At 69.9% G+C, this 51,695-nt stretch carries 46 protein-coding genes and 4 pseudogenes; 27 read left to right on the forward strand and 23 right to left on the reverse strand.

The window, feature by feature from the left end; translation table 11 throughout:
• Positions 1 to 300: 300 nt before the first annotated feature.
• The 4 genes from HYE82_RS05210 (at position 301) to HYE82_RS39205 (ending at position 5,247) form a co-directional block, all read left to right on the forward strand.
• Entirely contained in the window at positions 301 to 1,719 is a 1,419-nt protein-coding gene (locus HYE82_RS05210) for a cytochrome P450 (RefSeq protein WP_179172730.1), read from the forward strand.
• Between the two features lie 327 nt (positions 1,720 to 2,046).
• On the forward strand, positions 2,047 to 3,165 hold the full coding sequence (locus HYE82_RS05215) for a selina-4(15),7(11)-diene synthase (RefSeq protein WP_179172731.1): 1,119 nt from the start codon (positions 2,047 to 2,049) through the stop codon (positions 3,163 to 3,165).
• Positions 3,166 to 3,200: 35 nt separating this feature from the next.
• On the forward strand, positions 3,201 to 4,529 hold the full coding sequence (locus HYE82_RS05220; protein WP_309144205.1) for a cytochrome P450: 1,329 nt from the start codon (positions 3,201 to 3,203) through the stop codon (positions 4,527 to 4,529).
• Positions 4,530 to 4,626: 97 nt separating this feature from the next.
• Positions 4,627 to 5,247, forward strand: coding sequence for a DUF4097 family beta strand repeat-containing protein (locus HYE82_RS39205; RefSeq protein ID WP_179172732.1), 621 nt, complete (start codon positions 4,627 to 4,629; stop codon positions 5,245 to 5,247).
• Positions 5,248 to 5,479: 232 nt separating this feature from the next.
• On the opposite strand, the gene HYE82_RS05230 is transcribed toward HYE82_RS39205, so the two are convergent.
• Positions 5,480 to 5,854 (reverse strand): VOC family protein, encoded by a 375-nt coding sequence (locus HYE82_RS05230; RefSeq protein ID WP_179172733.1) that lies wholly within the window; start codon positions 5,852 to 5,854, stop codon positions 5,480 to 5,482.
• 76 nt (positions 5,855 to 5,930) lie between these two features.
• On the opposite strand from HYE82_RS05230, the gene HYE82_RS05235 reads away from it, so the two are divergent.
• Positions 5,931 to 6,392, forward strand: coding sequence for a MarR family winged helix-turn-helix transcriptional regulator (locus tag HYE82_RS05235; RefSeq protein WP_179172734.1), 462 nt, complete (start codon positions 5,931 to 5,933; stop codon positions 6,390 to 6,392).
• Between the two features lie 177 nt (positions 6,393 to 6,569).
• On the opposite strand, the gene HYE82_RS05240 is transcribed toward HYE82_RS05235, so the two are convergent.
• Both HYE82_RS05240 and HYE82_RS05245 read right to left on the reverse strand, forming a co-directional pair.
• Positions 6,570 to 7,556 (reverse strand): aldo/keto reductase, encoded by a 987-nt coding sequence (locus HYE82_RS05240; protein ID WP_179172735.1) that lies wholly within the window; start codon positions 7,554 to 7,556, stop codon positions 6,570 to 6,572.
• Positions 7,557 to 7,897: 341 nt separating this feature from the next.
• A complete protein-coding gene (locus HYE82_RS05245) occupies positions 7,898 to 8,215 on the reverse strand; it encodes a hypothetical protein (RefSeq protein ID WP_179172736.1) in 318 nt (105 codons plus the stop codon).
• A 426-nt stretch (positions 8,216 to 8,641) separates the two neighbouring features.
• Here HYE82_RS05245 and HYE82_RS05250 point away from each other — a divergent pair, with 426 nt between their 5' ends.
• Positions 8,642 to 9,400: a hypothetical protein gene (locus HYE82_RS05250; protein WP_179172737.1), complete on the forward strand. Its 759-nt coding sequence runs from the start codon at positions 8,642 to 8,644 to the stop codon at positions 9,398 to 9,400.
• Positions 9,401 to 9,492: 92 nt separating this feature from the next.
• Here HYE82_RS05250 and HYE82_RS05255 read toward each other — a convergent pair.
• Positions 9,493 to 10,114 (reverse strand): annotated as a pseudogene (locus HYE82_RS05255) (IS5 family transposase); the annotation flags it as partial.
• A gap of 167 nt (positions 10,115 to 10,281) precedes the next feature.
• A complete protein-coding gene (locus HYE82_RS37715; RefSeq protein WP_256986942.1) occupies positions 10,282 to 11,100 on the reverse strand; it encodes a transposase in 819 nt (272 codons plus the stop codon).
• Here HYE82_RS37715 and HYE82_RS37720 point away from each other — a divergent pair.
• Both HYE82_RS37720 and HYE82_RS05270 read left to right on the forward strand, forming a co-directional pair.
• Positions 11,050 to 11,286: a hypothetical protein gene (locus tag HYE82_RS37720; protein WP_256986943.1), complete on the forward strand. Its 237-nt coding sequence runs from the start codon at positions 11,050 to 11,052 to the stop codon at positions 11,284 to 11,286. The two genes, HYE82_RS37715 and HYE82_RS37720, sit on opposite strands and share 51 nt — an antisense overlap.
• Before the next feature lie 1,327 nt (positions 11,287 to 12,613).
• The gene (locus HYE82_RS05270; RefSeq protein WP_179172739.1) at positions 12,614 to 13,756 is read left to right on the forward strand and encodes a hypothetical protein; all 1,143 of its coding nucleotides are present in this window, start codon (positions 12,614 to 12,616) and stop codon (positions 13,754 to 13,756) included.
• A gap of 71 nt (positions 13,757 to 13,827) precedes the next feature.
• Here HYE82_RS05270 and HYE82_RS05275 read toward each other — a convergent pair whose 3' ends face one another.
• Positions 13,828 to 14,883 carry a C40 family peptidase gene (locus HYE82_RS05275; RefSeq protein WP_179172740.1) on the reverse strand — a complete coding sequence of 352 codons (1,056 nt, stop codon included), beginning with the start codon at positions 14,881 to 14,883 and terminating at the stop codon, positions 13,828 to 13,830.
• 389 nt (positions 14,884 to 15,272) lie between these two features.
• Here HYE82_RS05275 and HYE82_RS05280 point away from each other — a divergent pair, with 389 nt between their 5' ends.
• Genes HYE82_RS05280 through HYE82_RS05315 form a run of 8 tightly spaced genes read left to right on the forward strand, consistent with a single transcriptional unit; the run spans position 15,273 to position 23,642 of the window.
• Complete coding sequence (locus HYE82_RS05280) at positions 15,273 to 15,746, forward strand: hypothetical protein (protein WP_179172741.1); 474 nt, start codon at positions 15,273 to 15,275, stop codon at positions 15,744 to 15,746.
• Positions 15,743 to 16,036 (forward strand): hypothetical protein, encoded by a 294-nt coding sequence (locus HYE82_RS05285; protein ID WP_256986933.1) that lies wholly within the window; start codon positions 15,743 to 15,745, stop codon positions 16,034 to 16,036. Before HYE82_RS05280 ends, HYE82_RS05285 begins: the two co-directional genes overlap by 4 nt.
• Position 16,037: 1 nt before the next feature.
• The gene (locus HYE82_RS05290; protein WP_179172742.1) at positions 16,038 to 16,835 is read left to right on the forward strand and encodes a hypothetical protein; all 798 of its coding nucleotides are present in this window, start codon (positions 16,038 to 16,040) and stop codon (positions 16,833 to 16,835) included.
• Positions 16,808 to 18,283 carry a hypothetical protein gene (locus tag HYE82_RS05295; RefSeq protein ID WP_179172743.1) on the forward strand — a complete coding sequence of 492 codons (1,476 nt, stop codon included), beginning with the start codon at positions 16,808 to 16,810 and terminating at the stop codon, positions 18,281 to 18,283. Before HYE82_RS05290 ends, HYE82_RS05295 begins: the two co-directional genes overlap by 28 nt.
• Positions 18,280 to 19,731, forward strand: a complete 1,452-nt coding sequence (locus tag HYE82_RS05300; RefSeq protein WP_309144201.1) for an SCO6880 family protein — start codon at positions 18,280 to 18,282, stop codon at positions 19,729 to 19,731. The genes HYE82_RS05295 and HYE82_RS05300 overlap by 4 nt, the downstream gene beginning before the upstream one ends.
• Positions 19,732 to 19,733: 2 nt before the next feature.
• Complete coding sequence (locus HYE82_RS05305) at positions 19,734 to 21,329, forward strand: ATP-binding protein (protein ID WP_218782272.1); 1,596 nt, start codon at positions 19,734 to 19,736, stop codon at positions 21,327 to 21,329.
• Complete coding sequence (locus tag HYE82_RS05310; protein ID WP_179172744.1) at positions 21,329 to 23,065, forward strand: type IV secretory system conjugative DNA transfer family protein; 1,737 nt, start codon at positions 21,329 to 21,331, stop codon at positions 23,063 to 23,065. The genes HYE82_RS05305 and HYE82_RS05310 overlap by 1 nt, the downstream gene beginning before the upstream one ends.
• Complete coding sequence (locus HYE82_RS05315) at positions 23,058 to 23,642, forward strand: DUF4913 domain-containing protein (protein WP_309144202.1); 585 nt, start codon at positions 23,058 to 23,060, stop codon at positions 23,640 to 23,642. Before HYE82_RS05310 ends, HYE82_RS05315 begins: the two co-directional genes overlap by 8 nt.
• Before the next feature lie 48 nt (positions 23,643 to 23,690).
• Here the strand turns inward: HYE82_RS05315 and hemC (HYE82_RS05320) are convergent, their stop codons facing one another.
• Positions 23,691 to 24,632, reverse strand: coding sequence for a hydroxymethylbilane synthase (gene hemC / locus HYE82_RS05320; protein ID WP_179172745.1), 942 nt, complete (start codon positions 24,630 to 24,632; stop codon positions 23,691 to 23,693).
• Between the two features lie 99 nt (positions 24,633 to 24,731).
• Between hemC (HYE82_RS05320) and hemC (HYE82_RS05325) the strand changes: the two genes are divergently transcribed.
• A complete protein-coding gene (hemC, locus tag HYE82_RS05325; RefSeq protein WP_179172746.1) occupies positions 24,732 to 25,667 on the forward strand; it encodes a hydroxymethylbilane synthase in 936 nt (311 codons plus the stop codon).
• On the opposite strand, the pseudogene HYE82_RS39470 reads toward hemC (HYE82_RS05325), so the two are convergent.
• The 3 genes and pseudogenes from HYE82_RS39470 to HYE82_RS05350 all read right to left on the reverse strand — a co-directional run bounded on the left by HYE82_RS39470 (position 25,654) and on the right by HYE82_RS05350 (position 27,219).
• Positions 25,654 to 26,512, reverse strand: a pseudogene (locus HYE82_RS39470) (hypothetical protein). The gene hemC (HYE82_RS05325) and the pseudogene HYE82_RS39470 overlap by 14 nt on opposite strands.
• Before the next feature lie 294 nt (positions 26,513 to 26,806).
• On the reverse strand, positions 26,807 to 27,064 hold the full coding sequence (locus HYE82_RS05345; RefSeq protein WP_179172749.1) for a hypothetical protein: 258 nt from the start codon (positions 27,062 to 27,064) through the stop codon (positions 26,807 to 26,809).
• Positions 27,061 to 27,219 (reverse strand): hypothetical protein, encoded by a 159-nt coding sequence (locus tag HYE82_RS05350; RefSeq protein WP_179172750.1) that lies wholly within the window; start codon positions 27,217 to 27,219, stop codon positions 27,061 to 27,063. Before HYE82_RS05350 ends, HYE82_RS05345 begins: the two co-directional genes overlap by 4 nt.
• Before the next feature lie 214 nt (positions 27,220 to 27,433).
• Here HYE82_RS05350 and HYE82_RS05355 point away from each other — a divergent pair, with 214 nt between their 5' ends.
• The 3 genes and pseudogenes from HYE82_RS05355 to HYE82_RS37725 all read left to right on the forward strand — a co-directional run.
• Complete coding sequence (locus HYE82_RS05355; protein ID WP_256986935.1) at positions 27,434 to 28,087, forward strand: helix-turn-helix transcriptional regulator; 654 nt, start codon at positions 27,434 to 27,436, stop codon at positions 28,085 to 28,087.
• A 228-nt stretch (positions 28,088 to 28,315) separates the two neighbouring features.
• Positions 28,316 to 28,726 (forward strand): hypothetical protein, encoded by a 411-nt coding sequence (locus tag HYE82_RS05360; protein WP_179172751.1) that lies wholly within the window; start codon positions 28,316 to 28,318, stop codon positions 28,724 to 28,726.
• Between the two features lie 35 nt (positions 28,727 to 28,761).
• Positions 28,762 to 29,058 (forward strand): annotated as a pseudogene (locus HYE82_RS37725) (transposase); the annotation flags it as partial.
• 220 nt (positions 29,059 to 29,278) lie between these two features.
• Here the strand turns inward: HYE82_RS37725 and HYE82_RS05370 are convergent.
• The 6 genes and pseudogenes from HYE82_RS05370 to HYE82_RS05395 form a co-directional block, all read right to left on the reverse strand.
• On the reverse strand, positions 29,279 to 29,716 hold the full coding sequence (locus HYE82_RS05370) for a hypothetical protein (protein WP_179172753.1): 438 nt from the start codon (positions 29,714 to 29,716) through the stop codon (positions 29,279 to 29,281).
• A 377-nt stretch (positions 29,717 to 30,093) separates the two neighbouring features.
• Positions 30,094 to 30,474 (reverse strand): annotated as a pseudogene (locus tag HYE82_RS05375) (hypothetical protein); the annotation flags it as partial.
• A 13-nt stretch (positions 30,475 to 30,487) separates the two neighbouring features.
• Positions 30,488 to 30,922: a hypothetical protein gene (locus HYE82_RS05380; RefSeq protein WP_179172754.1), complete on the reverse strand. Its 435-nt coding sequence runs from the start codon at positions 30,920 to 30,922 to the stop codon at positions 30,488 to 30,490.
• Between the two features lie 300 nt (positions 30,923 to 31,222).
• Complete coding sequence (locus tag HYE82_RS05385; RefSeq protein WP_179172755.1) at positions 31,223 to 32,305, reverse strand: zeta toxin family protein; 1,083 nt, start codon at positions 32,303 to 32,305, stop codon at positions 31,223 to 31,225.
• Positions 32,306 to 32,332: 27 nt separating this feature from the next.
• Positions 32,333 to 32,566 carry a hypothetical protein gene (locus HYE82_RS05390; RefSeq protein ID WP_179172756.1) on the reverse strand — a complete coding sequence of 78 codons (234 nt, stop codon included), beginning with the start codon at positions 32,564 to 32,566 and terminating at the stop codon, positions 32,333 to 32,335.
• Positions 32,567 to 32,736: 170 nt separating this feature from the next.
• Positions 32,737 to 33,876 carry a tyrosine-type recombinase/integrase gene (locus HYE82_RS05395; RefSeq protein WP_256986936.1) on the reverse strand — a complete coding sequence of 380 codons (1,140 nt, stop codon included), beginning with the start codon at positions 33,874 to 33,876 and terminating at the stop codon, positions 32,737 to 32,739.
• Between the two features lie 211 nt (positions 33,877 to 34,087).
• Between HYE82_RS05395 and HYE82_RS05400 the strand changes: the two genes are divergently transcribed.
• Both HYE82_RS05400 and HYE82_RS05405 read left to right on the forward strand, forming a co-directional pair.
• Positions 34,088 to 34,933 carry a hypothetical protein gene (locus HYE82_RS05400; protein WP_179172757.1) on the forward strand — a complete coding sequence of 282 codons (846 nt, stop codon included), beginning with the start codon at positions 34,088 to 34,090 and terminating at the stop codon, positions 34,931 to 34,933.
• Positions 34,930 to 35,226 carry a hypothetical protein gene (locus HYE82_RS05405; RefSeq protein ID WP_179172758.1) on the forward strand — a complete coding sequence of 99 codons (297 nt, stop codon included), beginning with the start codon at positions 34,930 to 34,932 and terminating at the stop codon, positions 35,224 to 35,226. The genes HYE82_RS05400 and HYE82_RS05405 overlap by 4 nt, the downstream gene beginning before the upstream one ends.
• Positions 35,227 to 35,396: 170 nt before the next feature.
• On the opposite strand, the gene HYE82_RS05410 is transcribed toward HYE82_RS05405, so the two are convergent.
• Positions 35,397 to 36,305, reverse strand: coding sequence for a recombinase family protein (locus tag HYE82_RS05410; RefSeq protein WP_256986937.1), 909 nt, complete (start codon positions 36,303 to 36,305; stop codon positions 35,397 to 35,399).
• Positions 36,306 to 37,000: 695 nt separating this feature from the next.
• Here HYE82_RS05410 and HYE82_RS05415 point away from each other — a divergent pair.
• Both HYE82_RS05415 and HYE82_RS05420 read left to right on the forward strand, forming a co-directional pair.
• On the forward strand, positions 37,001 to 38,038 hold the full coding sequence (locus HYE82_RS05415) for a S8 family serine peptidase (protein WP_309144203.1): 1,038 nt from the start codon (positions 37,001 to 37,003) through the stop codon (positions 38,036 to 38,038).
• Between the two features lie 285 nt (positions 38,039 to 38,323).
• Positions 38,324 to 39,340: a DUF4158 domain-containing protein gene (locus HYE82_RS05420; RefSeq protein ID WP_179172759.1), complete on the forward strand. Its 1,017-nt coding sequence runs from the start codon at positions 38,324 to 38,326 to the stop codon at positions 39,338 to 39,340.
• Between the two features lie 223 nt (positions 39,341 to 39,563).
• Here HYE82_RS05420 and HYE82_RS05425 read toward each other — a convergent pair whose 3' ends face one another.
• Together HYE82_RS05425 and HYE82_RS05430 are read right to left on the reverse strand one after the other, a co-directional pair.
• On the reverse strand, positions 39,564 to 40,007 hold the full coding sequence (locus tag HYE82_RS05425; RefSeq protein WP_179172760.1) for an SCO4225 family membrane protein: 444 nt from the start codon (positions 40,005 to 40,007) through the stop codon (positions 39,564 to 39,566).
• Between the two features lie 85 nt (positions 40,008 to 40,092).
• Entirely contained in the window at positions 40,093 to 43,026 is a 2,934-nt protein-coding gene (locus tag HYE82_RS05430) for a BTAD domain-containing putative transcriptional regulator (RefSeq protein ID WP_309144204.1), read from the reverse strand.
• 335 nt (positions 43,027 to 43,361) lie between these two features.
• Here HYE82_RS05430 and HYE82_RS05435 point away from each other — a divergent pair, with 335 nt between their 5' ends.
• Positions 43,362 to 43,562 (forward strand): hypothetical protein, encoded by a 201-nt coding sequence (locus HYE82_RS05435; protein ID WP_179172761.1) that lies wholly within the window; start codon positions 43,362 to 43,364, stop codon positions 43,560 to 43,562.
• 259 nt (positions 43,563 to 43,821) lie between these two features.
• On the opposite strand, the gene HYE82_RS05440 is transcribed toward HYE82_RS05435, so the two are convergent.
• Both HYE82_RS05440 and HYE82_RS05445 read right to left on the reverse strand, forming a co-directional pair.
• The gene (locus tag HYE82_RS05440; RefSeq protein ID WP_179172762.1) at positions 43,822 to 44,850 is read right to left on the reverse strand and encodes a hypothetical protein; all 1,029 of its coding nucleotides are present in this window, start codon (positions 44,848 to 44,850) and stop codon (positions 43,822 to 43,824) included.
• Positions 44,851 to 44,988: 138 nt separating this feature from the next.
• On the reverse strand, positions 44,989 to 45,585 hold the full coding sequence (locus HYE82_RS05445; RefSeq protein ID WP_179172775.1) for a TetR/AcrR family transcriptional regulator: 597 nt from the start codon (positions 45,583 to 45,585) through the stop codon (positions 44,989 to 44,991).
• A 181-nt stretch (positions 45,586 to 45,766) separates the two neighbouring features.
• Between HYE82_RS05445 and HYE82_RS05450 the strand changes: the two genes are divergently transcribed.
• Positions 45,767 to 46,732, forward strand: coding sequence for an alpha/beta fold hydrolase (locus HYE82_RS05450; protein ID WP_179172763.1), 966 nt, complete (start codon positions 45,767 to 45,769; stop codon positions 46,730 to 46,732).
• Between the two features lie 148 nt (positions 46,733 to 46,880).
• Here HYE82_RS05450 and HYE82_RS05455 read toward each other — a convergent pair whose 3' ends face one another.
• On the reverse strand, positions 46,881 to 47,903 hold the full coding sequence (locus HYE82_RS05455; protein WP_179172764.1) for a LysR family transcriptional regulator: 1,023 nt from the start codon (positions 47,901 to 47,903) through the stop codon (positions 46,881 to 46,883).
• Positions 47,904 to 48,269: 366 nt separating this feature from the next.
• The gene (locus HYE82_RS05460; RefSeq protein ID WP_179172765.1) at positions 48,270 to 50,024 is read right to left on the reverse strand and encodes an ABC transporter substrate-binding protein; all 1,755 of its coding nucleotides are present in this window, start codon (positions 50,022 to 50,024) and stop codon (positions 48,270 to 48,272) included.
• A 213-nt stretch (positions 50,025 to 50,237) separates the two neighbouring features.
• On the opposite strand from HYE82_RS05460, the gene HYE82_RS05465 reads away from it, so the two are divergent.
• A complete protein-coding gene (locus HYE82_RS05465) occupies positions 50,238 to 51,515 on the forward strand; it encodes an alpha/beta fold hydrolase (RefSeq protein WP_179172766.1) in 1,278 nt (425 codons plus the stop codon).
• The last annotated feature ends 180 nt before the right edge of the window (positions 51,516 to 51,695 follow it).

Here is a 51,695-nt window from a genome sequence, read left to right on the forward strand (position 1 = left end):
CTTCGGCCGGCCAGCCCCCGCCCTGCTGGGGCTTTCAGGGGGGCGGCAGGGCTGCGGCTGGCCGGCCGAAGTGTTCGAGCGCATCGGCAAGTCCGCGCAGACGCCGACTGGTTGGCGGACCGATGTCTGAGATCGCCACTGTGCGTGGCTGAAATTGTCCACCGATATGCTGCGTCGGGCTCCGGATCTTGTACAACTGCCGTGGTGTGGTTGTCGGACCAGCGCCAGTGACACGATGAGCGCGAAGCCGGTGCGCGTTCAGGCGTCCTCATCTCATTCAGCCGTGGCTTCGGAGGCCCTGTGAGTACCCTGCGTCCAGAACACCCCAGCGACGGTGACGGTCGTGTGCCGCCTCCGGGCTGTCCTGCACATGCGCGTGGTGCCTCCGACCTGCCCCGCTTGTACGGCCCTGAGGCACTGCAGGACCCGGCCGCCTTCTACGAGCGCCTGCGCGCCCGGTACGGGCCCGTCGCGCCGGTGCTTCTGCACGGTGATCTTCCCGCGTGGCTGGTGCTGGGGCATCGCGAGAACCTCGAAGTGATGCGCAAGTCGTCCAGCTTCTCCCGCGACTCGCGCCGCTGGCCCCCCTTCCAGGAGGGACGGGTCGCCCCGGACTCTCCCTTGAACCCGCTGATCGGCTGGCAGCCGATCTGCGTCTTCGCGGACGGCGCGGAGCACGAGCGGCTGCGTGGTGCCGTCACGGACAGCATGGCCCAGGTCGACCGGCGGGGAATCCGCCGGTATGTGGTGCGGCACACCAAGCAGCTGGTGGAGGCGTTCGCCCTGTCCGGCCAGGCGGACCTGGTCGTTCAGTACGCCGAGAAGCTGCCGATGCTCGTCATGTGTCAGATCATGGGCATGCCGGACCGGTACGGGCCCCACCTGGTGAGCGCCTGCCTCGACCTGATGAAGGGCAGCCCGACGGCATTCGCGAGCAACGAGTTCCTGGTGGACACGCTGCGCGAGCTGGTCCGGCAGAAGCGGGTGGCCCCCGGCCGTGACTTCGCGAGCTGGCTGATCGGACACAGCTCCCAGCTCACCGACGACGAGGTCCTGGAGCACCTGCGGCTCGTCCTGGTCGCGGCCAACGAGACCACCGTCAACCTGATCGCGAATACGCTCCGCATGGTGCTCACCGACCCGCGGTTCCGAGCCAACCTCGCAGGGGGTCACATGACCCTGCCGGACGCCCTGGAGCAGGTCCTGTGGGACGCCCCGCCCCTGTCGGTCGTCCCCGGGCGCTGGGCGACAGGCGACACCGTCCTGGGCGATCAGCAGATCCGGCAGGGAGACCTGCTGCTCCTCGGGCTGGCGGCCGGCAACGTCGACCCGGAGATCCGCTCGGACCTGACCGTCCCGGTGCACGGGAACCGGTCTCACCTGGCCTTCAGCAGCGGCCCGCACGAGTGCCCCGGGCGGGACATCGGCAGGGCCATTGCGGAGGCCGGCATCGACACACTCCTGTCGGAGCTGCCGGGCCTCGAACTGCGGGCTCCGGCAGAGGAACTCAGCCAGAGCACGTCGTGGGTGTCCACCCGAGTCGACTCGCTGCCCGTGCGGTTCCCGCCCCGGCGGGTGTCCGTCAGGTACAGCACGGAGCCCGAGACCGCAGTGGGCCCGTCGGTTCCGGCTTTCGCCCCTGACGCGCGGCTGCACACGCCACGCCCAACCGGGGCAGCCCGTCGGCCCTGGTGGAAGTCGCTGCTGAAGGGCCGCTAGCGCCGCCGGCGCCGCCTGCTCCGGCGCTCGTGCCGGCGAGACCTGTTATCGCGTGACGGCTGTCGGCGAGGCCGAGTTGGGCTCGCCCGGCAGCCGTGCGTCGGCGTTGCGCCGATCGTCCAAAGGCCGGTCGGTTGGCCGAACCACGGACTTGGACTCGCCAAGACTTGCCATGTACACGCCCTATTGGACGAGCCGGTTTCGCTGGGTACGATGCGCCGGGATGATGATCACTCGTGCACGGCGCCAGGCTTGACTGGAGGCCTCACCGACGCCAGCTGCGCGCAGGCCGGTAGCGCGTCGCACGACGGCTGAAAGGCATTACGAGTGAGGCATGAGCCCGGGCTCATAGTCCCCCCGATCTACACCCCTATCCCGCCGGCCATTCACCCGCGATACGCGGCCGTCGAAGCGCACACCACTGCGTGGGCGGAAGCCTTCCAGGTGGGATCCGACGAGCTGCGCGCGCGTCTCCTGCGCCACAGCATCGGCACCTTCGCCGCCCGCATCCTGCCCGAAGGGCAGGAGCCGGTCGTGTCGCTCCTGGCCGACTTCGTCCTGTGGCTGTTCGCCGTCGACGACGGCTTTTGCGAGGAAGGCGCACTGGGGCGAAGACCAGGAGAGCTGGCGGCCGTGCTGCACCGCCTTCTGCGAGTGGCGCAGAATCCGGAAGCACCCATGCTCCTCGACGACCCCCTCGCCGATGGACTGCGCGACCTTACGCGCCGGGTCTCCCGCCACGGCACTGCCGTCCAGGCTGCAGCATGGTGCAACGCCCTGCGCGAGTACTTCTTCTCCGTCGTGTGGGAGGCCTCCCACCGCCGCGAGGGAACAGTCCCTTGTCTGAACGACTACACGCTGATGCGTCTGTACGACGGCGCGACGACGGTCGTGTACCCGCTCCTCGAAATGGGGCACGGCTACGAGCTGCCGACGCACGAGCGAGACCAGCCGTACGTCCGAGCGGCAACCGAAATGGCCTCCTTCATCATCACCTGGGACAACGACATCTTCTCCCACCACAAGGAGAGCCGGGGCGACGGCTACTACCTCAACGTCCTGCGCGTGCTGCAGGAGGAGCGGGGCCTGACGCCCGAACAGGCGCTGGACACGGCGATCAACCAACGCGACCGAGTGATGTGCCTTTTCATGGGCCTGCAGGAGAGCGTGGTCGGCCAGGCCAGCCCGCAACTGCGCCAGTACTTCCAGGGCATTGGAAGTTTCATTCGGGGTTCACAGGACTGGGGTGTGTCCTCGCAGCGCTACACCACCCCTGAAGACCCCGCCAGCCTGCCCACCCACTTCCGGCCGACCCCCGTCGTCGACAGCTGCGAGCCCCTGGAGATCCCCGCCGTCTCCTGGTGGTGGGGCCTGCTCCCCGAACCGCTGCGGCGGAGGCCGAGCCCCCGCATGCCGATGACCGCCCTGCTTGCACCCACCCCGTGAAGAAAGGATTCACCGTGCCCCTAGGGCTGGAATCGATCCCGTCTGCCCCCGGGCGGTTGCCGCTGCTCGGTCACGCCTGGAATCTGGGACGTCAGCCTCTCGCGTTCCTGCGGTCGCTCCGCGAAGTCGGAGACCTGGTCCGCGTGGACCTGGGCGGCATGCCGATGTATGTCGTCACCAGCGCGGACCTCGTCCGCGACGTCACGGTCGGCCAGGCGCGCGCCTTCGAGAAGGGCCGCCTGTACGACCGTGTACGGCCGCTGGTCGGCAACGGCTTGGCCACGGCCGGAGGCGACGTCCACCGCCGGCATCGCAGGCTGATCCAACCGATGTTCCACCAGTCGTGCATTGCCGGCTACGCCGAGACGATGAGCAGCCGGGCCCGCGCACTGGCCGACTCCTGGACCGCAGGGCAGACGGTCGCGGTCGAGCAGGTGATGGGCGAGCTGGCGGTCGAAATCCTGGCGGCGACCATGTTCTCGACCGACATCGGCAGGCCGGCGGTCGAGGCAGTGCGCCGGGACCTGCCCGTGATCTTGAAGAACATGCTGATCCGGGCGGCTTCCCCCAAGGTGCTCGACCGCCTCCCGATTCCGCCGAACCGCGCGTTCGACGCCGCGGCCCGCAGCATGCGCAAGGTGATCGACGACGTGATCGCCGGCACCCGGCGTTCGGGCCAGCCGCACCAAGGCGACCTGCTGTCGGTCCTGCTCGATGCCCGGGACGCCGATACGGGCGAGGCCCTCACCGACGAGGAGGTCCGCGACGAGCTCGTGACGATCCTCTTCGCCGGCACCGAGACCACGGCGTCGACCCTCGCCTGGTCGTTTCATGAGATCGCCCGCCATCCCGAGGTCGAGAAGCAGCTGATGGCGGAGGTCGACGACGTCCTGGAAGGCCGGCCGGCGACCATCGAGGACGTGCCGCGGCTGGTCGGGATCCGCCGCGTGCTGGACGAGGTGATCCGCCTCCACGGCGTCACGCTGCTGATGCGCCGCACCACCGAGGAGGTGGAACTGGGCGGATTCACCCTCCCCGCGGGCACAGAGGTCGCGTTCAGCCTCTACGCCCTGCACCGCGACCCGGCACTGTATGCGGAGCCGGACCGGTTCGACCCGGACCGATGGCTGCCCGAGCGACGCAAGGAGATACCCCGCGAGGCGTTCGTACCGTTCGGGTCCGGCAACCGCCGGTGCATCGGTGACGGGTTCGCATGGACGGAGGCCACCATCGTGCTGGCGACGGTCCTGGCCCGGTGGCAGCTCCGCCCGGTTCCTGGGCACAGCCCGAGGGAAGCAGCTTCGGCGATGGCTCACCCGGATCACGTGCCGATGGAAGTCCTCCCCCGCGGGACCGCCCGCTGAGGCTCCTGCCCGCGCCCTGCCTCCCTGGCTGAAGCAGGCCGTGGCCCATGAGTGCGGTGGGCTTGGTCGGCGTCAAGAACGCCGACCAAGCCCAGCCGTGTGCCCTCCCCAGACGGGCGAGCAGTCGTACGAGGTCACGGAGAAGGCCGCCTCCCTGCACGTCGAGAACTACGCCGGCGGCATAGAGGTCGTCCCGGGTACCGGCGACGTCGTCAAGGTGACCGAGAAGTACGAGTACAGCGACGGGCAGCCCCCGACCGTGCACTCGGTCAAGGGCGGCGAGCTGGTGCTGAAGAACCCCGGCTGCGGCTCCGACGCCGACCAGTGCGCGGTGGAGTACCGCGTGGAGGTCCCCGCGGCGACGGCCACCCACCTCACTGTCGGTGGCGGCGAGACAAGCGTCCGCGGCCTGACGGGCACCACGTACGCCAAGTCCGACGGCGGTTCCGTGCGGATCACGGACTCCTCCGCGAAGGCGGTGACCGCCAAGGTCGACGGCGGGGACGTCTCGGTGCACTTCGCCGCGGCGCCCGACACGGTGGACGCGGGCACCGAAGGCGGTGACTCCACCGCCCGCCTGCCGGAAGGCGTCTACGACGTGCAGGCCGATACCGAGGGCGGCAACCGCAAGGTGAGCGTCAAGACCGACTCCGGTTGCCGGCACAAGATCAAGGCGCACACCGGCGGAGGCGACGTCACCGTCGAGCCGGCGGACTGAGGCCCGGCGGTACCCGACGGCCGAGGCGGAGGAGCCCACCGCGGGCGGAACGTGTTTACGTTCCGCCCGCGGTGGGCTCATCAGGCCGCGCCTCCGTCGCCGGACACCGGCTGCGGCGCTCGGCGGCCTCGGGTGGCCGGTGCGTGCGGTACCGCCCGCCGACGCCCTCGGAGCTGGGGCCGCGGCCCCAGCGGTGGGCCGCAGCCGCGGCCCTGTCGAACGACGGGTGCGGTCAGGCGCCGTGGACGGTCAGCACGTAGCCCTCGGGACCGGCGAAGGAGAACACGGGGCCGAAGGGGCTGTCGGCGAGCGCAGAGACGACCTCGACGCCGTCGGCAACGAGGCGGTCGTGCAGGGCCTGCGCGTCAGGGGTGCCGAACCAGAGGGCTACTCCGAGGCCCGCCCGCCCGGCGTCCATATCGGTGCCGGGCAGCGGCTCGCGGACGGCGAACGGGATCGGCTTGGTGTCGAAGACGACGGCACCGGGAGGCGAGGCCGGGGTGCGGCGCAGGCCGAGGTGCTTCTCGCAGAAGGCGGCGGCGGCCTCGACGTCGCGGACCTGCAGGGCGACGAAGTCGGGACCGTCGATGCCGACGGGCGTGGTCATGGTTCTCCTCAGGTGATGTCAGGACATTGACATGCCTGAAGGTACGACCACCCCGCAGTGATGTCAAAATGCTGACATGGAGAACGCTCGACCCCCGGAACCACCGCACCCCGCCAAGGACGTCACCGACCACATCGGATACCGGCTCAAACGCGCGCAGGCCGCCTTGCGCACCGCCATGGACAGAGCGCTCCGGGAGCATGATCTGACCGTCCCCCAGTACTCCTGCCTGGAATCCCTCGCCCTGCACCCGGGCCTGTCCAACGCCGAACTCGCCCGCGCCACCTTCGTCACCCGACAGTCCATGAACGTGGTGCTGCGCACCCTCCAGGACGCGGGCCTGACCACACGGCCCGACACCGTCGACCACGGCCGGGCCCGCCCCGCCCGCCTCACCGACGAAGGCCGCCGCCGGCTGCGCGCAGCTCAGGAATCCGTCTACGCCATCGAGGCGCGCATGGTCCGAGCCGTCCCCGACGAACGCCTCGCCGACCTCCTGGAGAACCTCGACCGCTTGGCGCAGGCCCTCGACGCCTGAGGCGGCCGGGGCCGGGCCGGACGGTCGGTGCCGCCACGGCGGGACGCGGCAGGGCGGTCCGCGGTCTTGGAGGGGGACGGCCCGGGCGGCGGGCGCGAGCAAGGCGACGGGTATCTGCCGGGGTCGGATGGGCGGTTGGCGGACCGGGGGCGTCCCCCGACCGCCGGTGCGGGCGGTTCAGCTGTTGACGAAGGTGAGGCTGGTCGCGTCGTAGCGGGTGCCCGCGACCTGCTCCGGCGGGGCGGCGGCCTCGATGGCGGCGAGGTCCTCAGGGGACAGCTCGACGGCAAGGGCCGCGAGGTTCTCCTCCAGGTAGCGCTGCCGCCGGGTGCCGGGGATCGGCACCACGTCGTCGCCCCGGTGCTGCACCCAGGCCAGGGCGAGCTGGCCGGCGGTGACTCCCTTCGCCGCAGCCAGGTCGTTCAGCTTCGCCACGATCGCCAGGTTTCGTTCGAGGTTGCCGTCGGCGAAGCGCGGCTGGCTGCGCCGCACGTCGCTTTCGGCCAGCCCTTCGACCGAGCGGTACCGGCCGGTCAGGAAACCGCGCCCGAGCGGGGAGAACGGGACCATGCCGATGCCCAGTTCGCGGCAGACCGGGGCGATCTCCGACTCCAGGTCGCGGGTCCACAGCGACCACTCGCTCTGCAGGGCGGTGATCGGGTGCACTGCGTGCGCCCGCCGGACGGTGCGCGCGCCGGCTTCGGACAGTCCGAGGTGGCGGACTTTCCCGGCTCGCACCAGCTCGGCCATGGCGCCGACGGTCTCCTCGATCGGCACCTGCGGATCGACCCGGTGCTGGTAGTAGAGGTCGATGTGGTCGACTTGGAGCCGGCGCAACGACGCCTCGCACGCCTGCCGGACGTAGGCGGCGTCACCGCGGACCCGGGTGGGCTCCCCCAGACGGTTGGCGAAGCCGAACTTCGTCGCCAGGACCACCTCGTCGCGGCGCCCGGCGACGGCCCGTCCGATCAGCTCCTCGTTGTGCCCGGCGCCGTAGAAGTCGGCGGTGTCGAGGAAGGTCACCCCGAGGTCGAGAGCATGCCGCAGTGTCGCGATCGACTGCGCGTCATCCGTGGCTCCGTAGCCGTGGCTCATGCCCATGCACCCCAGGCCCTGCGCGGAGACCGCCAGACTGCCCAGATGCCGGGTGGGAACGTCGGTCATGGTGCTGCCTCCTGAGCTCGGAATCGTCTGCTCAGGACGCTAATTCTTGGAGCGCGCTCCATGTCAACCGCGCGGTGGCAGCGATCGCGCAGGAGTTGGCCCTCCGTCACCCGCTGTCGCCGCAAACGCCGTGCTCTCCGCGCGAGCGGAGGTGTCCCGACTCCTGGCCCCGCATGATGTTGCTGAGGGTGGGGCTCTCCCCGCGATCGTCGCGTACCGTGAGGCAGCGCCCACCCGGCAGGCGTACACGGCCATCGCTGATGTGGTGGAGCGGCAGGCCCGGGAGATGCGGGAGCCCGGCCAGGTGGAGGCCAGACCCTTTCGCAGGCGCCGCAGTCGGTTCAGGAGTATCGGTCGGGGAGATGGGCGAGGAACACGCCGATGGCTTCGTTGATGTCAGGAAGCCCGCTGGCGACCTCGTGGACCACGGGACTGGAGACGGAGACCCGCCAGAACTCATCCTTGCGTTTCAGGAAACCGGGACGGCGGTAGGCGGCCACGCGCAGGTACCCGACAGGCAGTCCGCGGTCGTCGGGAGCGTACTTGGCTCCGTCATCCCAGTACACGTCGAAGGTGACCTCGCTTGGCCACTCGTCGCCTCCCCGCTCGTGGAGGGACAGTTTGCGGTGTTCCAATGCCGTCCTGAGGCGTGGTTCCATGGCGTCCAAATAGCCCATCGTGGCTCCAGTCGAAGGCGACAACACAAGCGCTGCGATCCGTGCCCATCCGCGGCACCAAGCGTATTCCCCACCACTTGATCAGTGGACGCCTTCACGGAATTCACCCGGTCGCCGCTGCGATGCGGATCGACGCAGGGCGGCGGTCCGAGTGAACGCCGTCGGCCGTTGACCTGCGAGCTGGGGTACAGAAACGGCACTGAGCTTGTTCTTCATGGTCCGACGTGGTCACGGTCGGCGATGCTCTCGGGCCGTCTGACCGCTTTGCCCACGTCGTAGCGGGTGGCGGGGTACCGGTTCCGGACGAGCGCCACCTCCTGCTGGAGAACACCGGGGGGTGTCCGGCGGGGGACGACCAGCCTGCGTACGCCGCCATCGGGCCAGCGGCCGCCACCGTACGATCGGCGGGTGACCAGACGACCGGCTCCGCCTCCCCCGTCCGTGTGCCTCGACGTGCCCGACGGGCACGGCGTCATCGAGGTCATCGGTGACGACGGTGGCAGCTTGCTCCTGCTCGGGGGCGATCCGGCGGTCCTGGAAGCCAACGACGGCTGCGGCAGCGTGGGTTGGCTGGCGGCCCGCGCGGGTACGGGCGGCCCCGGGCTCGCCGAGGTCAAGTACCTCACCGAGTGGCTCAGCGCCCCCGGCCTCGTGCCGGATCCACGTACCGGTCGGGCCGAGCCACCGGATCCGGAGTGCCTGCGCCCGCTGCTGTCACTGCTCGCCCCCGGCCGGTACGTGATGACGGCCGCACTCGCTCCGCACCCCCTGCGGGTAGTGCACCCGCGTGCCCGCCAGGTTCAGAGCTGGTACTCCGACGAGGAGCTCGCCCTGGTGACCACCGATACGTGGCCGCCCCGCGACCACAGGGCGGTGCGCGGCTACGGCGACCGCATCCGTGCCGGGGGCACCCTGCCGGCCCTGGTCGCGCTGTTCCCCACGGCCGGGAGCTGCGTCGGCTATCTCCTCGACGGGCACCACAAGCTCGCCGCGTACGAACGGGCGGGGACACCACCGATGGTCATCAGGCTGACCCCGCAAGAGCCCCGCCCCTTCCGGCGCCACGACCTCGACCGTGCTCGGGCGGCATTCTCCGACGGCGCGGCCCGTCGGCCGGGCGACGCGCTGAGCAGGGTCTTCGCCTACATGCGCGAGGAATCCGTCTGAGGCTCCGCAAGCAGGTCAATCGAACGGTGTAACGAAGGTCGCGTTTCATCCTGCTGTTTCATCCCGGATTGCTGGGTTGAGCATGGTTCATGACCGCGCCATGTGGGGGTGGATTCGGCGGTGAGTCTGCGGGGCATGACGTTGATCACCGCGAGGTGGATCATTGCTTCGGAGCGGTGCGGGCGGGCTCCGTAGTCCCGGGCCAGGCGGCGGTGGTTCATGAGCCAGCCCAGCGTTCTCTCGACCGTCCAACGGCGGCGCAGGACGGCGAATCCCCTGGTGGTGAGGTCGCGGCGGACAATGCGCATGTCGATGCCGAGGGTGGCGGCGTGTTCCACGAGGTGCCGGCGGTAGCGTCCGTCGACCCAGGGCTTGCGGAGGGTGGGATGCTCGGCGGCGACCCGTTCGATGAGGGTCTGGCAGGCGGTCCAGTCCTGCACGCTGGCCGCGGTCACCAGGACCTGGAGGAGGAGACCGACGGTATCGATGACGATGCTCCGCTTCCGGTCTACGATCTTCTTCCCGGCATCGATGCCCTGCGCGACAGCTGGAACGTTGGTGGACGTCTTGATGCTCTGGGAGTCGATGACACGGCGGTGGTTTCTTCTTACCGGCGTTCTGCCTGCGGACTTGGCGCCGCAGGAGCGTGTTGAGCTGGTCGAAGACGCCTTCTGCCTGCCAGCCGGCGAAGTAGGCGTAGACGGTGTTCCAGTGCGTTCTATGGAATCCGACCTCTCAACTGGCGCCGAAGATCCGCTCTGGTCGATAGTGTTGGCCGGTTGGGCCGAAGACAGGGAGACTCAGGTGCTGTGGACATGGGGATCTCAGGTTTCAAGCCGTCCTTCCTGGTCGGCGTCGACGCGATTCGGGAGGCGCACGGATCACGCCTGGCGGCGCTGACCGGTAGGCGGCTGACGGGGTTCGCACTGGTGCGGTTTGCCGAGGACGGGGACTGGTTCGCCGAATGCCCGGTGGTGCTGGACTTCGACGGTATCCAGGTGGAGGTTTGCCACTGGAAGCTCGACGAACTCTCGATCGGCTGGGACACGGTCGACACTGCGGTGACCATTGCCGGCTGGGAGTGGTTCGAGCTCACGCCGCAGTGGTCTCACAGCGATGAACGCCTGGAGCCGTTTGTCGGCCAGGAACTGCGTGAGGTCGCGCTGCTTGAGTGGCGGCAAGCGGAACGTGACCTGGCGGCTGGAACGGTGGCGGTGGAGTTCGTCCTCGCCGGCGGCTGTCTGCGGATCGTCAATGGCCTCGACGAGAACCGCGTCGAGGTCGGTGCGGCCCAGCCGGACTACGTCCGACACACGCTGGGCCGCTGAGTACAGGTGCAGCGAGACCCCTGCCTGGCAGTTGGTGACCTTGCCTGCGGTGCCGGTGTACTGCCGCGTCACGCATGCCGAGGCATCGCCGTCTTTGAGGAACCCGGTGTCGTCGATGACCAGCGCGGTCGGCTTGATCGCCGCCTGCATCATCCACGCGAGCCGGGCCCGCACGTGGGCAGGATCCCACGGGCTGGAGGTGATGAAGTGGGCCAGGGCCTGCCGGTTTCCGTCCTCCCCAAGCCGGGCGGCCATCGGCTCGACCGACTTGCGTCCGCCGTCCGTCAGCAGCCCACGCAGGTAGACCGACCCCCACCGACGCTGATCCGCCCGCGCGAACGACTCGAACACCTCCGCCGCGAAATCCTCCAGGTGGCCGCCACGGTCGTGATCCACGAGACCCGCGGACAGGTTCCGGGCAGCACGGCATCGGCACGGCGGCCCGAGCAGCGGCGCATGCCGCTCGGCGCGGATGGCTCGCTCGGCGTCGCCGAGTACGTCATCGTTGCCCACTCCGAGCCGCCTCAGATCATCCTCACCCGCGTCCAGCTGTACTGACCGGCACCGACCCCGGGCCCGGCGAGAACCCTCTCGTCGGGCCCGTTGCGTGCGGCGTTCGGCCCGCCGGCAGGGGAGAACACCCCATGACTCACCTCTTAAGAGGTGAGTCATGGGGTGAGGTTGCAACCCTCGGTCTGCCGACCGATCCGTTGCGCGCCGGGTGCTCGAGGAGCGTCGGCCCGGCGGATGGGCGGGCCTCCGGTCGTATGGTCGGCCGACGCGCCTCGTGCACCCTCCGTGCGATCTCGGTCGACGGGTGAGCTCGCGGCCGGGGAGCGCCCACCGTGCGTAATCCTCCGTGGCCGGCCGCGTCGGCGGCTGCGGGTGCTACGGGGCGGGCAAAAGCGGCTGGCGGCGGAGGGGTGCCCAGGTGGCTGTCCGGTACACCGGATTTTGAGGTTGAGTGGGCGCGGACCGTACCCCCGCCGTCGCTGCTGCGGACCGTGAGGCGACCGCGCCGTCCGGCGCGTGGCTGAGGGGGAGCGGGCTGCTGCCGCGATGTGGCTGGGCCCGGCATCGCTCTCCAGCGCTGCGGGCATCGTCGTGGCCGGACGTTCGGCATCGAGGTGTGAAGTCGCGCGCGAAAGCACTGCCCCGGCAGGCCGAGCAGCGGGTCAGGCTCGTGCGCTGTATCGCGAGTCCACACAGGTGCTGTCGCAGTCGGTTGCCGCCGTCGGCCGCAATGATGCGGCGGCCGCGCTTGGTTTTCTGATCGCCTTGGTGCAGGCCGTGGAGGCGTCGCGGCGATGGCATCAGGCACAGGAGCACCGAGCTCAGGCTGAAGCCTCCGGGCGAGCCGGTCGTCTGCTGCGTGAGGCGGTCGAGGTTACCGTGGGCGCGAGCGCTGCCCGGGAGTATCGGCCCCGACCAAAGCGCACCGCAGCACGATCGAGTGCGGGTCCGCGAGTGGCAGCCGCCCCGGGCGAGCGGCCCATGGCGGGCGTGGTTCAGCAGGCTCTGCCCCAGCATGCGAGAGCTGTCCTGCCGGACCCGGCGTGGCCCGCCCTACGCTCGCGGCTGGTAGAGGTCGAGCGATCCGGAGAAGATCCCGCCGATGTGCTGGAAACGATCGCGGCGAGGAGGGAGTTGTCTTCAGCAGAGTCGATCGCTGAGGTGCTTACATGGCGCCTGGACGGATGGCGAAGGCAGCGCGGTACGGCCGCGGAGGCTTCCGCCACGAGCATGTCGTCGACCGTTGGGGGCGGCACGGGGAGAAGCGCCGCACCCACCCATAAGGCGGCGGCACCTGCACCGAAGCGCAGGCCGCCTGGCGACGAGCAGCGCAAGGGCCCGAGGCGGGCCCGCTAATGAGGGGAGTGCAGCTATGGCAACACCCGTGGAGGGGGATCCGTTCGCCGAGGCGGTGGGCGAGGCGGTGCAGACTGCCGTCATGTCGGTGCGGCTGATCACGGCCATCGCTGATGCTGTGCGTCGGCATCAGCAGCGGCAGAAGAGGGGAGCGGAAGAGGAGCTGCCGCCCGCCGACGAAGCGAAGGACGAAGCGAAGAAAGAGCTCAAGGATCTGTTGCCCGTGGACATTTCGGGGGCCTTGATGGCCAGCGCGGACTGGCCGCAGCTCGCGCAGCAGCTCATGGCGCTCAAGCGGGCGGGCGTGGACCTGGAGCAGCTGATGCCGCGGATCGGCGAGATCGCGGTGACCGTGCGCGACGGCGTTGCCGGGAACGAAGCGCGGGTCGCCCGTGAAGGCACGGGGGAGTGGGAGAAGATGCTCCGCGAGACGCTGCCGGCGGGCCCGGTGCGGGAGGCGATCCTGTCCTCGCCGACGTGGCCCGACATCGCGGCGACGATGGCGCGTCTGGACGAGCGCGGCATCGACGTGCGGAAGATTCTCGCCTCCGCGCACGATGAGGGTGTCGGCGTCGATCAGGCGGTCGCGAAGGTCCTGGCGGCCGGGGAGGCGCCGACGACGAGCCGGGACGCGCTCTTGGCGTACGGGCCGATGACGAAGGACCTTGATCTGCCGAAGGATCTCGACCTGTCGCATCGAGAGCGGGCCTTGCGTCAGCTGTCGATCGGGCCGAGGGAGAACGAGCACTTCGTGCGGATGGTGAGGGAGGCGATGCCCGGCCGGGACCGTGAGGTCGACTTGATGGTCGCTGCGAAGCACTGGCCTCTCGTCGCTGCGCGGATCGCCAAGATGGATGACGCGGGCCTGCCGGTGAGGGAGCATTTGGCCGGGCTGATGAAGGACACCTCGTGGCAGGAGGCGCGAGGGTCACAGCTTGGCTCGCGGCTGATCCAGGCAGCTACTCATGTCCTGAGTCATCCGCCGGGTGAAGCACCGCCGATGGGTCGGCCGAAGGTCAGCACGTCGGCCGCGCGGTCGCAGTCGTCGACGGTGGGCCCTTCTAAGGCTCAGGCGGCCAAGCAGTCGGCGCCTGATGCGTCCGCGGTGGCTACGGACCGCCCGGGGCTGCGCCCGCCGTCGCGGGGTAGGGGCCGATAGTCGGCAGTCGAACGGCGTGTGCCGCACCACCGTGGTTCGGGGGTGCGGCATGCGCCGTTCGTGTGGGTGGGTCAGGGGCGGGTTGCGCCGAGGTAGTCCCGCTCCGGCATGGCGGAGGCGAGGGGGACGATCTCCACGACCTTGCCCGTGCGGGGGGCGTGGAGGACGTTGCCGTCGCCGGCGTACATCCCGACGTGGTAGATGAAGCCGCCCTTGATCCAGAACAGCAGATCGCCGGGCTGGAGCTCGTTGCGGGAAACGGCGTGGTGGGAGGTGGCGCCGTACTGCTCTGCGGCGGTCCGCGGCAGCTTGGTCGTGGGCCAGTAGGCGTACTGCACCAGCGAGGAGCAGTCGTAGCCGACGGTGATCGTCGCGTTGCAGCCACCGTTGAGGTAGCCGTTGACGCCGTCGCAGAACCCGGTCGTGGGGCCGCTGGGGGTGCCACCGCCGTAGGAGTACGGGGTGCCCAGTCGGGTTGCCGCTCTGCGCAGTGCATCGGGGCCTGCACCCGTGCCGGAGACCTGTAGAGCGCCCGGTCCTTCGAACCGGTGCATCTCGGCGAGGATGCTCTGGACGTATCCGTGGGTCTCGCCGCCTGAGAACGACTGCGGCGGTACCCCGCCGTAGCGTTCGACGGCGCCCCAGCCGGCGTTGTACCCGGCCAGGGCGAGGGCGCGCGGGTCGCCTCCGTACCCGGACCGTTTGGCCTGCCCCAGCAGTGAGCACATCATCCTGCCCTGGGCGGTGACGGCGTCGCCGATGTCCCAGGGGGAGTTCCGGCCGTTGCCGTCGGCGTCCACGCCCCAGGTCGCCCAGGTGCCCGGTATGAACTGGGCCGGGCCCTGTGCGCCGGCCCATGAGGTGGCCTCGGCCTGGCTGGTCTTGAACTTCGACTCGGTCCAGAGTTGGGAGGCCAGCAGGGCCGGGGTCATCTCGGGCTCTGCGCAGGCGGAGTCCGCCTTCAGGATCCACTCGCGGAACTCGGCGGGGACTCCCTGGAGGCCCCCGCCCCCGTCGGAGGCGATGGTCTTCGCCTTGCTGTCGACGAGCAGCACCGTCATCAGGCTTGCGGCTGCCAGGAAGGCAAGCGCCAAGACGGTGGCGAGGGCTCCCATCAGCGTCTTCATTTGTCCCCCCTCGATGGTTGTTCCCGTGATTCGTCGTGTCCGGTCGTGCGCGGTACTAGATCACGTCGTCCGGGCCGAGTGCCTCTTGATTGGCGTGCTGGCGTGGGCGCGGCCGTGCCGTGAGGTAACGGTCTCTGCTTTGCAGAGCATGCTTTTCGGCCACTGCTTCCGCTGTTTTCTCCATGGCGCCGTTGGAGTTTCGCTGGAGCTTGGCTGAATTTCTTCGGTGTTCCCCCCGAGTCGGAGCAGGTGTTGGCTTGCAGCGGCAGGTGATCTCTGTCCCGAGTCGAGGCATAATCGCACGTCAGACTGACAGTAGGTCACGCTAGCCTCTGTAGTCCCACGGGCCCAGGCTCTGCTAGGCCGTGCATTCATGGGGGAGTTGAGCAGTGATCAGCCATGCGCAGACGTCTGCCAGAGACGGCGCAGCGTTGAAGTACGCGTGCATTCCGGTGCACTGCTTCGGGATTGCAGTCGCCACTGTCGCCGCGATGCTCGACGACGACTGCGGTGGTGAGCGGGCCCGGCTTCTGGCGCCAGGAGACTCCGTGCCTTACGGCGCCGAGCCGGTTCTTTTGGCGGAGACCACCGTCTACGGCGCGACGCACGTGGAGGAGCTGCTGAAGCGCTGGGGCCCCCTGCCGAAGCCGTGGCTGGTGCTGGTCTCGGACGCTCCGGTCCGCCCGGCGGCTGACGCGCGGTACCTGGTGCGTGCGCTCGAAGGCCGCCTGGCCGGGGTGGCGCGCGTGCCGTACCTGCCGGTGCTGCGAGCCGTTGCAGGCCCGGAAGAGGCGCTGGAGCTGAAGGACGTTCGCTCCGCGGCGGAGAGGCTGCGGCGCACGATGGAAGGAACCGCACGATGAGCATGACCATGGAGTTCTTCACGCTGGCCGACGGCCTCATACCGCAGTCGAAGCCGACCCCGATTAACGGGATGAGCGAACCCGTCTCCAAGATTTTCGGCTACGGCCTGTGGCTGCTGATCCTCGCAGGGGTCGGAGGGACCGGGTTCGGTGTCTACAAGCTCGCGGTCTCGGACAAGTCGCGGTCCGGCGGTGGCTCGGAGCCGTTCAAGTGGATGGGCGGCGGGGTCGCAACGATCCTGCTGGCCGGTTCACTGATCACCATCCTCAACGGCATCGCAGGAGGCTGACATGTCACGTACCAGGGGGACCTGGAACACCAAGGGCACGTGGATCGCCGGAGTGGCGCTCGCAGCTGTTCTCGCGCTTACCGGCTACTCGCTGCTGTCCGGAGACGGCGGTGGTGAGGACGCGCCGACGAAGGGAGGAACCAGCCCAAGCGCGTCCGGCCCCGCCAGCCCGCTGCCGACGTATGCACAGCCGAAGGACTGGACGGAGCCGCTGCGCTGGAGTGCGCTGCCGCGTGGGGAACGCACAGACGAGCGCGGCAGCCAGGTGGGCTTTCCGCACACGCCCGAGGGCGCGGTTGGTATGGCGGCAACCGCCAACCGCAGCACCATCGGAGCGGGTAGGACTACCGTCGATGAGCAGCTGCGGATCTACTACTCGTACCTCAGCAAGGCTGACCAGTCCTCGCGGGCGGCGCAGCAAGTAGAGCTTGCCGCTGGAGAGACCGACAAGAACCTCGCCCAGGAAGCGGGCGTTCAGCCGGGCCAGCCGCTGCCGCCGGGTGCGTACGTGCGTAACCACGTTGTCGGATACAAGATCATCAAGTCGGCGTCTGATGAGGTCTCCGTGTGGCTTCTTGCGCGCGTGGTGCAGAAGACGGGCGAGATGGCGCAGGAGACCAGCTCGTACACCAGGACTCCGGTCGGAGTGCAGTGGCAGGACGGTGACTGGCGACTGACGATGGCTGCCACTGAGCGAGCGCAGCAGGCAACTCAGGGCCAGGAACCGCCGGCGATGGCCGCTCCTGGCGATGCCGTCTTCAACTCGGCTGGATGGACGGCGATCCGGGAGGCGTCATGAGAGGTCGCCTGACGGCCCTGCTGCTCGTCCTGGTCGCGGTGCTCGGCATATCGTTGTCTGCGCCGCAGCCAGCGGCCGCCGACGGACCCATCAGTAAAGGGGCCTCCGCCGCGTGCAAGTTCAGCGGCGCAGGCCTGATGGACACGCTCTACAAGGCGGTCAAGAACGAATCGCTGTGCGACAAGCTCGGCTCCGCGGTAGAGAAGAAGATCAAGCAGGAGTGGGACAACGTCTGGAAGGGTCCCCTCGGCGACATCATCAAGTCCGCCGAAGACGTGGCGAAGTTCATCCTGAAGAAGGTCCTCTCCGTCGCCCTCATGGGCCCGTCGCTGGACCTCAAGGGAACCGGCTTGTGGGGCGGGAAGTCATCGCTGTCCGGCATGCTCGTATGGCTGGGGCTGGTGATTGCCGCGGCCGGGGTGATGTGGCAGCTCGGCAAGATGGCGCTGACAGGTCAGGCCAAGCATGCCGGCAGGGCGATGCTTGGCTGGGTGGAGAACATGGTGCTGTCGATCATCGGCGTATCGCTTTTCGCGACCCTGCTGACGATCGGAGACGCCTTCAGCACCGGCCTGGTCAACGGTGTCTTCGAGAATGACGACCAGGCTTTCGAGCGGATCATTGCCGTGATGATCCCGAAGGGCATCGGCAACCCCGTCCTCATGCTGGGCGTGGTCCAGCTGCTGGTGATTGTCGGTTTTGTTCAGCTGATCATGGTGTTCCTGCGACAGAGTGCCATTCCCATCATCTGCCTGCTCCTGCCGGTGGCTGGCGGAGGGCGGGCAGGCGGGGATGTCACCCGCCAGTGGGCGCCCAAGCTAATCACGAGCGGGCTCGTCATCGTGGCCTACAAGCCGATGCTGGCCTTGATCATGTGTGTCGGATTTGCCGAGTTCGGTCATTCCGAGACGCTGGCGGAGTGGCTGCGGGGCTGCGCCACCCTCATCCTTGCGATCCTCGCGCCCGGCCCGCTGAGCAAGGTCTTTGCGCCGTTCGGCGCGGCGGTCGGCGGCGGGATGGCCGCTGGCGGCATGGGCCGCGCTCTGGGGGCGGCCGCGGACTTCTTCGGCCGCAAGTACGGCGGTGATGGTGGCAGCGGTGGCCACAAGCCGACCTCCCCCATGGACCACGCGCAGTACGTGGAGCGACAGATGGGCAAGCAGGGGGGCGAAGGACAGAACGGCGGGCGGGGCGGCGACGCCCAGGCCCAGGCAGCTCGGAACAACGCGCAGGGGAATGTGCCCGCCCAGGCAGGCCCACAAGGCGCGCCCGGAGCCCCAGGTAACTCCGGCCAAGCCCCGGGCACGGCAGGCACTGGCACCGCCGGCACCGCGACTGTTGCGGGCCCGGCTGGTGCGGCGGTGGCCGCCGGTATCCAGGTCCTGGACGGTGTCAACAACACGATCCAGGGCGCTGGTGGACAGATGGGCGGAGGTACCCAGCAGTGAGTGCACACGAGGTTCCCAAGACCTTGATGGTGCAGGGCTTCCGCGTCCGTCGGAGCTTTGGTCTCGGAGGGCTTTCCAAGGGAGCGACGATCACCGCCGCCATGGTGCTGCTGGCCGATGGGCTGATCGCCATGCAGTCCGCGGCCACCCTCTTTGTCACTCTGCCGGTGACGCTTCTGGTGCTTGGTCTGGCCGCTGCCCGCCGTCACGGCATGTCGGCGCTGGCCTACTACTGGGCGAAGCTGTCCTGGACGCGGGCGTCCCGGATCGAGGCCACTGCCTACCGGCGGCTGCTGCTGCCGCACCCGTACGCGCTCGACCTGCCCGGGGTGGGTGCCTCCTCCACCCTGATCAAGGCGCACGACCCGACGACGGGCAAGAGCGTCGGCGTGGTGCACGACCGGGCGACGGGATACATGACGATCAGCACGCTGCTCGCCCCCGGCGGCAGCCTGATGGCTCCCACCGGGGCCGTGCAGAGCAGCCTGCGTACCTGGTCGTCCGTGCTGGAGGCGATGAGCACGGACGAGCAGGTCAAGGGCGCCAGCGTCACCATTCAGATCACGCCGGGCGCCGGCGAGGCCCTGGGCGACGACGTCAGGGCCCGCCAGGACCCCGCTGCCCCGGAACTCGCGAAGCAGATTGTGGCCGAGCTCGTGCGCACCACCCCGCACGCCACCGCCTCGGTGGCTCCGTGGATGTCGGTCACGGTCGATCCCAACGCCTCCGTCAACCCGCCGACCGATCTGGCCGAGCAGGTCGCGGAGGCCCTGAAGGTCGTCGACAGCCTGGACCTCTCCGGCACCGGCACCGACATCGAGCGCCGGGCCACCGACGTCGACCTGCGGCGCCTGGTGCGCAGCGCGTACGACCCGACCGTCTTCAACGCCCGCGACGCGGAGTTCGAGGACCTGTCGTGGTCGGAGTGCGGGCCGCAGGCCGCCGACGACGGTTGGGAGGAGTACGCGCACGACGCAGGCGTGTCCGTTTCGTGGGTGCTGCGTGAGATGCCGCGCCGCCCCATCCCGTACAGCGTGCTCCTGCCACTGCTGGCCCCGGGGCGCTTCCAGCGGCGGATCACCCTGGCCTACCGCGTTCTCGACCCGCACGAGGGCGAGGCCGTGTTGGAGCGGGAGATCAGCCATGCCTACCAGCGCGAGCAGGCGACCGCCGAGGTCAAGGGGCGGGCGAAGTGGTCCCAGCGGGCCGACTCCCGCCGGGCCGAGGAGGCCGCCGCGCAGGTCGCCGGCGGCGCGCAGGTCGTCGACTGGACGCTGATGGTGACCGTCACCGCCCGCAACACTGCCGATCTTGCCGCCGCCCGCCAGGAGCTGGAGCGCGCGGTGAAGGCCACGCGCGGCATCCGCATGCGTCCGGCGTTCGGAGCCCAGTCCGCGGTATTCGCGGCTGGCCTCCCGCTGGGCTACAACCCGCTGGTGAAGGACTGACGTTGGCACGCAAGCCGAAGCCGCCGGCGGTGACCACGCCCAAGCGCGTGGTCCGCACGGTCGAGCAGGGCCCGACCCGCGAGGAGCGGCGGGCGGAGAAGAAGCTGAGGGCCCGGTTCGCGCCCAGGCTGGGCTGGGGCGGCCGCTTCGGCGGCCGCGTCCCGGTCGAGGACGCGGGCACCGTCTATACCGGCCCCTCCACCCAGGTCGGCGGGCTCTACCCGTTCCTCCTCGGGAGCGGGCTGCCGCCGCGCGGCGTGCCGGTCGGACGGGACGTGCTGACCGGGGAGCTGGTGTGTATCGACCCGTCCGGGTGGACCGGCAAGCTGACCACCAACCCCGGTGTGTGGGTGATGTCCCAGCCCGGGGCGGGAAAGAGCGCGCTGGTCAAGCGGGTGTGCCTGGTCTACTCGGCGTACGGGCACATGGTCTGCGTCCCCGGCGACGTCAAGGGCGAGTACAGCGGCCTGATCGGCGAGCTCGGCGGATCCGTCGTTCGGATCGGTGACGGCATCGGCCGTATCAACCCTCTGGACTCCGGGCCGCTCAAGGGCCGTGTGGCGTCGCTGCCGGTCGAGCGGCGCCAGGCACTGCTCGACGTCCTCAACGGCCGGCGGCTGGAAACGCTGGTCGCGCTGCTGTCCACCAAGCACGGGCTGGGCAGGACGCCCGACGAGGTCGAGCGCAGCGCGCTGGACACGGCCGTCCACGTCGCTTCCGACGCCCAGGAGCCGGGCAGCGACCCGATCGTCGCGGACGTCGTGCAGGTGTTGCGCGCGGCGCCGGAGGAGCTGCGCACCAAGCTCGCTGCCGAGGGCGACCGGTACCGGGACCTGACCCGGTCGGTCATCGCCGGGCTCGACAATCTGATCGGTGGCCCGCTGCGCGGGCTCTTCGACGGGCCCACCACCACGCCCTTGGACATCAACGCACCCGCGGTCTCCGTCGACATCAGCGCCCTGCGGGCGCGCGGCAACGACGTCGTCAGCGCGGGCATGATCGCCACGTGGGCATACACCTACAGTTCGATCGACTCGGCACGCTCGATCGGCCTGATGGACCGCAAGCTCGTTCTGCCCATGGACGAGATGTGGCGGGCCTTGCGGTCCGGCCCGGGCCTGGTCGACGCCATGGACGCCATCAGCCGCCTGAACCGCACCACGGACGACGTCACGATCTACGTGACGCACTCTCTGCTCGACGTGGAGGCGCTGCCGACCGAGCAGGACCGGGCCAAGGCGCGCGGCTTGATGGACCGCTGCGACACGTGGGTGATCGGCGCGTCCTCCGAGGAGGAACTGCGGCGCGTGACCGGCAAGCGGAGCCTGACCGAGCAGGAGCGCATGATGATCAGCTCATGGTCGTCGGCGACCTCCACGGGCCTGGACATCGACCCCACCGTGCTCACCGACGGGGACGACGTCCGGCCGGTCGAGGAGGAAGGCACCCGCCACCCGGGCCGCGGAAAGTACCTGATCAAGATAGGCACTCGGCCGGGGATCGCGGCGGCCTTGGAGTTGACCGGGACCGAGAAGCGCCTCTACCGCACGGACACCAACACGCGCCGGGCGACAACGACCACTGGGGGTGGCGCCTGATGATGACGGAGAACGACCGCGCTTGGCTCTTCGGAGGCATCCTGTTCGGCGGGGTGGTGACGCTGTCTGCGTCCTCCTGGGCGGGGGCGGCGGCCGGCGCCGTACTGACCGGCGGGGAGGTGGCGCCCGCGTCCCCGCTGACCGTCTACCGGATGGCCAACGACTGGACGGCAGTGTGGCCGGACTCGCCGATCGCCTCGGGCGTCGGCGCTTCCCTGCTGGACGTGGCCATCGTTGCCCTGGTCGTCTGGGGGCTGCGGGTCTCCTTCCGCTGGTTCCGCAACCCGTCCAGCCTGGCCACCCTGCATCAGGTCCGCAACCTCACCCCCCAACACGCGGCGCGCACCGCCACCCGCCTGCGGCTCTCCCTGAGGGACCGCAAGCCGAAGCAGGTCGAGCCGCGGGATCGCGGGGTCCTGCTGGGCGATCACATGCCGTCCGGTGTCGAGCTGCGAGGTTCGGACGAAGACACCTACATTGCGGTGATGGCTCCCCGGGCAGGCAAGTCCACCGCGCTGGCCATCCCCGTGGCGGAGGAGGCCCCCGCGGCCCTGCTGATGACCTCCAACAAGGCCGACGTCTTCGCCGCGACCCGGATTTCCCGCCGCCGGCTCGGTGAGACCTGGACCATGGACACCCAAGGCGTGGCCCGGGCCGAGCGCGAGATGTGGTGGGACATGATCGCCCAGGCGGAAACCCTGGAGGGCGCCGAACGCCTCGCCTCCCACTTCGTCAACCAGATCACGTCCGAGCAGGCAGACCCCTTCTGGAGCCAGGCGGCCGCAGACCTCCTCGTCGGTCTCTTCCGCGCGGCCTACCACGACGGCGGAACCGCCCGCGACGTCATGAAGTGGCTCAGCGACCCCAAGGAGAAGGCGCCGCTGCGCGTGCTCTACCAGCACGAGCCCGTGCTCGCGGAGCAGGTCGACTCGTCGGTCAACATCGCTGAGGAAACCCAGTCCGGCATCTACCAGAACGCCCGCACCGCCATGAGCGCCCTGCGTGACGAGAAGGTCCTCGCATGGGTCACCCCGGACCAGCACCGGCCGCGCTTCGACCCCGAGCACTTCGCCACCAGCAAGGACACGCTGTACCTGTTGAGCAAGAAGGGCGGGCCGTCGAGCGCGATCGTGGCCGCACTCGCCGACGCGGTCTTCACCGCCGGCGCCGAGGCGGGCGAGCGCCACGGCGGCCGCCTGCCCGAGCCGATGCGCGCCGTCCTGGACGAAGCCGCCAACATCTGCAAGATCGCCGACCTCCCCGACCTCTACAGCCACCTCGGCTCCCGCGGGATCACCCCGTTCGTGATCCTCCAGAGCTACCGGCAGGGCGTGAAGGCATGGGGGGAGGTCGGCATGGACTCGATGTGGTCGGCCGCCACCAAAAAGATCATCGGTGTCGGTATCGACGACGCCAAGTTCGCACAGGACATCAGCACCCTCATCGGCGCGCACTACGTCGACCGCGGCTCGTACTCCAAGAGCAAGGACGGCTACAGCCGCAGCGTCTCCGAACAACGCGAGCAAGTCCTCGACCCCGCCGAGATCCGCGCCATGAAAAAGGGCAGCGCCCTGCTGATGGCCACCGGCATGCCCGTCGCCCAACTCGCCCTGCGGCCCTGGTACGAGGAGGAGTCCATGGCCCACCTCGGCGCGCAGATGGCCGCCGAAGAGCTCTCCATCACCAAGCGGGCCGTCGCCGAGCACGAAGCACGAAAGGCGGCGCGCCGTGCCTGAACCTGAATTCGAGGTACCCGTCGGGCTCTTCCAGGATATGGAGGACCTGAAGGCCCAGATTGCCGCCCTGAAGGCCCAGGTCACGGCGCTGAGTGAGGGCGCCAGCGGCGACGTGGGCGAGGCCTCGGCGGACGACGACGCGGACGTCGGCGACGAGCCCGAGGAAGACGCTGAAGCCGAGGACGACGAGTGGCAGTTCCCGCCCTTCATCCTGCTGCTCGACCCGCCGCAGTACGACGACGAACTGCGCGCCCTGATCGAGTGGGTGGAGGGTGTCCTCGTCCCTGGCTACCTGGGCGAGCCGTCCGCCGACGCCCGCTGGTGCCACCTGTGGTTCGAGCACCCCGTCGCCATCGCCCGCCTGCACGCCTTGTGGCTGGCTTGGCAGGAGCTGACCGACCCGGCCACCTGCGGTTACACCGGGCCCAGTGCCTGGCACCGCGACCACCTCGACCCCTGCCTGCGTGAGTTGCGGGCCTCCAATGGCCCGTTCGCAGGCTGTACCAAGGGCGAGCACCAGGTCGACCACCGCATGCCCGGCACCGTCCCCAGCGCCTGGAACCGCGCCGAGGCCTGAGAGCCCCTGCCCCTGTCGGCATGCACTTCCGACAGGGGCCGGCGCGAGTCACCTCGGCGTGTTGCCGAGGTGCCCTTTTTCGGCTCGTGTGGCGTTGGGACCGAGCTTTCGAGCGCCGTGGCGCATGAGCCTTCGGCAGACCGCCATCGCACTCTCTTCTGCCCCGAATCCGGTGTGCACCGCATCGATCAGCACGCGGCCGTCAGGGGAGAAAACGGAGGCGTGGACGGTGATCTGTCCGTCGCCGCCGATGGTGGCGTAGCCGGCCAGCGGGGCGTTGCAGAAGCCGCCCAAATGGCGCAGCACAGTGCGTTCGGCGGTGGCCTGCCGCTCGGCGGTGGGGTCGCTGAGGCCGGCCGCGATCTCCAGGGGGATTTCGTCGTCCTTGCGGCACTGGAGGACGATGGCGGCGGCCCCCAGCGGCGGGCAGATCAGGTGCGGGGAAATGCGCTCGCTGATGCGGTGGGCCAGGCCGAGCCGGTCCAGCCCGGAGGTCCCGAGGATCAGGCCGTCGACTGCCCCGTCGTCGAGGGCGGCCAGCCTCTCGTCCGCCGGTCCGCGCAGGGGCACCACTTCCAGGTCCGGCCGCAGTCGGCGGAGGTACGCCCGCCGCCGGATGGCTGCGGTGCCGATGCGGGCGCCGCTGGGAAGGGCGTCCAGGGTCATGTGTGGGTTGCGGTGCACCAGGGCGTCACGCAGGTCTCCCCGCGGCCGGAAGCCGCCCATGACCAGCCCCGGGGTGTCGTGGGTGGGGGTGTCCTTGAGGCAGTGCACCGCGATGTCGATCTCACCGGCCAGTAGCGCCGCTTCGATCTCGTTCGTGAACACCCCCTCGGACTCCAGCGCGGCACGCGCCGTCCCGGCCTGGTCGCCGCCGGCCTCGTGGAACGGGATCAGGACGGTGTGGGTCGGGGACAGCGCGGACAGCAGGGGTGCGGTCTGGGTGAGGGACATCAGCGAGGCGCGGGCGCCGATTCGTAGACGGGACACTGGGGGTTCCATTCATAGTGACAATCTGTCGGAATCTGCACTGTTCTGGTGCAAGTAGGATTTCGCGTCAACACGCTTGCGGATGCGAGGAGTTGACTCATGAGCAGCGTCGTTACGATCGGTTCGAGGGCGAGCAAGCTGGCTCGGACGCAGGTCACCGAGTGGCTGACGCCCCTGGCAGCGCGGTTTCCCGATGTCCGGTTCAAGCGGGAGATCATCCTGGAGGGCGGTGACCAGGACCGGATCACGCCGACCCTCGCCGAGGTTGCGAAGACGGCCGGCGGCTCGGCCTTCTCCACCAATCAGGAGGCGGCCTTGGTGACCGGCCGAGTGGACGTCATCGTGCATTCCCTCAAGGACCTCCCCACCTCCGTGCACGGGGGCACCGTGCTGCTGACCACGCCGGGCCCCCGCGAGGACGTACGAGATGTGCTGTGCGGCGCGACGCTGGAGGACCTCCCCGAGGGGGCACGGGTCGGCACCGGTGCCCCCCGCCGGATCGCGCAGCTCCTCGCGCTGCGCCCGGACCTTGAGGTGGTGCCGATCCGCGGCAACGTTCCCGGCCGTCTCGCGCGGACCAGGGGCCGGGGCCGGCTGGACGCGGTGGTGCTGGCCGCTGCCGGCCTGAACCGGCTCGGGCTGATGCCGGAGGTTCACCAGGTCCTCGACTCGGCGCTCTTCCCGCCGTCGCCCGGCCAGGGCGCGCTCGGCATCCAGGTCCGCGCCGACTCCGACGCGGCCCGGCTTCTGGCCGGCACCGGCGATTGGGGCGTGGACGCGTGCGTGCGGGCGGAACGCGCCCTGCTGGCCGAGCTGCACGGCGGGTGCTCCGTACCGGTCGGGGCATGGGGGCATATCGCGCAGGACGGGCTGCTCCACCTGTCGGCGGCCGTCACCTCGCTGGACGGGGCGCAGCAGGTGACCGCGGCCGGAGCTGGTCCGGCGGACGCCCCGGAGAAGCTCGGCGCGTGCCTGGCCGCCGACCTCCAGGCCCAGGGCGCAGCCGCCATCCTCGCGGAGATCAGGAAGCCCTGAGCCGGCGGGCGAGGTCGAGGGCGCCATAGGTGAGGATCCGGCTGGCCCCGGACCGTTTGAGAACGGTGTAGGCCTCCAGCAGGCCCGTCACGGTCCGGCCGCCGTCCGGGGCGGGGTCGGTCAGCCGCAGGTACTCGCCCGAGACGGAGAACGGCATCACCGGCACCGGCAGCTTCTGCCTGAGTCCGACGAGGGTGTCCACGGTGTGGAGGGCGGGCTCGGTGAGGATCATGTCCGCGCCCTCGTCGACCATCTCCCGCGCGGTATGCACGGCCTGCTCGGGCTGGCCGGGATCCAGCTGGAAAGCGCGGCGACCGGAACGCGGCGTCGCACCCATGGTGGCGCGGTACCCCTCTTACAGGCTTGACTCGAAGATGAGGTGGGGCATGATCGCCACGTCACGGTGGTCGGCCGCGTTCAGGGCTTCGCGTACGGCCCGCACGGAGCCGGGGATCATCGCCGCCGGGCCCACGATGTCCGCGCCGGCCTCGGCCTGCATGGCAGCCTGCGCGGCCAGCACCTGCGTGGTCTCTTCCAGGTCCGCGTGGCCGCCGGGTTCCGTAAGGAAGCACTCGCCGGAGTTGTTGTGCGAGCACACAGGTCTCGGTCATCACCGCGATACCGGGCCGGGCCTTTTTCACTGCCCTGATCGCACGCGCCATGAGGCCGGTCGGCGAGGAGCTCTGGGAGGCGCGGGCGTCCCGCATCCGCGACCCGGCGAAGACCTTCACCGACCGCACGCCCGCATCATCCAGCGCGGCGATGACGCCGGGGAGCTCGCGCACGGTGTACGTGGGCATCGGGCGCGGGGTGGTGTCGTCGTCTTCTCGCATCAGCAGCACCATCGTCAGGTCTGCCGGTGCCAGGGTCGGCCCGCTGAGGAAGTTCCGGATGGCTAAGCGGTGGGTGGGCACATCATCCTCCTGGTGTGGTGGCGGCCCTGCGGCCGGGGGCACGCCCTCTACTTGCGGGAAGGGGACACCGTGCCAGGCCCGGGGAGGGCTGGGGCTGGCACGAGGAGAGGGCGTGTTCCAGGCCGCAGGGTGCGGCAGGACAGGGCTCTAGAGAGCGGTGCGGGTACCGCACCGGCAGACGGGTAAGGTCGATCACCAGCGCGGGCCCGAGAGGATCACGGCTGCCTAACCGCGCGGCGGGTGCTCGGTCACCTTCACGACATCTCGTATCAGGGCCCTGGCTTCGCGGCCTGAGGGGAGTCGGATCCACAGGTAGGCCTGGTCGGCCTCCACGCCCTTCCAGCCGGAGCCGACCTGCACGACGCGGCCGGCGATCTCCTCGGGCGTCTCTCGGCGGCGATCCTCGGGTTCCACATAGGACCAGCCGGTCACGGTGTCGCCGACCTTGAAGCGGGCGCGCCCGCCGCGGGCCATGGCGGTCACTCCTCCGTTTCGGTGGACACATCGCCACCGGTGCTGCCCCGGGAATCCCTTGGCGAGTCCTCCCAGCGGGCGAGGAATGTTTTCAGGCCGTACTCGGCCCGGTCGATGAGTTCGGGGCTGGGCTGGCCGTGCGGGTGCAGCCTACTGCTGGTCATCTTGGGGCCTCGTGCTCGCGTGGGAGTCGGGGAGTGTGGTCCCGCCCGCCGGCCTCGGGGGGAAACCTGCGGGCGGGACGGCCGCCCTGAGCGGCTGATCTCCAGTCAACCCAGAGACTGAGCAGGAGGAGACTCCACGGGGTGACTCCAAGACGGAGTCACCCCGTGCCGAATGGGCCTAGCATCGACTCACCGCTACTCGAGGGAGTCGCATATGCACCAACAGCCAGACCCGCGCGCGGTCATGGCCGGGCTGCTCAGTGACGACCGGCTGCTCCGTGCCTGCGCAGAACGCGACATGGGCACCGTTTTCCGACTGCTCAACAACCGGGGCGTCTCTACTCGCCAGATCGCCGGCGACGTCGGCATCACCCAAGGGCGGCTGTACGACTACATGACCGGCAAGAGCCGGGTGGAGAAGCTGGTCGTGTTCGAGCAGATCGCCGACGCCTTCCACATCCCCGGCCACCTGCTGGGGCTGGCTCGACGTTCCTGGGAGCCGGCAGCTGCGGTGCCGGAACACCAGCGCGCCGACCGTCCGCCGCCGGACGGCGATGATCTCACGGCGATGGACCACTTCCGCAGCGCCGACCGGCAGACCGGCGGAGGCCGCCTCTATGGGGCGGTGGTGCGGCACCTCTCGGACCGTGTGGCGCCGCGACTCGTGGACACCAGCAGCGGCCCTCAGGTGTTCGCCGCCGCCGCGGCGCTGACCGAAATGGCCGGGTGGTCGGCCAAGTCCTGGCAGCAGGTGAACGTGTCGATGCCACACTCCCAGATCGCCTGGATAGCTGGTGCGAGCTGCTCGTCGATCTGGGCATGGAGGTCCCCGACCCGGACGAGAACGGTGGGATGCGTGCCTTCGTAAGACGTCATCGCAGGAGCATAGAAGCGGAGTACTACATCAGAGTAGGCGGAGCCCGCCGGCAACATGCTCCGCTTCAACCAGCCGCGCACCCGCTAGGCCGTCTCCTTTGGATCTTGTCGGCTAGCCCGTATCCACCGGCACTGCATGGGACGACAGATGCCTGTGGTCGCCAACGGCCAGGCAGAATGTGGTGTGACCTGTGATGTCTGTGGCCATGAGATGCGACGAATGCCGGTGGGTGAACCGTCGATGCGGGACGTGGCGGTGAAGGAACGCTGGTTCTGCCCCTGGTGCTATGCGTGGACCGAATTCGGATACGACCCGCGCGAGGTCTCGCGGCCGCAGTACGGCTACATACCGTGGGAGCGGGCGGAATCCCAGCAACTTCCGGAGGGCGTCACCCACGTGTACGACGTGGCGTACGCGTACTCCGCTGACGGATTCGGTGCAACGCTGTGCGGACTGGCCCATGAGGGCCTCACCGCCTCAGCGTACCTGTGGATGTCTGAGTGGCCGAGTGCTTGCGAGGCGTGCAAGGAGGCCGTTGCGGTCATCGACGAGCGCTGGCCTCTGCATATGCGGAACGGCAACCGGGTCTCTCCCGCCCCGCCTCCGGGTTCCGACTGGCCGCCCTTCTAAGCGCTCCCTTTAGATCATCTGATCGTTGGTCCGGTGTGTCGTTGACTGACGCCCAGTGGGCCCGCATTGAGCCATTGTTACCGGACCGGACTCCTCGGCGGGGTGGGCGGTGGCGGGATCACCGGCAGGTGATCGACGCGATCGCGTTCAAGTACCGCACCGGCACCCCGTGGATGGACCTCCCGGAGCACTTCGGGTCATGGAAGGGCGCCCACAACCGGCTGCGGAAGTGGGCGGCCGACGGCACGTGGGCGAAGGTCTTCCCCGCCCTGCTTGCCCAGGCCGATGCGGAGGGCGACCTCGACTGGGTGGTCGCGGTCGACTCCACGATCGTCCGGAGGGCGTTCTGCCGCTCCACGGCGGCCGGGGTGAGGGGCTGGTCGCCCGCGTCGCCGCCGATCTCGCGCCGCAGGGAGTCGAGGCAGACCACGGCGTCGACCGCCGCGGTCTGGGCGTACGTCGACTTGCCCGAGGCCCCCGGGCCGACCGCGACCAGCAGTGTGCCGGGGACGAGGTCGAGGGCCGGAATGGTCAGGAAGCGCGTGGTGGTCGTCATCCCTGCACCTTCTCGGTGTCGGTGTTCTCGGGCGCGACCGGCTGGCCGTCGTCCGTGTCGTCGTCGGCCAGCCGCTGGAGCACGGCGGCCACGGTGACCGTCTGATCCACCGCCATGGCGTCGAGGAGCGGCTGATGCAGCGCCTTGTAGCCGGTCTCGAAGCCGTTGTGGTACCGGCAGGGGTCTGAGGCCTCGGAGCAGGCCCCGCAGCTCTCCCAGTCGGTGTCGTACGGCTCGATCTCCACCCGCTCGTGCTGCTCGGACGGTTCCAGGCGGAACGCGGCCTCGGGGCGGAAGACGCCGAGCTCGCGCTGCGGCCAGTCCTGGGGCAGCTCCCGAACCTGCAAGGCGAGGGCGGCCGCGACCGCAGGCTGGTGCTCGACCAGCCGACGCCACAGGTTCTCCGCGGCCAGCACCGGGTCGTCGAGGCTCACAGCGCCGCGCCCTTGCCGTCCCGGGGCATGAGCAGGCCGTTCGTGCGGTGCAGGATGCGGTCGATGTACTCGTCCAGGTCCAGGTCGAGGTCCGCGTCGGCGCGGAGTTCCTGGGGCGTGCGGGTCCAGTCGGTCAGGTCGGCCACCTCACGGGCGCCGCGGAGCGCGTCTTCCCGGGAGGGGAAGGCGGCGAGCCCCAGGCCGGAGTGGTGGGTCAGCCGCCACGGGTTGGCGGCGCCGTCTCCCTCCTCGCGGAGGTCTTCCGGCAGCTCGAAGACGCGCAGGCCCGGCACCGGCTCGACGCCGACCACGGCGAAGTCGCCGTTGGAGCCGACCACGCGGATCCGGCAGGCGACCGGCGGCAGCGCGGTGCCGTACGGGTCGATCTCGGGATGCGTGAAGCGGATCGGCTTGCCAAGGGCCCGGGCGTAGTCGATCTCAGAGCGGGTGGAGTCCCCGATGTAGTCGCCGACGATCAGCACCTCGTCGGCGAGGCGGATCTTCGCCCGGTGCAGCTCGTCGAGACGGTACTTCAAGTCCTCAGCGTTCGCCGGGTCGCCCCACAGCGTGTGCGGCTGCTTCATGTCGCAGCCCGGGCGGACGACGATCCGGCCGGCGGCGGTCTCCTGGAGGTCCGCCTCGGTCATCGCCTCCATGAAGCGGGTGGAGCCGCAGATGGCGACGATGACCGGCAGGCCGAGCCCTCGCTTCGCGGCGACGAGGTGACGCTCAGGGGTGAGTAACTGCGGGTGTGACATAAGCGGTTCTCCTCTACTTCGGGTTGAAGATGCAGTCGAAGGCCTCGCGGAAGACGGCCACGTTCTCGGCGGTCATCCGGTAGGCGATGGCCCTCTGCCAGCTCGGGTTGTTGGGGTCGTAGTGGGCGTAGACCGCGGTCTCGATGCCCGCGGGCCACCACTTCCGGCGCTCTCCTCGGGTGATGGCGCGGGACAGGGCGATGGTCGGGCCGCGCAGGTCGCCGCCGAAGTGCGCGCGCAGTTCCTCCGCGTCCTTGTCGCCGTCGGCCTCCACGACGAGGCGGGCGAAGGTGAGGGCGTTGCCCGGGAGCGACGCGAGGTACTGCACGGCGCGTTCGACATTCCACGAGGTGTCGACCGCCACCGCGAGCTCCTCGCGGTGCTCAGCGAGCAGTTCGAGCAGTTTCCGCTCGAACTCGGGGGAGGCGCCTTCAATGGTGATCTTCACGAAGGCCTCCGGTGAATTCTTGCCCGATTCTTACTTCGGTTCTGCATGGGAGGAGCATGCCGGAGCGCGCCCCGGCTCATCTAGACCAGGTAGAGAATCTGGCCAGAATTTTGCACGAAACGAGTGGACCGGCGCCCCGACAACGCCAGTTGGGCCATCCGCGCGCCCGGCGGCCGTGCAAAACAGCCACCCCTCGGTGCGTCCGTTGATGTAGTACTGGAGCGCGTCCCAGGTGACCGGCGGGATCGGCGGCGGGCTGTCCGCTGGGGGCATGGGCGCGGACGGGGAGGAATCGCTACCTCACCGTCCGCGACCGCGACGGTCGGGCTGGTGGCCCTGCTGTTGTACCGGGGCGGCCGGACGGCCGACCTGCTGAGTGGTCCCCGTGATGGAGCGGCCGGTAGGCGGCTTGGCGGTGACCGACCTCGCCCGCGCGGCCGCGGTGCTCACGCGCATGCCCGCCTCGGTGCTCCGGTGCTGCATCACGGGAGCGTGTGGGCCGGGCGCGGGCTCTTGGGCCCAGTCGCCGCGGTCGAGTTTGATCAGTCCGGTGAGCGCGCCTTCGGTGTAGAGCCGCTCGGCGTTGGCCCGAGCCACGGAGAACGAGGCCGCCTCGCCTTGCGCGTACAGGGCGCGGATGAGTGGTTCGGGCGCCATCCGGCCGCCGTAGTCTTCGGTGCCCTGATCGAACGCGATGCGGCCTTCTTGCCAGCGCAGCGCGTTCTGTTCGAGCGAGGTCTGCATCGGCACCTCGATGCTGAGCACGACCCTCTCGCTGTACCCCTGCCGGTTCAGGTCGCCGAGCAGAGACTTCGTCTTGTCGAAGTTCTTCATGACGCCGTCGTAGAGCAGGTTGAAGCCCTGCTCACGGGCCCAATCCTCGAAGGTGTCCTGGAGGTGGGCGCTCTCGCGGTGCACGAGCGGTGCGAGTTCGGCCGGAGCCAGTCGCAGCCCGCCAGGCAGCGCATATGCGTGCGACGGCAGGGCGGGTGCGCCGCCGTGGCGGAAGATCTTCTCCTTGAACTCGTCGGGGTCCAGTACCACGTACTGGTCGAGGTCCATTCCATGTGCTTGGGCCAGGGCCTGGCCGAGCTTGGTGTCGTCGCCCTGACGGTCCCGCAGCAGCCGCTGGGACTGTCCCTTGCCGGCGCCGGGCGGCCCCGCCGTGAGCAGTACAGCCTTGCCGTCGCGCGGAAGGCCGGAGCAGGCGGCCATTGCCTCGTCCAGAATCTCCTTGTGCAGCCGCCGCCGCTCCACCGTCCAGGTTCTGTTGCGGTAGTGCTGGCCGTAGGTGTCGGCCGGCCCGGTCGCCAGGTCCCCCGTGGTGAAGCGGTCCTGCAAGTGCCGGTAGAGGGCGCGGTACTCCGCGCGTAGCACGTCCACGTTGTGGTCTCTCCCTTGTCCGTTCAGTCAGAGGGACTGCCGGCGGCGGAAGATCTCCTCATAGTCCTCGTCGGTGATCTTGTCGAGGAGCATCGCTTGTGCCACAACGTCAGTGGTGTTGTCCTGGTGGTCGGGCAGGGTGTGGGCGGGGTCGAAGTCGCGCTCCTCGAACGGCCAGGCCGCGACCGTGCTGATCATCTCTTCCCGGCTGACCTCCCCGGCCGCGTAGCTGTTCAGGTATGCGCGCAGCGATGCTGTCATCGAGTGCTCCTTCCATGGCCGCGATGCGGCCACCTTGTGGTGGAATGTTGATCTTCGCAGACCGGTCGCTATGACCATGTCTCGGTCTTCGTGGATGGACACGCCTGGCTCGCCAGGAACGGAAGTCCGCAGAGCCCAAGACGACCCCTGCACGCTCTTCTCGTCCAGCCTTAGGTCGTGCCGTGATCCAGGGTGCCGGCGACGTCGGCGCCCAAGCCGTACCCGGGGCTGTCGTCGAGGAGTTCCTTGCGCTGGTTGTAGCGCTGGGTTGTGCGGGAGTCCTTGTGGTCGGCCCAGCGTTGGATCTTGTCCGGACGGGCATCGGGCCTCGAGAGCGCGTGCGTGATGGCGTCGACCTTGGTGCCGTGCGGACCGCGCAGCGGGAGCCCGGCGCGCCTGGCCAGGGACTGGAGGAGTCGCCACACCGCCGGTTCATCGAGCTGGCCGCCGGTAGCCGTGCAGAAAAGCCATCCGTCGGTCCGGCCGTCGAGGTACTCCTGGAGTGCATCCCAGGCCACGGGCGGAATGGGCTTCTTCTTCCGCCCTCCGCCTTTCATCTTCTCCAGGAGCAGGACGCGGTGTCCCCTGTCGTAGCCGAGGTCTTCGACGCGGGCGTTGAGCAGGGAGTCGATGCGCAGGCAGCAGGTGTAGAGCACGAGGAGCAGAGCGTACGCACGCTTGCGGTATGCCGCGACGCGATGCTCGTCGCGGGCGACGGCCAGGAACCGGGCCCACTCCGCTTCGGTGTAGCCGGGCGTGGACGAGTAGTCCGGATCGACGTACGGCCGCTGGACCGCGTCGAAGGGGTTCTTCACCCCGTCGTCGCTGACCTTGTCCAGGTAGACGAAGAAGCTGGAGGCTGCCGACAGAGCGTTCTTCCGCGAAGCGTCTGAGTACGGCTTGCCGGTGCGGGCCATCTCGCCCCGCCGGCCCCCCTTGACCGGCACCCACGTCGGGGTGGTCTCCAGGTACATGCGGAAGGTGTCGGCGAGGCCGAACTTCACGGCCATGGGGTGTGTGCCGTGGTCCCGGGCGAACTCCTCGAACGCGTGGAAGCCACGGGCGTAGGACTTCTGCGTGTTCACCGACCGCTGATGGGCGATCCAGGATGCGGCGAGCGTCGGCAGCATGTCCTCCTCTCCGTATAGAGCGAGCAGGTGGTCGTACAGCTTCCTCACGTGCTCGGGCCAGAGGTCGCGCGGGTCGTGCCGGAAAGTCGCGAGCGTCGCCCGGGGTGAGCGGGCAACCTTCGAGCCCGGCATGTCGGGTGATTCACCTGATTCCAGGACATCCTGATCCGATGTCAGCATACCCACAGCATAACCGTAATTATCCTGTGGGTTCATGGCGGAGCCCCGAACGTCATCCTCCGCCTGACGTGCGCGGCCTGTCTGGCTTTGACTGACAGAGCTGCTATGTCAGCTCTGATGGACAATCAAGACTGGGCAGTTGTGGTCTGACATATATCAATTGTCAGCTTCAGACTGACAGCGTGTGGGCGTCAGTCCTAGGGTGACGGGCATGACCGAGACGAGCCCCCAGGCCGACACGACTCCCGAACCGACGCACCCGTACACCCTGGCCGCCCTGGCGCGCCTCATGCTCTCCAAGGCGCACCGCGATACCGCCGAGACCGCACTCAGCCGCATCGGAACCCAGGACGACTCCTCCGCCACGGTCGCGCCGGGCGACTTCGTGCGCCAGGCCACCGAACTGATCCGGCTCGCCGAACACACCCAGCGCTGCGCCGTCGTCTACGAGCGCGAGCGCGGCACCAGCTGGGAGGACATCGGCGACGCCCTGGGCATCACCAAGCAGTCCGCCCACGCCAAGTTCGCCGAGTACGTCAACGAGTGGGACGAGCCGTTCGACAAGCCCGAGCGGCGGCACCCGGACGGCACCGCCGACGACAGGCGCATCCCCTACGGAGCCCGCTACGCACCGGGCGCCGCAGTGCCCGCGAACGGCAGCGCCGAGAAGACGGCCGCCGGGCTGGACCGATGGCTGCGCCGGCACGACGGCTGGGCCGACCAGGAACACCCGGTCAGCGGCAGCCTGCCCCGGTACTCGACCAGCGAGATGGCACTGCTCGTCGGTCGCGCCGCCCACCGCATGCGGATCGACCGGCTGGTGCCCGACCCCTACGCGGAGGCCGACCTCTGGGACTACCACGCCGAGCTCCAGGAGCGCATGGTCTACGAGAGCGAACACGGGGGCCTCTCCCTCCACCCCAAGATCAACTACCCCCTGGAAGCCGCCCGCTCCCGGGCCCGCGCCGCAGCCCTGCGCGAGGCCGCCGGCCACGCCAACCTCCGCGACGCCCGGCCCGCCCGAACCGGCGCCGCAACCCAGGAGAGCGCCCGATGACCGAATCCGCCGAGCCGAAGCGGCCGATGTCCCAGAAGACGGCCCGCGAATTCATCGCCGACGCACACCTCGTTCTCCGGGACCGCGAGACCCGCCACTACGAGGTCGTCACCGAACGCGGCACCGTCTTCGGCCACGTCGAGCCCGCCTACAAGGCCGGACTCCGATCCGGCTGGGCCGCAGGCACCATCCGCCCCGCCAACCTGCCCGTACACGCCACCCGTGACCAGGCTGGAGCCGAGGCTCTGCGGCAGTGGATCGCGCTGGCCATCGCCAAGCCCAGGCAGGTTTGAACCTGGCGCCCTACATGGAGGACGTTATCCATGGTCAGGCAGATGCTTGATTCGGCTGATCTTCAGCAGCCTTCTTTCGCTCGGCCAGCTTGCCAAGTTGAAAAGTGATGAGGGCTGCCATGATGGGTGCCACTGTCTGCAGCCAGCTGCGGGCGGTCTCGAATCTTTGTTTAGGCTGCGTCACCGCTACGTGGAGTGTTACCTGTCCACCCGGAATGGCCATGGGAACACTGCTGGTGGGCGCGGGGCTTGGCGCCACAGAGCTCGGTGCCGTGACTGTGGGCTGAGGGGAAGGGGTCCGGATCCCTTCTTCGATACCGAGGGGAATGAGACTCGCGAGTGCCGCCACGAGGGCTGCTGCTACGCCGAGGAGCATTTGCACCCAAAAAGACTTGGTGCGTGACGGCGTATGAGACGGCTGGCTGGGACTTCTCCCGGATGTACTCGCGCTCGGACTCCGCCATGCCGGCGAAGAAGGCGAACAGGGCGGCGCCGTGCCCGGAGGGATCGTAGACGCCCTTGAGCGGGCCGGTGAGGAGTTCGAGCTCGATGTCGTGGTGACGCAGGTCCTCGGCGATGGTGAGGAGTTCGGCGGCGCCACGGCCCAGGCGCTTCATCTCGTGGACGGTAAAGATGACCCGCTGGTGGGGGACGGCCTTCTTGATGGTGCGGGCGAAGTCCATGGCTTTGGTGAACTCCGGCCGGACTTTGATGCGGGTGCTGATCTTCTCCGAGAAGACCGGATCGCACCCGGCCTCGTCGAGCGCGTCGAGCTGGCTCTGGAGCTCCTGCTGCGCGGTCGAGCAGCGCGCGTACCCGACGCGGGTCGGCTTCGTCGCGGCCTCCGGCGCTGCGGCGTCGATCGCGGGGCCCATCTCCCAGGCGCGGCTGGGGCCGCGGTCGGCGGGGGTGCGGACTTCGAGTTCGGCGCGGAGCTGGGGGACGAGCATGAAGCGCGGGGTGTGGTACTTCGGGGCGACTTTGCCGCCGCGGGTGCGGCAGGTGCTTCCGGCGGGGGCGGAGCAGGTGGGGCAGTCGAACTGTTCGACGGCGGCGGCCGGTTCGGCAAGCTCTGACATGTCGCAGAACCTATCGCGAGAGTCTTTGTGTGAGTGCCGTTTTGCGAGAGGTTCTGAGAACGGCGGTTGGGGGCAAACCGGACACGTTCCGGCGGGGCTCGCGGTTTCGCAGAACTAACCATTTCTGCGAACACGAAGCGTGACTCCCTTAACACGGGTGCCGCCTGCCGCGCGGCAGGGCAAGTCACCCTGCCGACGAACGGTTTCGGGGCTGCGGTTGCGGCGGGCACGTCACCCGGAGGTCGTGGCTTTCGGCTCTGGTCCGAATTGGGCCGTAGAGGCGAGTCCGCTACTGCATCGGGGCGCCTTCCCGGTGCCGTCACCGGTTCCGCCGTCAGGGTGCGGCCGATGATGTGGGGCGAATCTGCCGGGCCCCCGGGGGCGCTCAGACAGACCGAAGGCGCTGCCCGTGCCCCGGTCGGGTTCACCTGCCGAATCCGATCCGAAGGAGGGCCATGCGGCCCGTGCAGATCCTGCGGTTGCTCCTGGGGGCCGTGCCCCTCGTGGCGACCCTTGCCCTGGTCCCTGGCGCCGTAGACGCCCAGGCAACGGAGCCCGGGGGCCGACCGGCCCCGGTGGTGGTCACCGTGCCGGCAGCAAGACCGCCAGAAAGACCGGCGACGTCGAAGCCGGTGTGTACGCCTAAGCCGGGCCGAGCCACCTGTCAGTCCCTGGTCCGCACCGACCTCCCGGCGGTGAGGAGCCTGACCCCGGGGTCCCTGCCAGCCGGGTACGGGCCTCCCCACATCCGCCGTATCTACCAGCTGCCCTTCGGTGGTGGGGGCCGCACGGTGGCGATCGTCAGCGCCTTCCACTACCCCACCGCCGAGGCCGACCTCGCCGAATACCGCCGCACGTACGGCCTGCCGCCGTGCACCACCGCCAACGGCTGCTTCGACCAGGTCTACGCGACCGGCGTCCAGCCGCCCGTCGATGCCGGCTGGGCGCTGGAGAGCGCCATCGACATCGAGGCGGTCAGCGCGTCCTGCCCCCGCTGCCGCATCGTGCTCGTAGAAGCCGCCAGCGACGTCATCGGCGATCTGCTCAACGCGGTGACCGTGGCCCGCACGGGCGTGCCGGGCGTCTTCCCGCCGGCGAAGTTCATCTCCATGAGCTGGGGCGACGGGGAGAACCCCGTCCAGCCGGTCATCGATCCGACCTACTTTGACTTCCCCGGCGTCGCTTTCGTCGCGTCCTCCGGCAACACCGGTGGTGTCCCCGACTGGCCCGCCCTGTCCAAGTTCGTCACCGCCGCCGGCGGCACCCGCATCAACGAGGTTGCGAACCCGGTACCGGGCCCGCAGCGCACCCGTCCCCGCCCCTATTACGAAACCGCCTGGTCCGGCTCCGGCTCCGGCTGCACCCAGTTCCAGCCCAAGCCGGTCTGGCAGGCCGACACGATCTGCCCCACCACTCGCACCAGCGTGGACGTCTCCGCGCTCGCCGACCCGACCACCGGCATCTCCATCTACACCACGACCCCCACACCCGACAACCAAACGGGCTGGCTGATCGCCGGCGGCACCAGCGTCGCCTCCCCCCTGATCGCCGGCATCTACGCCCAGGCCGGCAACCCTGGACCAAACGACCGCCCCAACTCCTACCCCTACGCCAACCGCCGGTTCTTCTGGGACATCAACGTGGGCACCGCCGGCGCCTTCTCCGCCGGCCTCGGCTACGACGCCCCCACCGGGGTCGGCAGCCCCCGCGGAGTCCGCGGCTTCCGGCGCTGACCCAGACCGGAACGACAACCAGGCGGCGCCCGACCAGGACCACCTGGCCGGGCGCCGAACTGTCCCCTGCATCGGAGCCGCTGCGGACGATCAAGCAGCTGGCCGGGCACGGCGGCCAGCATCTATCCGCCCTCACTGTGTGAGCCGTTGCAAGCCCGGACCTTCGTGACGGCTCCCCCGGGCTACGGCCCGGCCGTTGCTCCGACGCCAACGACTCGTTGAGCCGAACGAGTGGCACAGGGGTGTGGCCGATGATGGGCTGACTGTAAAGGGGTGGGCACCCGGATGGCGCGTGATCTGGGCCTGGACGAGGTTGTCGACCACTTCACGCTCAACAGCGAGGAGACCGGGTGGCTGCGGAACAAGACCGGCGCCACCCGGCTCGGTTTCGCGGTGCAGCTGAAGTTCCTGCTCTGGCGCGGGCGGTTCCCGAAGATGCGGCTGGAGCTGCCGCGCGACGCGGTGGAGCATGTTGCCCGCCAGCTCGGCGTCGACGCCGGTGAGCTGGCCGCGTACGACTTCACCTCCCGGACCGCCCAGCGGCACCGAACTGAGCTGCGGGAGCTGACCGGCTGGCACGAGTGCACCCGTACCGACCTGGTGAAGCTCACCTCCTGGCTGGTCGATGAGATCTGGCACGACGAGCGGCGCGAGGAGCCGATCCGCGCCGAGCTGCTGGGGCAGATGCGCACCAACCTGATCGAGCCGCCCACGGCCGACCGGGTCACCACCATCGTCCGCTCCGCGCTCCACCAGGCCGAGGAACGCGCGATCGAAGAGGTCGCCGCCCGGCTGGCGCGGGCCGACGGGTGCACGCGACGGCTGGACGCGCTGGTGTTCACAGACGTCGACGACGACCAGGACGACACCGAGCCCGGCGACGAGAGTGAAGCCGTCGAGGCCGTCTTGTCGCAGATCAAAGCCCACCCGGGCAACGTCAGCCTGAACTCGCTGCTGGAGGAGATCGCCAAGCTCAAGCAGGTCCGCGCCCTGGCGGTGCCAGCCGACGCCTTCGCCCGGATCGGGCCGCAGGTCATCGACGCCTGGCGAGCCCGCGCGGCGGCGTCCTCGCCCAGCCACCTTCGGCGCTTCAGCCCTGAGGTGCGGCACGTGCTGCTCGCCGCGCTGGTCTTCCGCCGCGAGCGGGAGATCACCGACACCCTGGTGGAGCTGCTGAATTCCACCGTGCACCGCATCAATGCCCGCGCCGAGAAGAAGGTCACCTGGCCCAGACATCCGGCCCGACCGTCTCCCCGACCCACTCCCCTTGAACCACGAAAACGAGTCTGGCCCCGCCGCTGACACGGCGGGGCCAGAACCCAACATTTTCATCAGTCTTCTAGGACTCCGGGGCCGGGCCAGGCGGTATCGCTGTCCGCCTTCCTGGTCGGCAGCGCGCCAGCGGTACGGTCCGGGTGCCGCGACTGCCGTGACGACCGCCACCGTCTGCGGGCGGGCGTCCTCCGTTCTCCTGGGCGTCTTCTCCTCGCGCGCCACCGATGACCGGGTCGGCGCGACGGGAGGATCAGCTCTCGACGGACTTCCCGGACGTCTCTTCCGGAAGGTTCTCCCACTGCGGCGCCGTGGCGGGTCGCCGCCCGAACCGCTCGGCGGCCTGTCGGACCGCCCGGGCGGCGAGGCCCAACAGGAACGCCTGGAAGAGGTAGGAGAACAGCAGGATGAACCACACGACCGCATCCGATTCCGGCGCCCATTCCCCGGCGGCGTTGACCATCGCGATGAGGGCGGCCCCCGTGGGCACGGCGAGCAGCAGGGCCCACAGCCCGGCAGTCTGGCTGCCGTCGTCGCCGGCGCCGATCAGCAGCAGGAAGCCGGCGAGGCCGAGGTAGGCCCGCGAGAGCCAGTTTCCGAAGGTGATGCCGACGATCGTGCGCAGCTTTCCGGAACGCAAGGGGTTCTCCTGGTGGTGGTGCCCGGGGCGGGCGGTCAGCCCGCGTGTGACCGCCATGGTGATCCCGCCCGGGCGGCCGCGTCAGAGTACGCGTACTCAGAGCGTCCGGCTGTCCTACTCGTTCGGGGCCGGTCAGCATCGGTCAGACGGTGAAGGGGACCTCCGGGTTGAGGAGTTGCCGCACGGGCTCCGCTTCGGGGACTCCGAGGCTCTCGAAGATGTCGAGCGCTTCCCGCCAGCACGCGGTCGCCCTGACCGTTTGGCCCATCTCGCTGAGGGCCTCTCCGAGGACCACGAGGACCGTGGCCCGGCGCCAGTCACCGCCGAGGCCGCGCAGGGCGAGCGCCTGTTCGGCGTGGGCAGCGGCTCGGGCGGGACGGCGGGCGGCGAGGTGGGCCTCGGCGAGGCGGAAGTGGGTGACGCCCTCCCAGAGGCGCTGGCGGTTGTCGTGGAAGAGGGACAGCGCCCGGTCGAGATGGTCCAGGGCCTCGGCGAGGCGGCCCGCCCGGGTGAGGGCGATGCCGAGCGCGTACCGGCCGTTGGCCAGGCGCAGGGTGAGGCCCATCCGGTCGTAGACGGCGATGGCCTGCTCGGCGAGTTCGATCGCGCTGTCCAGGCGGCCCAGATTCACGTGCACGCGGGAGAGGTTGCACAAGGCGCTGGCCTCGCCAACGCGGTCGCCGTCCTGACGGAAGTTGTCCCTGGCTTCGAGCAGGTGGCGTTCCGCGTCCTGCAGCCGACCTTCGTACAGGGCGATGATGCCGCGGTCGTTGGAGGCCCAGCAGTGGGGCAGGGGATCGCCGGAGTCGCGGGCCAGGACCAGGGCCCGGCGGGCCTCGTCGTCGGCCTCGGCGAAGCGGCCCGCGATCAAGTGGACGCCGGCGAGGGTGGTGCGGGCGCGGCCCTCGGCGTACGGGTCCTTCGCCGCCCGCGCCGCGTCGCGCAGGGCCAGCGCAGCGGATTCGTACTGGCGGACCTTGGCCCCGGACTCTGCGAGGTCCTTCGACGCCCACAGCAGGTCCACTGCACGGCGAAGTGCATCGAGGGTGCGCACGGTGTTCTGACGGATGCAGGCGAGGAGGAGATCTGCCTCGCCGTACAGCCAGTCCTGGGCAGAGCTCTCGTTCGGGAAGGACAGCCCCGGGTGGCGGGCGTGGGCCAGGTGATCGACGACCCGGTCGCCGGGGCGCTCCAGGGCGTAGACCCCGGAGGCGGTGGCGAGGTAGAAGTCCAGGAGCCTGTCGAGGGCGGCGTCCCGCTCGGCCGGGAACTCGTCGCGCTCGACGCAGGCGCGCGCGTAGAGGCGTACGAGGTCGTGGAAGCGGTAGCGGCCGGGCGCGGCGGACTCCAGCAGGGAGAAGTCAACCAGGCTTTCCAGTATTTCCTCGGCGTCGTGCTCGGGCCGGTCGAGTACGGCGGCTGCGGCGGCCAGGGAGATGTCGGGGCCGTCGGCGAGGCCGAGGAGGCGGAACGCGCGCTGCTGGGCGGGCTCCAGCTGGCCGTAGCCCAGCTCGAAGGTGGCCTTGACGGCGAGGTCGCCGGCCTGGAGCTCGTCGAGGCGGCGGCGTTCGTCGGCGAGCTTCGCGGCGAGGACCGACACCGTCCAGGTGCGGCGGGCGGCGAGCCGGGACGCGGCGATGCAGATCGCGAGCGGTAGAAAACCGCAGGCAGCGACGACATCGTCGGCGGCCTGCCGTTCGGCGCCGACCCGTTCGGCGCCGGCGATCCGGCTGAACAGCTGGAGGGCTTCCTCGGGGCTCATCACGTCGAGGTCGACGAGGTGCGCCTCGGTGAGGCCTGCCATGCGGACCCGGCTGGTGATCAGGGCGGCGCAGCCCGGAGCGCCCGGCAGCAGCGGGCGGATCTGAGCGGCGTCGCGGGCGTTGTCGAGGAGGACCAGGACGCGGCGGCCGTCGAGGGTGGACCGGTAGAGTGCGGCCCGCTCGTCAACCGGGTCAGGAATGACGGCATCAGGGGTACCCAGGGCGCGCAGGAAGGCGCCGAGGACCGCAGCAGGCTCGGCGGGGCGAGGCCCGGTGCCCCCGAGGTCGGCGTAGAGCTGGCCGTCGGGGAAGTGCGGGCGGGCGGCGTGCGCCACGTGCACGGCCAGGGTGGTCTTGCCGACCCCGCCCATGCCCGCGACCGCGGAGACGGCCATGACCTGGCCCTCCGCGCCGGCGAGGATCTCGCTCAGTTCCCGGATGCGATGCGTGGCACCCGTGAAGTGGGGCACGGGTGCCGGGAGCTGGGCGGGCCGTACCTGAATGGACGGTGGGGCAGGGGCCGGGGCATCGCCGCCGGCAAGTTCGGCGTCGGCTCGCAGGATGCGCTGCTGGAGCGCGGAGAGTTCCGGGCGGGGGTCGACGCCGAGCTCGTCGGCGAGGAGCCGGCGGGTGTCCGCGTACACGGCAAGCGCCTCGGCCTGCCTGCCGCTGCGGTACAGGGCGAGCATGAGGAGCTCGCGCAGCCGTTCGCGCAGCGGGTGGGCGGCGGTCAGGGCGGTCAGCTCGGCGACGGCCTCGGCGTGGTGGCCGACCTCCAGGTCGAGGTCGAGGCGGGCCTCCAGCAGCTGGAGCCGCCATTCCGCAAGGCGGATCCGCTGGCTTTCCGCGAAGGGGCCGGGGACTCCGGCCAGTGGCTCGCCGTCCCATTGTTCCAGGGCGCGGTTCAGCAGGGCGCGGGCCAGGGCCCGGTCCCCGGCGGTGCGGGCCCGTTCCGCTTCGTCGGCGAGGCCCTCGGCGATACCGAGGTCGAGGGACTCGGCGCGGGGCAGGCGGATGGCGTAGCCGCCGGATTCGGAGACGAGCAGCCCGGGGTCGAGGACCTTGCGGAGCCGGGAGGCGTACGTACGCAGCACGGCCAGGGCTTGCGGCGGAGGGTTCTCGCCCCACATGGCGTCGAGCAGTTCCGGCGCGGTGGCGGTCCGGCCGCCGCGCAGCAGGAGGGCGGCGAGCAGGGCGCGCTGCTGCGGGGTGCCGGACGGCAGCGCCTCGCTGCCGCGCCAGGCACGGACAGGGCCGAGCACCGTGAACCTCGTCCTTGTTCCGTCTGCCCCTGCTGTCACTTCGTCTCGCACCCCCCGGTACGACCTCCTCGACGTATGCAGGACGTACAGCGTTCGTATATCTCCGGAAGTCAGGATGGATCCACTGACGTCTGGACCAGACTGCCCAGTCCGGTTTGCTGTGCGTCCGTAAAGGTACCCCGGGATGGCTTCCCGGGGTCCTTGGCGTATTCAAATTTCCCCAACTCTATTGCAGCGAGCCTGCTTTGGGCTACCGTCGAAGCGTCGTCACGCCGCTGAAGGTGCCGAGGACCCTCTAGCCAAGGGTTCCGTCGACGCGTCTCTCGTGCCGCGTGCCGATGCACACCCGGACTGGGCAATCGGACGTTAGGAGAGGGCGCACTGTCATGCACTTCACGACTTCGTCGGTGGGGCTGCTGGCCGGCGTGATCATCACGCTGGCCTACTTCGCGCTGGTCGGCTATGTGGTCAGATCGCTGCGCAGCACCCGTCGGCTTCCCACGGTCATCCTGGCCGTCTCGGGGCTGGTCGGAGCGTTGCCGGCCATCCTCTACGCGCTGTACCGCGCGCTCCATGTGACCGCCTGAATTTGGCGGAACTTAACGGATCATCAGCACGGGAGGGCTGCGGCACGGTAGGTGCCGCAGCCCTCCCCGAATCCGTCCACGCCCCTGCCGTCGCCACCCTCGTGTACGCAGGGTCTCCGCAGTCGTGCCGCAGCTCCCACTCCGGCACGAGATCCCGCTGCGGGGCGCCGGCCCGCACCCGCAGGACGGCAACCCGGGCTCCCGGCCTGGCCGCTGCTCGTCAGGGAGCAGGACGAGCGCCGAAGCGGCCCCGTACCGCTCAGTCCTCCCAGTCCGCGTCGTGGCCGCCGCGCATGGTCCGCCATGCCTCAAGGTCTGCCAACGCCTTCTGCGCCAACTGGGCGTACTGCACCGGGCACTCCCACAGCTCGCGGGCCGAGAACTCGGCGGGCACGGGGGTGTCGGGGTGGTCGTCCGGCGCGTACAGGTGGACCACCGCGCGGTACCGGGACTGCACGGTGGAATCGGCGGTGGACCAGGGGTGCTGCGGATGCTCGCAGGAGACGTCCAGGTCGATGGTGGCGAGCGCAGCGGCCAGGTCGCGCGCGTACGAGGGCGGCAGACCCTCGTACGTCTGGGCAATGCCCATCCACAGGCACAGGAACACGCCGATCCGCTCCTCGTCCCGCAGCTGCCCGGTGAGCCAGCGGCGGGCGGACCACAGAGCGACCGGGCCGGTGTTGCCCTCCCCGCTGCGTCTGATCGCCTCCTGCACGGCGACGACGTCGACGCGGCCGTCGCCCCGGACGAACTGCGCGTCCAGATGGGAGACGTCGATGCCGCCGAAGACCTCCTCGTGCGCCTCGTGCAAGCGGCCCAGGGCCTCATCGACGAGTTCCGCGAGGAACCCTTCACAATCGAAGGCGGCCAGCTCCTCCTCATCAAGGCCGTAGTCGTCGGCGAAGACGGCCCGTCCCGCCTCGGTCAGCATGCTCACCCCGGCCTCGACCGCGTACTCCGAGTCCAGGTCCGCGGGGTGGGCGCCGGCCGGGCAGGCGCAGGAGGCCCGGTCCAACTGCGCGCGGAACCCGTCCAGGGCCCGTACGTACGACGCGAACAGGGACTTGCTGAAGATGCGGGCGGAGACGTACCAGCAGGTGGCGTGCAGGAGGATCGTGTACCCGGTCCGCTCCCGGCGGCCCTCCGGGGTGGCCTCGCGGCCGTGTGCCTCCGCCGCGTCGTCGGCGAGGACGGCGAGGGTCGATTCGGGATCTGCGTAGGGGTGGTCGCTGACGATCCCCGACAGGTCGGAGACCAGCTCGAGGTGGTCGGCAGGCAGCGTGGGCATCGCTTCAGTCACATCCGTAACCGACGATGATGCAGGTCGGACGGTTCCCCCGGCGTGCGTGGCCGATGGTCCGGTCGACCCCGTCCTGAGTCCGGAGGGCGGGGAATCGGGAGCGCCGGCCTGTCGACGGGCACGGCGTCAGGACGTGGGAGGTCGCCGGAGTCCCTGGAGGAGGAGGGCGATCAAGCGTCGTGGGTCGTAGCGGGGGTCGTTGTCGCGTCCGATGCAGAGGTTGCCGATGCCGCGCATCAGCTCGTACGGCTGCGTGCCGGGCCTGATGTCGCCGACCTCGACCGCGGCGTCGAGCAGTTGGGCGCAGACGGGCAGCAGCCGGTCGAGGAAGTAGGCGTGCAGCGCGGCGAAGCGTTCGTTGTCGGACTGCAGGGCGTCGGCGAGTCCATGCTTGGTGACGAGGAAGTCGACGAAGAGGTCGATCCACTGGCGCAGTGCGTCGAGTGGGGAGTCGGCACTGGCCAGCAGGTTCGGGCCGGCCTGCGCGCACGCCTCGATCTGGTGGTGGTAGACGGCTGTGACCAAATCAGCCCGGGTCGGGAAGTGGCGGTAGATCGTGGCCATCCCGACGCCCGCCCGGGTCGCGATCTGGCGGATGGGCGCGTCGACGCCGGAGGTGACGAAGACCTCGGCGGCGGCGGTGAGTACGGTCTGCCGGTTGCGCTGGGCGTCGGCCCGCTTGCTTCGGGACGGCGACTGCCCTGCGGGGCCCTCGGTGGCCATCACGTTCTCCTTCTCCTTCTCCTTCGACACTGCTTGACAAAACGGAGCGCCGCTCCGGATATTAAATGGAGCAGCGTTCCGTTTCAGCTTAGCCGAAGCAGGACGCTTCCGACCGTCTTGCCCGCCCACCGGTCGCAGGAGACCGGCGGGCGGCGGACGCCACCGAAGGGGAACCCATACCGTGAGCACGTCCACCGCCACCAGCGCCGACCCCTGGGCCACGCCCGCCCCGGTCCTGTCCTTCAGCCCCGTAGTCCTCTCCGTGCCCACACGTCCCGTGGACCTCCAGGTGCGCGTTTCGGCACCCGCGACCGGAACCAGCCTCCCCGTCATCCTCCTCTCCCACGGCCACGGCCCCTCGAACCACCTCTCCTCGCTCAACGGCTACGCGCCGCTCGCCAACTTCTGGGCCGCCCATGGATTCGTCGTCGTCCAGCCCACCCACCTCACCTCCAGGACACTGAGCCACCTGGTCGCCGACGCGCCCGGCGCGCCCGATTTCTGGCGCTCGCGCGCTGAGGACATGACCCACGTCCTCGACCGACTCGACGTGATCGAGAGCACCGTGCCGCAGCTCGCGGGCCGGATCGACCACACCAAGGTCGCCCTCGTCGGACACTCGCTCGGCGGCTTCACCGCCGCCCTCCTGCTGGGCGCCGGGCTCACCGACCCCGATACGGGGAAGGTGGTGCACCTCGCGGAGCCCCGGATCAAAGCCGGCGTACTGCTCGCCGCGCCCGGTAGGGGCGGCGACGCCCTCAACGGGCCCATGGCCGGGCAGTGGCCGATCATCGGCGCCGTCGACTTCTCCACCATGACCACACCCGCGCTGGTCGTCGCCGGCGACAAGGACGACTCCCGGCACTTCACGGACATGGGACCGGGATGGCACGCCGATCCCTACACCCTCGCCCCCGGACCCAAGACCCTGCTCACCCTGTTCGACGCGGAGCACGGACTCGGCGGTATCGCCGGATACGACGCCGCCGAAACCACGGACGAGAACCCCGGGCGGGTCACCGCCCTCGCCCGGCTCGCCGCGGCCTACCTCCGCACCCGGCTCCACCCCGGCGCCACCACGTGGCAGGCCGCGTGCGAGGCACTGACGACCGGCCCCGACCCGGTGGGACGAGTCGAATCCAAGTAGGCGGAATCCAAGTGCGCAGCAGGCTCGTACGCGACGACAGTTCCCAGGGCGGCCGGCTGCCGCGCTGTGAAGTGCCTCGGCATCCAGGCCCCTCAGCCGCATCGGCTGCACGTCGTGATGCGCGCCCTGCGACGGCGACCGTCGCCGGCTACCGGCCCGCACACCACCCAGGGCGGCCTCGGCCGGTCCGACGGTCGTCGGGGGCCCCGGGCGGGAGCCGGGCCGCGTCAGGGTGGCGCCGGCGCCACTCCGCGTAGACCGGGCTGGCGGCACAGGCGTCCAGGTAGCCTGCCGCCACCGCGCGCAGGATCTCCTCGCCGCGGTCGGCGAGCGGGCCGTCCCGGTGCCAGGCCAGCACGTGGCGGTACCAGAGCGGGTTTCCCGCGAGAGGTCGGACGGCGACGCCGGGGGTCTGCGAGAACGTGGCCTGGCAGAGGCTGACGGCCAGGCCCGCACGGACCAGTTCGATCAGCTGGCGCCCCTCGGCCTCGTGCGGGGCGGAGGGGCGGCGGCCGGTCAGCGCGCACACGGAGGACCAGTACTCGCGGGTGCGGTCGCCGTCGGGCCGGGGCATCGCCCAGTCGTGGTCGGCGAGTTCGGTCAGGCAGACGGCCTCGCGGCCGGCCAGCGGGTGGGCCGAGGGCAGCAGGGCGAAGACGGGTTCGGTGACGAGGGGGATGAGGATCACCCCGTCGCGCGGAGGAAGGCGCTGCTCGGGGTGGTCGCCGAGGACGGCCGCTTCCAGCCGGCCGGCGGCGAGGTCGTCCAGGAGCGTGACGGGGGAGTAGTGGCAGCGTGATGTCACCTCGGCCCCGGGGAGGAACTTCCGCACGGCCAGGAGGAGGTGGCCGAGCAGGGGAGCACCGACCGATCCGACGCGGACCCGGTCCGGGGACGCCAGATGGCGGGCCGCGCGGGCGGTGTCGGCAAGGAGCGCGTCGATGCCCGGCAGGACGGCGTGTGCCCGGGCCAGCACCAGCTCACCGAAGGCGGTGGGCGTGGCTCCGGCCCGCTGCCGGTCGAAGAGGACACCGCCCAGCATGTTCTCGATGCGGCGCAACTGTGTGCTGAGGCCCGGCTGGGTCATGGACAGCGCGGCGGCGGCCCGGGTGAGGCTCCCGGCCTCGGCGATCGCGCACAGCACGCGCAGGTGCCGTACCTCCAGTTCCATGCCGCGCATGTTATGGAGCGACGACAGCTGTCGGACAGGAGCGTGCACTCATCACTTTATGTGAAATGTCACATGCTATTCAGCGAGGGCCGTGATCCGCACCGGGCGCCACGACCGCGTACGTCGTCGAGTCCGGGCATGGGGTCGCGCCGTTCAGGGTCGGCGAGTCGTTCACCGACGCGGCGGCCTTGGGGTACGGATCGACGTGCTCGGCGCCGACGGCTACGAGGGCTACGGCGAGACCGTACGCATCACCAAGCCGTAGGAGCGCATGAGCGCGAACGCGGCAGGCGCTGCGCGGCGCGGCGCAGTGCCCGCGGCTTCGTGAACCGAGCCGCGGGCCTGCCGGAGCCCTGTGGCGGGATCTCAGTTCCTCCCCTGCGCAGGGTCCTTGAGGCCGATGGTGGCGTAGTCGAGCTGGCCGCCGAAGGACGTGTGGCCGAAGGCTCCGGCGATGTTGGTGCCGAGCAGCAGGGGCAGGCGTTCGATGACGGCGGGCGCCGCCGGGGCCTTGGCGAGGATCTCTCCGTCCAGCTGCTGCCATGCCTTGTCGGCCTCCCCCGTGTCGGTCATGGCGGCGATCTCGTCCATCCTTTTCATCGTCGCCTCGTCGCGGAAGAGCGAGTGATTGCCGGAGTTCCCCTTCTCCTTGATGTAGCGGCCGTCGAAGACGAAGGGCAGGAAGGTGGAGCCGGAGGGGTAGTCCGGGCACCAGCCGGTGTAGACCAGGGCGCTGCGCTCCTTGGTGTCGCCGATGGTGTCGTAGAAGGCCGCCGGGTCGACCGCCTCGATGACGACCTTGATCCCGGCCCGGCCCAGTGAGTGCTGGATCGCCTCGGCCACCCCCTTGTCGCCGTTGGAGACGGTGATGGTGGTGGTGAATCCGTCCGGCTTGCCGGCCTCCTTCAGGAGCTGCTTGGCCTTCTCCGGGTCGCCGGTGGCCGGGATCCCCAGCGTGTCGGGCTGCTTGCCGCCGAAGAGCGAGCCGGGCATGAGGGCGGTGGCAGGGTCGTTGAGGGCCGGGCCGCCGGAGGCGGTCACCACCGCCTCGCGGTCCAGGGCGTACTGCACGGCCTGCCGGACCTTGACGTCGTCGAAGGGCGCGCGGCCGGTGTGCATCTGCACCATCTCGGTGCAGTTGGTCGACTCGGCGAGCAGTCGCGCCTTGACCTGGGGCTTGGTGAGCACCTTCGGGGTGCTCTCCGGGCGCAGCCTGCCCCAGGAGACCGCCGAGGCGTCCACGCCCTCCGAGGCGATGAGCCGGTCGTCGATCTGGTTGGCCCTCAGCCCCATCACCACGACGAGCCGGTCCGGGTAGGCCTTGCGTACGCTGTCCGTGGCCTGGTCCCAGTGGGGGTTGCGGACCAGTACGAGCTGCTTGTCCCGGTCGTACGACTCGATCTTGTACGGGCCGGAGGAGAACGGGCGGTTGTCGTACTGGGGGCCTCTGTCCTGCGCCCTGGGCACGGGGGCGAAGGTGGGCAGGACGGTGGCGTTGGGGAATTCCGCGAAGGGCTTGCGGAGTTCGAAGACGATCGTGTGGTCGTCGGGAGTCTTGACGGAGTCGAGGTGCCTGCCCTCGGCGGGGCCGCGGTACCCCTCGGCGCCGGCCAGGTAGCGGGCCGCGTAGTCCGGGCCGCCGGGCAGGTCGGGGGAGAAGGACCGCTCCACGTTGTACTTGACGTCCTGGGCGGTGATCGGGGTGCCGTCCTCGTACGTGAGGCCCTTCTTGAGCCTGAAGGTCCACGTCCTGGCGCCGTTGGAGGAGACACCGAGGTCCTCGGCGAGGTCGGGGACCAGCTCTCCGTCCTTCGCGCCCGGTTCCGCCTTGTACGTCACCAGCGTGCGGTAGAGCAGACGGGTGCCGAAGTCCATGTCGCCGATCACCCAGTTGCGGGCCGGGTCGAGGTGGGTGAAGTCCTGGTTGGACAGGACGGTCAGCGTGCCGCCTCTGCGCGGGGTGCCGCCGACCGTAGCCCCTTCATTGGCCAGGGCCGGGTTCTGCGCGCCCTTTTCCCGCTGGCTTCTGCCGGAGTGCGTGCTGTCGGAGCAGCCGGCCGTGCCGAGTGCGACCGTCGCCGCCAGGGTGGTGGCAACAGCGTGGAGAGTGCGCTTGTTCATCAGTGGTCACTCCGTGAACAGTCGGACAGCCTGGAGCGGCTGGAATGTGACCGATAACATAGTAATGTGAAATTCTACTCCACAAGTGTCGCCCCTCCATAGCGCGGAGTTATGGGCAAGTGGGGGCTCTGCGGCCGCAGAGGGGCACGCCATTCTGTCGGCGTAATGTCACATGTCACTGCGCGGCCCTTCGGCCGTGAAAGGGCCCGCCCCATGAACCCCGCATACGCGACCGTCGACCACGTCTTCACCGTGCCCCTGGACCACTCGGCCCCCCACGGCCCGACCATCCGGATCTTCGCCCGGGAGGTCACCGATCAGGCCGGCCGGGCGGGCCACGGGGGCCGGCAACTGCCGTGGCTGCTCTACCTGCAGGGCGGCCCCGGCGGAAAGTCGCCCCGGCCGTCCGCGGGTTCGCCCGGCTGGCTGCCCGAGGCGCTCAAGACCCACCGGGTCCTCCTCCTCGACCAACGCGGCACCGGCCGCTCCACCCCCGTCACCGCCAGAACGGCAGCCCGCTTCGCATCACCGGCCCGGCTCGCCGCCCATCTCGCCCACTTCCGCGCCGACTCGATCGTCGCGGACGCCGAACTGATCCGCCGGCAGCTGTGCGGCGACGAGCCCTGGGAGACCCTCGGCCAGAGCTACGGCGGCTTCATCACCCTCACCTACCTGTCCCGGGCTCCCGAAGGACTGCGGGCGTGCTACGTGACCGGCGGCCTCCCCGGCCTCTCGGCCACCGCCGACGACGTGTACGCGCGCACCTACCCCCGTGTCCGGGACCGCGTGCTCTCCTGCTATGCCCGCTACCCGGACGACGCCGCCCGGCTGCAGGGGATCGCCCGGCTCCTGGCAGCCACCGACGTACGCCTGCCCGACGGAGACCGGCTCACCCCCCACCGCCTGCGCACGCTCGGCCTCGTCCTCGGCATGGGCGACGGCTTCGAGCGGATCCACTGGCTCCTCGACGAATCCCTCGACGACGACGGGGAGCTGACCGACACGTTCCTGCACCAGGTGATGGCGCTGACCGGCTTCACCGACAACCCCCTCTTCGCCGTCATGCAGGAGACCCTGTACGGACAGGGCGCCGGGCCGACCGGCTGGGCGGCGTCCAGGGCCATGTCGGCCATCCCCGAGTTCGACGGGGAGGCCGACCCCCTCCTGCTCACCGGAGAGATGATCTACCCCTGGATGTTCCGCGAGATCAGGAGCCTGCGCCCCTTCGCCGACGCCGCCGAACTGCTCGCCGAACGCCCCGACTGGCCGCCGCTCTACGACCATCGCCGCCTCGCCGCGAACCAGGTCCCGCTCGCCGCGCTCGTCTACCACGACGACATGTACGTCGACGCAGGGCTCTCCCTGCGCACGGCACGCGAAGTCGGCGCCACCCGTGTGTGGGTCACCAACGAATGGGAGCACGACGGTGTCACCGCCGCCGGCGGCCGCGTGCTGTCCCGACTGATGGACCTCGCCGCAGGCCGCGCGTAGCACGCCGAACACAACAACCGCACCCCTGCACCGACCACCAACACCACCCACCCCGCTTCCCCTCCGCGTACCGCTCAACCTGCCTCCGACGGGAGAGCCATGACCACCCAGCTCCACCGCCTGCGTCCCCTCGCCGCACCAGTCGTCCTCCTTTCCTGCCTTTCCGCCCCCACCGCGGCC

The organism is Streptomyces sp. BR123 (assembly GCF_013401435.1).
GTDB lineage: Bacteria > Actinomycetota > Actinomycetes > Streptomycetales > Streptomycetaceae > Streptomyces.

What these genes read in the sequence shown, in the direction of transcription:
- HYE82_RS05425 (WP_179172760.1), bottom strand. Translation starts at nt 40,007, where the DNA reads ATGGCGGTCACACGCGGGCTGACCGCCCGCCCCGGGCACCACCACCAG.
- HYE82_RS05230 (WP_179172733.1), bottom strand. Translation starts at nt 5,854, where the DNA reads ATGACCACGCCCGTCGGCATCGACGGTCCCGACTTCGTCGCCCTGCAG.
- HYE82_RS05445 (WP_179172775.1), bottom strand. Translation starts at nt 45,585, where the DNA reads ATGGCCACCGAGGGCCCCGCAGGGCAGTCGCCGTCCCGAAGCAAGCGG.
- HYE82_RS05465 (WP_179172766.1), top strand. Translation starts at nt 50,238, where the DNA reads ATGAACCCCGCATACGCGACCGTCGACCACGTCTTCACCGTGCCCCTG.
- HYE82_RS05275 (WP_179172740.1), bottom strand. Translation starts at nt 14,883, where the DNA reads ATGAAGACGCTGATGGGAGCCCTCGCCACCGTCTTGGCGCTTGCCTTC.
- HYE82_RS05410 (WP_256986937.1), bottom strand. Translation starts at nt 36,305, where the DNA reads ATGTCAGAGCTTGCCGAACCGGCCGCCGCCGTCGAACAGTTCGACTGC.
- HYE82_RS05405 (WP_179172758.1), top strand. Translation starts at nt 34,930, where the DNA reads ATGACCGAATCCGCCGAGCCGAAGCGGCCGATGTCCCAGAAGACGGCC.
- HYE82_RS05360 (WP_179172751.1), top strand. Translation starts at nt 28,316, where the DNA reads ATGCCGGTGGGTGAACCGTCGATGCGGGACGTGGCGGTGAAGGAACGC.
- HYE82_RS05395 (WP_256986936.1), bottom strand. Translation starts at nt 33,876, where the DNA reads ATGCTGACATCGGATCAGGATGTCCTGGAATCAGGTGAATCACCCGAC.
- HYE82_RS05270 (WP_179172739.1), top strand. Translation starts at nt 12,614, where the DNA reads ATGGCAACACCCGTGGAGGGGGATCCGTTCGCCGAGGCGGTGGGCGAG.
- HYE82_RS05460 (WP_179172765.1), bottom strand. Translation starts at nt 50,024, where the DNA reads ATGAACAAGCGCACTCTCCACGCTGTTGCCACCACCCTGGCGGCGACG.
- hemC (WP_179172746.1), top strand. Translation starts at nt 24,732, where the DNA reads ATGAGCAGCGTCGTTACGATCGGTTCGAGGGCGAGCAAGCTGGCTCGG.
- HYE82_RS05420 (WP_179172759.1), top strand. Translation starts at nt 38,324, where the DNA reads ATGGCGCGTGATCTGGGCCTGGACGAGGTTGTCGACCACTTCACGCTC.
- HYE82_RS05390 (WP_179172756.1), bottom strand. Translation starts at nt 32,566, where the DNA reads ATGACAGCATCGCTGCGCGCATACCTGAACAGCTACGCGGCCGGGGAG.
- HYE82_RS05400 (WP_179172757.1), top strand. Translation starts at nt 34,088, where the DNA reads ATGACCGAGACGAGCCCCCAGGCCGACACGACTCCCGAACCGACGCAC.
- HYE82_RS05310 (WP_179172744.1), top strand. Translation starts at nt 21,329, where the DNA reads ATGATGACGGAGAACGACCGCGCTTGGCTCTTCGGAGGCATCCTGTTC.
- HYE82_RS05440 (WP_179172762.1), bottom strand. Translation starts at nt 44,850, where the DNA reads ATGCCCACGCTGCCTGCCGACCACCTCGAGCTGGTCTCCGACCTGTCG.
- HYE82_RS05285 (WP_256986933.1), top strand. Translation starts at nt 15,743, where the DNA reads ATGAGCATGACCATGGAGTTCTTCACGCTGGCCGACGGCCTCATACCG.
- HYE82_RS05245 (WP_179172736.1), bottom strand. Translation starts at nt 8,215, where the DNA reads ATGGAACCACGCCTCAGGACGGCATTGGAACACCGCAAACTGTCCCTC.
- HYE82_RS05455 (WP_179172764.1), bottom strand. Translation starts at nt 47,903, where the DNA reads ATGGAACTGGAGGTACGGCACCTGCGCGTGCTGTGCGCGATCGCCGAG.
- HYE82_RS05350 (WP_179172750.1), bottom strand. Translation starts at nt 27,219, where the DNA reads ATGACCAGCAGTAGGCTGCACCCGCACGGCCAGCCCAGCCCCGAACTC.
- HYE82_RS05295 (WP_179172743.1), top strand. Translation starts at nt 16,808, where the DNA reads ATGGACGGCGATCCGGGAGGCGTCATGAGAGGTCGCCTGACGGCCCTG.
- HYE82_RS05240 (WP_179172735.1), bottom strand. Translation starts at nt 7,556, where the DNA reads ATGACCGACGTTCCCACCCGGCATCTGGGCAGTCTGGCGGTCTCCGCG.
- HYE82_RS05290 (WP_179172742.1), top strand. Translation starts at nt 16,038, where the DNA reads ATGTCACGTACCAGGGGGACCTGGAACACCAAGGGCACGTGGATCGCC.
- HYE82_RS05235 (WP_179172734.1), top strand. Translation starts at nt 5,931, where the DNA reads ATGGAGAACGCTCGACCCCCGGAACCACCGCACCCCGCCAAGGACGTC.
- HYE82_RS05355 (WP_256986935.1), top strand. Translation starts at nt 27,434, where the DNA reads ATGCACCAACAGCCAGACCCGCGCGCGGTCATGGCCGGGCTGCTCAGT.
- HYE82_RS05435 (WP_179172761.1), top strand. Translation starts at nt 43,362, where the DNA reads ATGCACTTCACGACTTCGTCGGTGGGGCTGCTGGCCGGCGTGATCATC.